46 protein-coding genes, 4 tRNA genes and 2 rRNA genes (2 of these 52 cut by a window edge) are annotated in these 57,671 nt (G+C 54.4%); 19 read left to right on the top strand and 33 right to left on the bottom strand.

From position 1 onward, the window contains the following. From ACNT1W_RS03980 to nnr, 15 genes are all read right to left on the bottom strand, one after another. Positions 1-1,188 carry the 5' portion of an isovaleryl-CoA dehydrogenase gene (locus ACNT1W_RS03980; RefSeq protein ID WP_419246431.1) on the bottom strand. 447 nt of this gene lie to the left of the window's left edge, so the window shows 1,188 of its 1,635 coding nt (coding positions 1-1,188); the start codon lies at positions 1,186-1,188; its stop codon lies beyond the left edge, outside the window. 129 nt (positions 1,189-1,317) lie between these two features. After that, entirely contained in the window at positions 1,318-2,049 is a 732-nt protein-coding gene (gene rlmB, locus ACNT1W_RS03975; RefSeq protein ID WP_012004902.1) for a 23S rRNA (guanosine(2251)-2'-O)-methyltransferase RlmB, read from the bottom strand. A gap of 59 nt (positions 2,050-2,108) precedes the next feature. Then, a complete protein-coding gene (gene rnr / locus ACNT1W_RS03970) occupies positions 2,109-4,595 on the bottom strand; it encodes a ribonuclease R (protein ID WP_017891362.1) in 2,487 nt (828 codons plus the stop codon). Between the two features lie 59 nt (positions 4,596-4,654). Next, the gene (gene nsrR, locus ACNT1W_RS03965; RefSeq protein ID WP_012004900.1) at positions 4,655-5,080 is read right to left on the bottom strand and encodes a nitric oxide-sensing transcriptional repressor NsrR; all 426 of its coding nucleotides are present in this window, start codon (positions 5,078-5,080) and stop codon (positions 4,655-4,657) included. 233 nt (positions 5,081-5,313) lie between these two features. After that, entirely contained in the window at positions 5,314-6,612 is a 1,299-nt protein-coding gene (locus tag ACNT1W_RS03960; protein WP_012004899.1) for an adenylosuccinate synthase, read from the bottom strand. 97 nt (positions 6,613-6,709) lie between these two features. Further along, on the bottom strand, positions 6,710-6,910 hold the full coding sequence (locus tag ACNT1W_RS03955) for a DUF2065 domain-containing protein (RefSeq protein WP_017891360.1): 201 nt from the start codon (positions 6,908-6,910) through the stop codon (positions 6,710-6,712). A 63-nt stretch (positions 6,911-6,973) separates the two neighbouring features. After that, positions 6,974-7,981, bottom strand: a complete 1,008-nt coding sequence (gene hflC / locus ACNT1W_RS03950; protein WP_012004897.1) for a protease modulator HflC — start codon at positions 7,979-7,981, stop codon at positions 6,974-6,976. A 3-nt stretch (positions 7,982-7,984) separates the two neighbouring features. Then, positions 7,985-9,244: an FtsH protease activity modulator HflK gene (hflK, locus tag ACNT1W_RS03945; RefSeq protein WP_012004896.1), complete on the bottom strand. Its 1,260-nt coding sequence runs from the start codon at positions 9,242-9,244 to the stop codon at positions 7,985-7,987. Positions 9,245-9,312: 68 nt separating this feature from the next. After that, a complete protein-coding gene (gene hflX / locus ACNT1W_RS03940; protein WP_012004895.1) occupies positions 9,313-10,593 on the bottom strand; it encodes a ribosome rescue GTPase HflX in 1,281 nt (426 codons plus the stop codon). Between the two features lie 95 nt (positions 10,594-10,688). Next, entirely contained in the window at positions 10,689-10,997 is a 309-nt protein-coding gene (gene hfq, locus ACNT1W_RS03935) for an RNA chaperone Hfq (RefSeq protein WP_012004894.1), read from the bottom strand. Between the two features lie 114 nt (positions 10,998-11,111). Next, positions 11,112-12,053: a tRNA (adenosine(37)-N6)-dimethylallyltransferase MiaA gene (gene miaA, locus ACNT1W_RS03930; RefSeq protein ID WP_419246430.1), complete on the bottom strand. Its 942-nt coding sequence runs from the start codon at positions 12,051-12,053 to the stop codon at positions 11,112-11,114. Further along, positions 12,046-13,920: a DNA mismatch repair endonuclease MutL gene (gene mutL, locus ACNT1W_RS03925; protein ID WP_419246429.1), complete on the bottom strand. Its 1,875-nt coding sequence runs from the start codon at positions 13,918-13,920 to the stop codon at positions 12,046-12,048. Before mutL ends, miaA begins: the two co-directional genes overlap by 8 nt. Before the next feature lie 22 nt (positions 13,921-13,942). Further along, positions 13,943-15,736, bottom strand: coding sequence for an N-acetylmuramoyl-L-alanine amidase AmiB (gene amiB, locus ACNT1W_RS03920; RefSeq protein ID WP_419246428.1), 1,794 nt, complete (start codon positions 15,734-15,736; stop codon positions 13,943-13,945). A 7-nt stretch (positions 15,737-15,743) separates the two neighbouring features. Further along, positions 15,744-16,214, bottom strand: a complete 471-nt coding sequence (tsaE, locus tag ACNT1W_RS03915; protein WP_261132301.1) for a tRNA (adenosine(37)-N6)-threonylcarbamoyltransferase complex ATPase subunit type 1 TsaE — start codon at positions 16,212-16,214, stop codon at positions 15,744-15,746. A gap of 14 nt (positions 16,215-16,228) precedes the next feature. After that, positions 16,229-17,740, bottom strand: a complete 1,512-nt coding sequence (nnr, locus tag ACNT1W_RS03910; protein ID WP_419246427.1) for a bifunctional ADP-dependent NAD(P)H-hydrate dehydratase/NAD(P)H-hydrate epimerase — start codon at positions 17,738-17,740, stop codon at positions 16,229-16,231. Between nnr and queG the strand changes: the two genes are divergently transcribed. Next, positions 17,739-18,878, top strand: a complete 1,140-nt coding sequence (queG, locus tag ACNT1W_RS03905) for a tRNA epoxyqueuosine(34) reductase QueG (protein WP_012004888.1) — start codon at positions 17,739-17,741, stop codon at positions 18,876-18,878. The two genes, nnr and queG, sit on opposite strands and share 2 nt — an antisense overlap. 298 nt (positions 18,879-19,176) lie before the next feature. Here the strand turns inward: queG and ACNT1W_RS03900 are convergent. From ACNT1W_RS03900 to orn, 4 genes are all read right to left on the bottom strand, one after another. Further along, positions 19,177-19,252, bottom strand: a tRNA-Gly gene (locus ACNT1W_RS03900). Between the two features lie 55 nt (positions 19,253-19,307). Further along, positions 19,308-19,383 (bottom strand) — tRNA-Gly (locus tag ACNT1W_RS03895). Positions 19,384-19,447: 64 nt separating this feature from the next. After that, positions 19,448-19,523 (bottom strand) — tRNA-Gly (locus tag ACNT1W_RS03890). A gap of 205 nt (positions 19,524-19,728) precedes the next feature. Beyond that, the gene (gene orn / locus ACNT1W_RS03885; protein WP_012004887.1) at positions 19,729-20,274 is read right to left on the bottom strand and encodes an oligoribonuclease; all 546 of its coding nucleotides are present in this window, start codon (positions 20,272-20,274) and stop codon (positions 19,729-19,731) included. 183 nt (positions 20,275-20,457) lie between these two features. Between orn and rsgA the strand changes: the two genes are divergently transcribed. From rsgA to mscM, 3 genes are all read left to right on the top strand, one after another. After that, on the top strand, positions 20,458-21,507 hold the full coding sequence (gene rsgA, locus ACNT1W_RS03880; RefSeq protein ID WP_012004886.1) for a small ribosomal subunit biogenesis GTPase RsgA: 1,050 nt from the start codon (positions 20,458-20,460) through the stop codon (positions 21,505-21,507). Between the two features lie 75 nt (positions 21,508-21,582). After that, positions 21,583-22,479, top strand: coding sequence for an archaetidylserine decarboxylase (gene asd, locus ACNT1W_RS03875; protein WP_041418445.1), 897 nt, complete (start codon positions 21,583-21,585; stop codon positions 22,477-22,479). Positions 22,480-22,492: 13 nt separating this feature from the next. Continuing rightward, complete coding sequence (mscM, locus tag ACNT1W_RS03870; protein ID WP_012004884.1) at positions 22,493-25,840, top strand: miniconductance mechanosensitive channel MscM; 3,348 nt, start codon at positions 22,493-22,495, stop codon at positions 25,838-25,840. A gap of 69 nt (positions 25,841-25,909) precedes the next feature. Here mscM and epmA read toward each other — a convergent pair whose 3' ends face one another. After that, positions 25,910-26,887, bottom strand: a complete 978-nt coding sequence (epmA, locus tag ACNT1W_RS03865; RefSeq protein WP_012004883.1) for an elongation factor P--(R)-beta-lysine ligase — start codon at positions 26,885-26,887, stop codon at positions 25,910-25,912. A 385-nt stretch (positions 26,888-27,272) separates the two neighbouring features. On the opposite strand from epmA, the gene frdA reads away from it, so the two are divergent. From frdA to frdD, 4 genes are read left to right on the top strand one after another with little or no spacing between them, the layout of a single operon-like run. Next, entirely contained in the window at positions 27,273-29,069 is a 1,797-nt protein-coding gene (gene frdA / locus ACNT1W_RS03860) for a fumarate reductase (quinol) flavoprotein subunit (protein WP_419246426.1), read from the top strand. Continuing rightward, on the top strand, positions 29,062-29,796 hold the full coding sequence (locus ACNT1W_RS03855; protein WP_012004881.1) for a succinate dehydrogenase/fumarate reductase iron-sulfur subunit: 735 nt from the start codon (positions 29,062-29,064) through the stop codon (positions 29,794-29,796). Before frdA ends, ACNT1W_RS03855 begins: the two co-directional genes overlap by 8 nt. Before the next feature lie 15 nt (positions 29,797-29,811). Beyond that, the gene (gene frdC, locus ACNT1W_RS03850; protein ID WP_017891351.1) at positions 29,812-30,204 is read left to right on the top strand and encodes a fumarate reductase subunit FrdC; all 393 of its coding nucleotides are present in this window, start codon (positions 29,812-29,814) and stop codon (positions 30,202-30,204) included. A 12-nt stretch (positions 30,205-30,216) separates the two neighbouring features. Next, complete coding sequence (gene frdD / locus ACNT1W_RS03845; RefSeq protein WP_085119381.1) at positions 30,217-30,576, top strand: fumarate reductase subunit FrdD; 360 nt, start codon at positions 30,217-30,219, stop codon at positions 30,574-30,576. Between the two features lie 43 nt (positions 30,577-30,619). Here frdD and sugE read toward each other — a convergent pair whose 3' ends face one another. The 4 genes from sugE to efp form a co-directional block, all read right to left on the bottom strand. Beyond that, the gene (gene sugE / locus ACNT1W_RS03840; RefSeq protein ID WP_017891350.1) at positions 30,620-30,937 is read right to left on the bottom strand and encodes a quaternary ammonium compound efflux SMR transporter SugE; all 318 of its coding nucleotides are present in this window, start codon (positions 30,935-30,937) and stop codon (positions 30,620-30,622) included. A gap of 217 nt (positions 30,938-31,154) precedes the next feature. Beyond that, complete coding sequence (locus ACNT1W_RS03835; RefSeq protein WP_012004877.1) at positions 31,155-31,286, bottom strand: entericidin A/B family lipoprotein; 132 nt, start codon at positions 31,284-31,286, stop codon at positions 31,155-31,157. A 122-nt stretch (positions 31,287-31,408) separates the two neighbouring features. After that, a complete protein-coding gene (locus ACNT1W_RS03830) occupies positions 31,409-31,537 on the bottom strand; it encodes an entericidin A/B family lipoprotein (RefSeq protein WP_012004876.1) in 129 nt (42 codons plus the stop codon). 70 nt (positions 31,538-31,607) lie between these two features. After that, positions 31,608-32,174: an elongation factor P gene (gene efp / locus ACNT1W_RS03825; protein WP_004952647.1), complete on the bottom strand. Its 567-nt coding sequence runs from the start codon at positions 32,172-32,174 to the stop codon at positions 31,608-31,610. Positions 32,175-32,216: 42 nt separating this feature from the next. On the opposite strand from efp, the gene epmB reads away from it, so the two are divergent. Continuing rightward, positions 32,217-33,245: an EF-P beta-lysylation protein EpmB gene (gene epmB / locus ACNT1W_RS03820; protein ID WP_012004875.1), complete on the top strand. Its 1,029-nt coding sequence runs from the start codon at positions 32,217-32,219 to the stop codon at positions 33,243-33,245. 79 nt (positions 33,246-33,324) lie between these two features. Here the strand turns inward: epmB and ACNT1W_RS03815 are convergent, their stop codons facing one another. The 4 genes from ACNT1W_RS03815 to ACNT1W_RS03800 form a co-directional block, all read right to left on the bottom strand. Then, positions 33,325-33,669: a DUF4156 domain-containing protein gene (locus tag ACNT1W_RS03815; RefSeq protein WP_012004874.1), complete on the bottom strand. Its 345-nt coding sequence runs from the start codon at positions 33,667-33,669 to the stop codon at positions 33,325-33,327. 242 nt (positions 33,670-33,911) lie between these two features. Then, positions 33,912-35,558 (bottom strand): chaperonin GroEL, encoded by a 1,647-nt coding sequence (gene groL, locus ACNT1W_RS03810; RefSeq protein ID WP_012004873.1) that lies wholly within the window; start codon positions 35,556-35,558, stop codon positions 33,912-33,914. 44 nt (positions 35,559-35,602) lie between these two features. After that, a complete protein-coding gene (locus ACNT1W_RS03805; RefSeq protein ID WP_012004872.1) occupies positions 35,603-35,896 on the bottom strand; it encodes a co-chaperone GroES in 294 nt (97 codons plus the stop codon). A gap of 185 nt (positions 35,897-36,081) precedes the next feature. Next, a complete protein-coding gene (locus ACNT1W_RS03800) occupies positions 36,082-36,573 on the bottom strand; it encodes an FxsA family protein (protein WP_017891348.1) in 492 nt (163 codons plus the stop codon). 345 nt (positions 36,574-36,918) lie between these two features. Here ACNT1W_RS03800 and aspA point away from each other — a divergent pair, with 345 nt between their 5' ends. The 6 genes from aspA to ACNT1W_RS03770 all read left to right on the top strand — a co-directional run bounded on the left by aspA (position 36,919) and on the right by ACNT1W_RS03770 (position 42,761). After that, positions 36,919-38,355: an aspartate ammonia-lyase gene (aspA, locus tag ACNT1W_RS03795; RefSeq protein WP_017891347.1), complete on the top strand. Its 1,437-nt coding sequence runs from the start codon at positions 36,919-36,921 to the stop codon at positions 38,353-38,355. Between the two features lie 125 nt (positions 38,356-38,480). Then, positions 38,481-39,782, top strand: a complete 1,302-nt coding sequence (locus tag ACNT1W_RS03790) for an anaerobic C4-dicarboxylate transporter (protein ID WP_012004869.1) — start codon at positions 38,481-38,483, stop codon at positions 39,780-39,782. 122 nt (positions 39,783-39,904) lie between these two features. Continuing rightward, a complete protein-coding gene (cutA, locus tag ACNT1W_RS03785; protein WP_012004868.1) occupies positions 39,905-40,228 on the top strand; it encodes a divalent cation tolerance protein CutA in 324 nt (107 codons plus the stop codon). Then, positions 40,204-41,910: a protein-disulfide reductase DsbD gene (locus tag ACNT1W_RS03780; RefSeq protein WP_419246425.1), complete on the top strand. Its 1,707-nt coding sequence runs from the start codon at positions 40,204-40,206 to the stop codon at positions 41,908-41,910. The genes cutA and ACNT1W_RS03780 overlap by 25 nt, the downstream gene beginning before the upstream one ends. Positions 41,911-41,950: 40 nt before the next feature. Next, positions 41,951-42,526, top strand: a complete 576-nt coding sequence (locus tag ACNT1W_RS03775) for a transcriptional regulator (RefSeq protein ID WP_041418443.1) — start codon at positions 41,951-41,953, stop codon at positions 42,524-42,526. 159 nt (positions 42,527-42,685) lie between these two features. Continuing rightward, positions 42,686-42,761 (top strand) — tRNA-Phe (locus tag ACNT1W_RS03770). A gap of 83 nt (positions 42,762-42,844) precedes the next feature. On the opposite strand, the gene ACNT1W_RS03765 is transcribed toward ACNT1W_RS03770, so the two are convergent. Further along, entirely contained in the window at positions 42,845-43,591 is a 747-nt protein-coding gene (locus tag ACNT1W_RS03765; RefSeq protein WP_012004767.1) for a sulfite exporter TauE/SafE family protein, read from the bottom strand. A 165-nt stretch (positions 43,592-43,756) separates the two neighbouring features. Between ACNT1W_RS03765 and actS the strand changes: the two genes are divergently transcribed. Next, positions 43,757-44,506: an amidase activator ActS gene (gene actS / locus ACNT1W_RS03760; protein WP_012004766.1), complete on the top strand. Its 750-nt coding sequence runs from the start codon at positions 43,757-43,759 to the stop codon at positions 44,504-44,506. Positions 44,507-44,571: 65 nt separating this feature from the next. On the opposite strand, the gene gltP is transcribed toward actS, so the two are convergent. Further along, a complete protein-coding gene (gltP, locus tag ACNT1W_RS03755; RefSeq protein ID WP_012004765.1) occupies positions 44,572-45,888 on the bottom strand; it encodes a glutamate/aspartate:proton symporter GltP in 1,317 nt (438 codons plus the stop codon). Positions 45,889-46,709: 821 nt separating this feature from the next. Here gltP and acs point away from each other — a divergent pair. The 3 genes from acs to actP all read left to right on the top strand — a co-directional run bounded on the left by acs (position 46,710) and on the right by actP (position 50,721). Further along, positions 46,710-48,668 carry an acetate--CoA ligase gene (gene acs / locus ACNT1W_RS03750; RefSeq protein ID WP_368454153.1) on the top strand — a complete coding sequence of 653 codons (1,959 nt, stop codon included), beginning with the start codon at positions 46,710-46,712 and terminating at the stop codon, positions 48,666-48,668. A 92-nt stretch (positions 48,669-48,760) separates the two neighbouring features. Next, a complete protein-coding gene (locus tag ACNT1W_RS03745) occupies positions 48,761-49,072 on the top strand; it encodes a DUF485 domain-containing protein (RefSeq protein WP_012004763.1) in 312 nt (103 codons plus the stop codon). Further along, the gene (actP, locus tag ACNT1W_RS03740) at positions 49,069-50,721 is read left to right on the top strand and encodes a cation/acetate symporter ActP (RefSeq protein WP_012004762.1); all 1,653 of its coding nucleotides are present in this window, start codon (positions 49,069-49,071) and stop codon (positions 50,719-50,721) included. Before ACNT1W_RS03745 ends, actP begins: the two co-directional genes overlap by 4 nt. A gap of 85 nt (positions 50,722-50,806) precedes the next feature. On the opposite strand, the gene ACNT1W_RS03735 is transcribed toward actP, so the two are convergent. The 3 genes from ACNT1W_RS03735 to ACNT1W_RS03725 form a co-directional block, all read right to left on the bottom strand. After that, positions 50,807-56,710, bottom strand: coding sequence for a glucoamylase family protein (locus tag ACNT1W_RS03735; protein WP_419246424.1), 5,904 nt, complete (start codon positions 56,708-56,710; stop codon positions 50,807-50,809). 263 nt (positions 56,711-56,973) lie between these two features. After that, positions 56,974-57,089: ribosomal RNA gene (gene rrf, locus ACNT1W_RS03730) — 5S ribosomal RNA — on the bottom strand. Positions 57,090-57,187: 98 nt separating this feature from the next. Next, positions 57,188-57,671: ribosomal RNA gene (locus tag ACNT1W_RS03725) — 23S ribosomal RNA — on the bottom strand; it runs 2,426 nt beyond the window's last position.

The raw sequence follows: 57,671 nt of genomic DNA, 5'->3' as shown, positions 1-57,671 counted from the left end.
GATGCCCTGTCGACAGACTTCAAACTTCGCCGCCGGGGTCATCACCCGACACAGCGCCTGTTCCAAAGGCGCCCCGACGCCGATGCTGTCATAGGCTCGCGCCAGGCGCATCAGGGCCGCCGTTTGCCCCTCCAGCCGCAGCGCCATCCGCGCCAACACCTGACGCATCATCGGTTGTTCGATCAAGGGTTTGCCGAATGCCTGCCGCTGCAGAGCGTGGTATAACGCCACCGATAGCCCGCGCCGCATCAAACCCTGGCTGCCCAACGCACAGTCAAAGCGCGTCAGGCCACCCATTTTCAGGATATGCCGCACGCCATCTCCTTCCTCGCCCACCAGCCAGGCGCTGGCGTCCTGAAACTCAACCTCTCCGCTGGCGTTGGAACGATTACCCAGTTTATCCTTCAGCCGCTCCAGCCGTATGGCATTGCGCGTGCCGTCCGGCAAAATACGTGGCAGGAAGAAGCACGACAGTCCCCCTTCGGCCTGCGCCAGCACCAGGTGCGCATCGCTCTGCGGCACCGAGAAAAACCATTTGTGTCCTACCAGCCGGTAAGCCTCCCCCGGGCCGCGGGCCGCTAACGGGCTGGCGGTAGTGGTATTGCTCAATACGTCGGAACCGCCCTGCTTTTCGGTCATGCCCATGCCAATCAGCAAGCCGCGCTTTTGCCCACCGGGTAGCACATGCGCGTCGTAACGATCGGATAGCAGTGGCGTTAACCAGGATTGGAATTCTGCCGGCAGAGAACGATGCAGCAGTGGGATAGCGCCAAAGGTCATGGTCACCGGGCACAGGGTGCCGGCCTCGACCTGAGCATGCAGCACAAAACGCGCGGCGCGCGCCACGAATGAACCAATACGGGCATCCTCCTGCCACGGCAGGTTATGCACACGGTTAGCGATCAAGCCTTGCATCAGGATATGCCAGGCGGGATGGAAACGGACGTCGTCCAACCGCTGGCCGGTGGCATCATAACGCAATAACTCCGGCGGGTTGGCATTGGCCAATCGCCCCAGTTCCAGCGATTCCTGGGTACCCAACTGCTGCCCCAACGAGGCCAGCACTTCCACATCCCAACCGGCTTGCTCGCGCTGTACCGCCTCATGCAGTGCCGTATCGGACAGGAACAGATTGCTGTTCCCCAGCGGCTTCGGCTGATTAAAAACGGTGTGTGTATTCCAGACCATCGGCTTGCTCCCTGATAAAGGCGTCAGGAGTAAGTATGGTCGTCAGGGGGATTTCTGCCGCAGGTGAGATCACAGGGTGGGAATTGAGAAAGCAACAAGGGCGCAAAATTCTGCGCCCTTACCGGTAAATCAGCTGCGCTGACGCACCGCTTCAAACAGGCAGATGCCGGTGGCGACTGATACGTTCAGTGAAGACACCGTCCCGGCCATTGGGATGCTGATCAACTCGTCACAGTGCTCACGAGTCAGACGACGCATACCTTCGCCCTCGGCCCCCATCACCAGCGCCATCGGGCCAGTCATTTTGCTCTGGAACAAAGTGTGATCGGCTTCGCCGGCAGTGCCGACGACCCAGACGTTCATTTCCTGCAGCAAACGCAGGGTACGCGCCAGGTTGGTGACGCGAATCAACGGAACGTTTTCCGCCGCGCCGCAGGCCACTTTCTTGGCGGTAGCGTTTAACTGGGCAGAACGGTCGCGCGGGACGATCACCGCGTGTACACCGGCCGCATCGGCGCTGCGAAGACAGGCGCCGAGGTTGTGCGGGTCGGTCACGCCGTCCAACACCAGCAGGAAAGGCGTGTCCACGCTTTCCAACAGTGCCGGCAAATCGTTTTCCTGATACTGACGCCCTTCGCGCACCCGGGCGATAATCCCCTGATGCACCGCGCCCTCGACCTTCTCATCCAGCCACTGGCGGTTAGCCACCTGGATAACAATGCCGGTCGCTTCCAGCTCGGCAATCAGCGGCTGCAAGCGGCGATCGTCACGCCCTTTGAGGATAAACACTTCCAGGAAGCGTTGCGGATCGTTGTCTAACAGGGCCTTGACGGCATGAATACCGTAAATAATTTCGCTCATGATGCTCTTTTAACTGTGCGGCTGGCGTATGCCAGCCGGTGATAATGACGTGTGGCAGCTTAAGCCTGCTCAGCACCTTTCTTCTTGCCGGCGCGTTTGGCCTTGGTCGCCGACGCTATTTTCCGGGTTTTGTCGGACACTTTCTTGGCTTTCGCCTTTTTGTCTTTCTTCACCTTGTCAGCGGGTTTGGCTTCGTCTTTACGGAAGGCGCTGTCAGGCTCAAAATTGGCGGGTGCTTTACCACCACGACGTTTACGCGGAGCGGAAGTGCGGCCTGCGCCAGCCCCGCCACGCAGGGTGCGTTGGCCACCATTTTTGGCACGATCGCGTTCAGTTTTGCCTTCACCACGCGGCTTGCGTGTGCTGGAGACCAGAGCGAAGTCAATTTTACGCTCGTCCATATGCACCGCTTCAACGCGGATCTCTACCGTATCGCCCAGGCGATAAACCACGCCGGAGGATTCGCCAATTAGACGCTGGCCGATATTATCGTAGCGATAATAGTCATTATCCAGCGATGATACGTGCACCAGACCGTCGATAAACAGATCGTTCAGACGAACGAAGAAACCAAAGCCGGTCACGCTGGCAATAATACCGCTGAACACTTCCCCGACGTGATCCTGCATAAAGTCGCATTTCAGCCAGTCGGCAACGTTACGCGTCGCTTCATCAGCGCGGCGCTCGGCCATCGAACAGTGCTCGCCCAGCTGCAGCATTTCTTCAAACTCGCTGTGCCAGCCACCGGTCGGCGTCCAGCGCTCTTTCGGCTCGCCGTGCTCTTTAGCCAGCTGGTATTTGATTGCGCGGTGCATCGCCAGATCCGGATAACGACGGATCGGCGAGGTGAAGTGGCCATAAGAAGCCAGCGCCAGACCAAAGTGGCCCCGGTTTTCCGGATCGTAGACCGCCTGCTTCATGGAACGCAGCAGCATGGTTTGCAGCATTTCATGGTCAGGACGTTCGGAAACTTCATCCATCAAGGTGGCGTAGTCCTTCGGCTGCGGCTTGTTCCCGCCGCCCAGCGTCAGACCCAGTTCGCCCAGCACGCTGCGCAAGGCGGTAATATGATCGTCGCTTGGACGGTCATGCACGCGGAACAGCGCCGGCTCGTTATTCTTCTCAACGAAGCGTGCCGCGGCGACGTTCGCCATGATCATGCACTCTTCGATCAGTTTGTGGGCGTCGTTACGTACCGTTGGCTCTACGCGCTCAATACGACGTTCGGCGTTGAAGATAAACTTGGCTTCTTCGGTTTCGAAGGCAATACCGCCACGTTCGGCGCGCGCCTGATCCAACACCTTGTACATTGTGTGCAGTTCTTCCAGGTGCTTGACCAGCGGGTGATAATGCTCACGCAGCTCCTGATCGCCCTGCAAGATGTGCCAGACTTTGTTGTAGGTTAAACGGGCGTGAGAGCTCATTACCGCTTCATAGAATTTGGCCGTCGACAGACGCCCCTGGGCGGAGATGGTCATCTCGCACACCATACACAGGCGGTCAACCTGCGGGTTAAGCGAACACAGGCCGTTGGACAGCACTTCCGGCAGCATCGGGATGACTTCTGATGGGAAGTACACCGAAGTTGCGCGGTTGCGCGCTTCGTCATCCAGCGCAGTGCGCGGACGCACGTAGTAGCTGACGTCGGCAATGGCCACCCACAGGCGCCAACCACCGCCGCGTTTTTTCTCACAGTAAACCGCGTCATCGAAATCGCGTGCGTCTTCGCCGTCAATGGTCACCAAAGGTAACTGACGCAGATCGACACGGCCTTTCTTGGCGGCTTCAGGTACCTGTTCACTGAGATCGGCAACCTGTTTTTCCACCTGTGGCGGCCAAACATGCGGGATCTCATGGGTGCGCAGAGCGATATCCACCGCCATACTGGTGCCCATTTTATCGCCGAGGATCTCAACGATCTTGCCTACCGCCTTGGTGCGACGGGTCGGACGTTGGGTCAGCTCAACCACCACCATAAAGCCCATGCGTGCGCCACTGGCTGCTTCGGCCGGGATCAGGATATCAAAGCTCAGGCGGCTATCATCCGGCACCACAAAGCCGGTACCGGCATCCATAAAGAAGCGACCGACGATTTGGCTGGTTTTCGGCACCAGCACACGGACGATACGCGCTTCACGGCGGCCCTTGCGATCTGCAGCCATTGCCTGTGCCAGCACCACATCACCGTGGATTGCCATTTTCATCTGCTCGGCTGACAGATACAGGTCGTCTTTGCTGCCTTCAATACGCAGGAAACCAAAGCCATCACGGTGGCCGATAACCGTACCGCGCAGCAGATCGAGACGTTCCGGCAGCGCATAGCACTGACGGCGGGTAAATATTAACTGACCGTCACGTTCCATCGCACGCAGACGGCGGCGCAACGCTTCTAACGGCTCTTCACCGGTTAAATTCAGCTCTTTGGCCAGCTCTTCGCGGCTGGCCGGCGTTTCTCTTTTCGCCAGATGGGCCAGAATGAATTCACGGCTCGGGATTGGGGATTCATATTTTTCTGCTTCTCGTTCCAGGAATGGATCTTGTGACATTGCGGTTCCTCCGTTGTCATCAGCAGGGTGCCGCTGAGCCTTGTCTTCTCAGCGACGCTTTATTCGACAAGCAATAGCTTGTAGAGCGATGGATTGTCTTCGACCATATCGGCCAGCGTGTGGCTGTCCAGCTCTTCAAGGAAATTCTGTACGCCCTGTTGGAGCACCTGTTTCAGGCGGCAAGCAGGGGTTATGTGGCAGAAAGTACTGTTGCAGTTAACCAGTGACAGCGGCTCCAGCGCCCTGACTACGTCGCCGAGGCGAATGGTTTCGGCCGGTTTGCCTAAACGGATGCCGCCGTTCTTACCGCGCACTGCGGTTACAAACCCAACCCGGCTTAACTGATTGATGATCTTTACCATATGGTTTCTGGACACGCCGTAGACCTCGGTAACTTCCGAGATGCTGGTCATTTTGTCCGGTGGCAGCGAGGCCATGTAGATCAACGCCCGCAGGCCGTAATCAGTAAAACTTGTTAACTGCACATCTACCTCTGGGTATCATTTTACCCGTCTGATACGCCGATTTTCGGCATTATTCAAAAGATTACTTATTGGATAATAAACCAGCCAGAGAGTTCGCCGCTAATTATTTAGCGCATCTCGGACGCTGGACAGGTTAAAGAAAGGATTTTTTGAAGTGAAATCGCAACCGGGGGAAATCAGGATAAAAACAAACCGGGACAATGCCCGGTTTGTTTTACTGCAGTAAAACCAGATTATGCGTCGAACGGGTCGCGCAGGATCATGGTTTCGCTACGGTCTGGACCTGTAGAGATAATGTCTACCGGCACGCCAGTCAGCTCTTCAATACGCTTGATGTAGTTCAGCGCCGCCTGTGGCAGTTTGCTGTGTTCTTTCACGCCAAAAGTGGTGTCGCTCCAGCCCGGCATGCTTTCGTAGATGGGTTCAATACCTTCCCAACCTTCAGCCGCCAACGGAGTGGTGGTCATTTCGCGGCCGTCAGGCATGCGGTAACCCACGCAGATCTTCACTTCTTTCAAGCCGTCCAACACGTCCAGCTTGGTCAGACAGAAGCCGGACAGGGAGTTGATCTGTACAGAGCGGCGAACCGCTACCGCGTCCAGCCAACCGGTACGACGACGACGGCCAGTAGTAGCACCGAATTCGTTACCCTGCTTGCACAGGAATTCACCGGTTTCGTCGAACAGTTCAGTTGGGAACGGACCTGCACCCACACGGGTAGAGTAGGCTTTAACGATGCCCAGTACGTAATCCACGTAACGCGGACCAATACCTGAACCGGTAGCAACGCCGCCAGCAGTGGTATTTGAAGAGGTCACGTACGGATAGGTACCATGGTCGATATCCAGCAGGGTGCCCTGTGCGCCTTCGAACATGATCAGGTCGCCACGCTTGCGCGCGCCGTCCAGCAGTTCGGACACGTCAACAACCATTGCAGTCAGGATGTCGGCGATAGACAGCACATAATCCAGAGTCGCCTGGTAATCAACGGCTTCAACTTTGTAGTAGTTGACCAACTGGAAGTTATGGTAATCAACAATTTCCTTCAGCTTAACGGCGAAGGTTTCTTTGTTGAACAAGTCGCTAACGCGCAGACCGCGACGAGCCACTTTATCTTCGTAAGCCGGGCCGATACCGCGACCGGTGGTACCGATAGCTTTCGCGCCGCGTGCTTTCTCGCGCGCGTTATCCAGCGCAACGTGATAAGGCAGGATCAGCGGGCAGGCTTCGGACAGTAACAGACGTTCGCGTACCGGGATGCCGCGCGCTTCGAGTTCACCCATTTCTTTCATCAATGCGTCTGGAGCCAGAACCACACCGTTGCCGATGATGCTGGTCACGTTTTCACGCAGAATGCCTGATGGAATCAAATGAAGGACGGTTTTTTCACCGTTAATAACCAGAGTGTGGCCAGCGTTATGGCCCCCTTGGTAGCGCACTACATATTGAGCCCGTTCGGTCAGCAGGTCTACGACCTTGCCCTTACCTTCGTCACCCCATTGAGTGCCCAGTACGACGACGTTCTTACCCATTTTAAAAATCACCGGTTGCTTAAAAATGGATTCTACCACCGTAATTCGTGAGTTTCAGCACTTTTAGCATAGGGTTGCATATTTTTTAGGCTAAACTTTAAACCCCTGCGTGTGTACGCAACATGTAGTAGATCACACAGCCCGCAACCACTATTCCACCGCCAAATCGGCGCAGTGTCGCGTCAGGAAACTGGGTCATCGCCAGTATCATTTTGCGCCAGGCCTGCGGAAACAGCATCGGGCCCAAGCCTTCCAGCACCAAAACCAGCCCAAGCGCCAGCCAGATCGTTGAATTCATCAATGTCTCCCAAAAAGAAAGGGCCCGCGTTTAAACGGGCCCTCGATCATTAACCTGTCGCGGTTACTTGCGTACGGAATCAGGCGACTTCATGTAGCGGAAGAAATCGCTGTCCGGGCTCAGTACCATCACGTCCTGGTTATTGCTGCTGAAGCTGGTTTCATAAGCACGCAGGCTACGGATAAAGGCATAGAAGTCCGGATCCTGACTGAATGCGTTAGCAAACAGTTTAGCCGCTTCGGCATTACCTTCACCACGGGTGATACGCGCTGTACGTTCGGCTTCCGCCAGGGTACGAGTCACTTCGTAGTCTGCGGTAGCGCGCAGCTTCTCAGCCTCTTCCTGACCCTGTGAACGGTGACGACGGGCTACCGCTTCACGCTCGGCGCGCATACGCTGGTAGATTGCATCAGACACTTCGGCCGGCAGGTTGATCTGCTTGATACGCACGTCGATCACTTCGATACCCAACGCCGCCATGCTGTTCGGGTTAACCTTCGGCAGTTTGCCGGTGGTTTCCTTTTCAACACGCGCCGCTGCAGAAGCAATAGCGTCATCGGCTTCGGTGGTCGCCACTTCCTGGTCATCACCGACGGTACCGGTGTTCAGCGCGTCACGCACGTCGGACATCAGTTTACCGCGCGAGTCGGTCACGATGTCTTTAACATCCAGACGACCAATTTCGGAACGCAGACGGTCACTGAACTTACGTTTCAGCAACACTTCGGCCTGTGATACATCACCGCCGCCGGTTGCCAGATAGTAACGGCTGAAATCGCTGATACGCCATTTCAGGTATGAGTCGACGATCAGGTCTTTCTTCTCGCTGGTAACAAAGCGGTCAGCCTGGTTGTCCATGGTCTGGATACGTGCATCCAGCGTTTTCACTGTTTCAATGAACGGGATCTTGAAGTGCAGGCCCGGCGCATAGACCAGCGGTTTGTTGTCGCTGTCACGCAGTACCTTGCCGAAACGCAGCACGATGCCGCGCTGACCTTCCTGAACCACGAACAAGGATGCATACAACGCCACCAGCACCGCGAGGATAATTACTATAAAAGACTTACGCATTGATTATTCTCTCCCTACGCGAGTGGTGTCGTCACGCTGCGCATTCGCCCGGCGCTGGTCCATGACCGTGCCGTTACTGGTGCGCTGGCTGCTGGAGCTGGCGCCGCTGTTGGCAGACGGAGCGGGGTTGAGACGAATCAGGCTGGTGTCTTTACTGCCTTCAGCCGCCGCGCCGGTTTGGCCACGCAGCATTTGATCCAGCGGTAACACCATAAGATTGTTGCCTTTGTCATTCACCAACACTTTACGGGTGTGGCTCAGGACTTTTTCCATGGTTTCGATATACAGACGCTCGCGGGTGATTTGCGGTGCAGACTTGTATTCCGGCAACAGCTTGGCAAAGCCCGCAACCTCACCCTGTGCTTCCAGGACGGTACGGTCTTTATAGGCTTTGGCATCTTCCAACAGACGCTGTGCCTGGCCATTAGCGCGTGGCTGAACTTCGTTGGCGTAAGCTTCTGCCTCACGGATGTACTGCTGCTCGTTCTCACGTGCGGCAATCGCATCATCAAATGCGGCTTTCACCTCTTCCGGCGGACGAGCGGCCTGGAAGTTGACGTCCAGCAGCGTGATGCCCATGTTGTACGGACGAATAGTCTCTTCCAGTACGCGTTGGGTATCGCTACGCACGATAGTACGGCCTTCGGTCAGGATCTTGTCCATGGTGTACTTGCCGATAACGCCACGCAGGGCGCTGTCAGTAGCCTGGCTCAGGCTATCGTCGGCGTTGGTCACGCTGAACAGATAGGCTTCCGGATTGGTCACGCGGTACTGCACGTTCATTTCTACGCGCACCACGTTCTCATCGGAGGTCAGCATCACGCCAGAAGCGGCCAGTTCACGCACCGACTCTACGTTGACCGGACGCACTTCATCGATGAAGGTCGGCTTCCAGTTCAGACCCGGCTGCACCAGGTGGCTGAACTTGCCAAAACGAGTCACGACACCGCGCTCGGCTTCTTTGATGGTGTAGAAACCGCTGGCGGCCCAAATCACCACCACCGCAACCGCAGCGATACCGATAATACGACCGCTAAAGCCCGGCCCCGAAGTGCCAGTACCGCCGTCGTTATTGTTGTTGGAGCCTTTGCCCCCGCCCAAGCCGCTCAGTTTCTTGCTCAGCTTGCGGAAGATATCGTCCAAATCAGGTGGCCCTTGATCGCGACCGCCTTTGTTATTACCGCCAGAGTTGCCGCCATTGTTATTGCTGCTCCCCCACGGGTCGCGGTCCTGTCCGTTATTACCGGGCTGATTCCACGCCATGTTTTAGCTCCATATTCTGTGATTGGGTACTTCAGGCTTACGCGAAGCTCAAATGTAACAGGATATGATCATACTATAAAGTTAATCAGATCCAGTTCCTGTTTGCAGAGGCGACGCCATTCGACGATAGGCATACGAACCACCACGCCAATGCTGCCGTCTTCTTCGTTCCACTCTTTCTCAATTGCCTGAAGCTGGTAAAAACGGCTACGAAGACGGCCTGCCTCTGGCGGTAAGCGCAGCTCATAATGCGCGATTTCCCCCGATAAGCGCTCCGTCAACGCCTGATACAGCAACGGGATACCTTCACCGCTGGCGGCGGACAGCCACACCCGGATCGGTAAGTTTTCATCGTTGCGGTCGATACGCGGAACAAAATCATCCAGCATATCTATTTTGTTCATCACTAACAGTGTAGGGATCTCATCCGATTCAATCTCTGCCAGCACGGTATTTACCGCTTCAATGTTCTCATCGACACGGGTATCCGCGGCGTCGATTACATGTAACAGCAAAGATGCCTGACGCGTTTCTTGCAGCGTTGCCTTGAAGGCGGCCACCAGATCGTGCGGCAGGTGCCGGATAAAGCCTACGGTATCCGCCAACACGGTATCGCCCACATCGGCCACGTCGATACGCCGCAGGGTAGGATCCAGGGTGGCAAATAGCTGGTCGGCCGCGTACACATCGGCAGACGTTATTCGATTAAACAGGGTAGATTTACCGGCGTTGGTGTATCCCACCAGCGATACGGTTGGCACTTCAGCACGGGTACGCGCACGTCGGCCCTGTTCACGCTGCTTAGCTACCCGCTCCAGGCGGCGTAGAATCAGGCTAATGCGATCGCGTAACAGACGACGGTCGGTCTCTAATTGGGTTTCCCCTGGCCCGCGCAGGCCAATCCCCCCTTTTTGGCGCTCAAGGTGCGTCCAGCCACGAACTAAACGCGTGGCGATATGACGCAACTGCGCCAGCTCTACCTGCAGCTTACCTTCATGGGTACGGGCACGCTGGGCAAAGATGTCTAGAATCAACCCGGTGCGATCGATCACCCGGCATTCGCACAGGCGTTCAAGGTTTCTCTCTTGCGCCGCGGAAAGGGAGTGATCAAACAGGACAACAGATGCGCCACTGGCTTTTACCGCATCTGCAATTTCTTCGGCCTTTCCTTCACCGACAAAGTACTTGGGATGTGGGGCTTTGCGGCTACCAGTCACCACTTGCAAAGCTTCGACACCCGCAGAGGACACCAGGGATTCGAACTCACTGAGATCTTCTGTATCTTTGTCTTGCGAGAAATAGATATGAACCAGGACGGCCTGCTCACCGGCTTCATAACGGTCAAACAAGCGTGCAACCTCTCAAACGGAAATCCGTGAGTTTGGGGGACATAAACAGCCCACGGCTGCTTATGCTCCCCGTCATGGTTGACTCGCAACGCGCTTTATTCAGCGTCATCGCTTTCCTGCTGCGGCTGTTGCGGCGCAGACGGGTTGTTACCATGGTGATAGTTACTGGTGCCGCCGCTCGGAGTATTGCTATGGTGCGAAACCGGGCGTGACGGGACAACGGTAGAGATAGCGTGCTTATAAACCATCTGGCTCACCGTGTTTTTCAACAGGATGACAAACTGGTCAAAAGACTCAATCTGGCCTTGCAGCTTAATACCATTCACCAAATAAATAGAAACCGGAACACGTTCACGACGCAATGCGTTCAGGAACGGATCTTGCAAAGATTGCCCCTTAGCCATTCTATCTTTTCCTTATTTGCTTGTTGTTTTTAACTAAGAACCTGTCGGCTCTAAAATAAACGACCTAAAAAATTTGCGCGCTGAATACTCATCAATTGTACACAATCACTCAACCTATGCACTAACAACCTGTATTACCGAGTCCAAAGCCTCTCCCGGCTTCTCGCTGTCCAGCCAATGTACCGAGTCCCAGCCTCGTAACCAGGTCATTTGGCGCTTGGCCAATTGACGCGTTGCGCAAATACCACGATAAACCATCTCATCGTAACTAATTTCACCAGACAAATATGACCACATCTGGCGATAACCGACACAGCGAATGGAAGGCAAGTCCTTATGCAAATCACCCCGTGCAAAAAGTGCACGCGCTTCCGTCTCAAAACCTGCCGCCAACATTTGATGGTACCGCAGCTCGATGCGTTGATGGATCAACTCACGGCTGGTCGGCGCTATCGCAAATTGGTGCACATGATACGGCAACGATTCACCCGAAATTTTAGTCAGTTCCGTTAAAGTTTTACCCGAAATAAAAAAAACTTCCAGTGCTCTGGACAGTCTCTGCGGATCATTCGGATGAATTCTCAATGCCGCAACCGGGTCAATCTCTTGCAACTGACGGTGTAAAACGTCCCAACCCTGCTCCGCCGCCTGCTGTTCGATGCGTTCGCGCACCGCAGGATCGGCAGGTGGCAACGGCGATAAACCTTCCAGCAACGCCTTGAAATAAAGCATGGTTCCCCCCACCAGCAGCGGGATACGCCCGGCGGCGGTAATGGCGGCCATCTCTTTCAGTGCGTCGGCGCGAAAGTCCGCTGCGGAGTAAGCTTCGGCGGGATCGCGAATATCAATCAGCCGATGCGGTGCCTGCGCCAGTTCTTCAGCGCTCGGTTTGGCCGTGCCGATATCCATGCCGCGATAAATCAGTGCGGAATCCACGCTGATTAATTCCACAGGCAGGCGTTCACGCAGCGCGATCGCCAATGCGGTTTTGCCCGAGGCGGTCGGCCCCATGATAAAGATAGCCGGGGGACGTGGTGTCATTTCAGTTTCAATCATGCCTAAGTGCTGCCAGTGCAGCCTGTAAATCAACAGGTTGTAAAAGTCCGCTGGGTGGTGATTTGACCAGCTGCGGGCAAAGTCGTTCAACGTCGGTCAGCAATTGTATCGCTTGCGAGGTGTTCCACTGTTCATGTTCGCTACCTAAATGGCGGGCAAACCAGGTGGCCAATACCGCGGGCGACATCTCCTGATGCTCGGCCAGATAGCCTAACAGTTCGGGTATCAGTTTTTGTAAATTTTGTTGGCGTAATGGTAAAGGTACTGCGCGCAACGTCACACGCCCGTGATCTACTTGCAGATCCAACCCCATTGTTACCAATAGCGGCTGATGATGTACGCAGGCTGCCGCCTCTTGTTTGTTCAACGTCAGCTTGATGGGGATCAGCAGCGGCTGTGGCCGCAGGCCTTCTTGCGAAGGATTAAGTTGCGCCTGACGTAACCAGCGTTCGGCCACCGGCAGGTTTAGCAACATCAACTGCTGACCGTTTTCAATCAGCGCATAACACGGCGGGTAGATCATCAGCACACGGCCGAAACTGTGCTGACTCCCGGCCAGTGGCGTTTCCTGCTCGGTTTTTACCGGAGGAAACAGCGGTTGCTTTGGTGCTTCTTGCCGTGGCTCAGCCACTGGCGTGGCCTGCAACAGCTTGCCGTACAGCTCACCTTCCCGCTTCTGGTAACCACTGCCCGAATGATAGGCCGGTTGCGGCGCACGTTCACGCGCGACGGCAGGCTCGGTTGATGCGGTTTCTCGGCGCGGTGCAGGCTGAGAAAAATGGTTGCCGCCAGCGGCGACGCGGTTTTCCGGCTGCCAGACCGGTGCCGGTTGCTGCTCGGTTTCATCGGTCAACGGCAGCGGCGCATTGCCGACCTGCTGCAACACGGTGGTTACCGCCTGATAGATAAAGTCGTGCACCAGCCGAGCCTGATGGAAACGCACCTCGTGCTTGGCCGGGTGAACATTCACATCCACCTGATGCGGGTCTACCTCGAGATACAGCACATAGGCAGGCTGCTGGTCGTCTTTCAGTTGATCCTGATAAGCCTGGCGGATGGCGTGATTGATCAAACGATCGCGCATCATGCGGCTGTTGACGTAGCAATACTGCATTTCGCCCAGTTGCCGGGCACCGGCGGGATCGGCCACCCAGCCACGAATGGTCAGGTCACCGTGCTGCCAGGAGATGTTCAGCGCATGCTGCAAAAAGGCCGGGCCGCAAATACTGCCCAGACGGCGCTCATACTGGCTCTCGTCTTTCGCTGCGCGATATTGACGCATCAGCTTGCCATTGTGACTAAGGTTGATCGCCACATCGAAACGCGCCAGTGCAATGCGTCGCACCACTTCATCGATATGGCCAAATTCGGTTTTCTCGGTGCGCATAAATTTGCGCCGCGCCGGGGTGTTGTAGAACAGATCCAGCACTTCCAGCGTGCTGCCTATCGGGTGTGCCGCCGGCTTGACCGTCACCGCCTGATCGCGGCCTTCGGCATAAGCCTGCCAGGCTTCGTTTTGTTCTGCGGTACGTGAAGTGAGGGTTAAGCGAGAAACCGAGCTGATACTGGCCAACGCCTCGCCGCGAAAGCCGAGGCTGACAATGGCTTCCAAATCGTCGAGCGTGCTGATTTTACTGGTGGCGTGACGAGCCAATGCCAGAGCCAGGTCGTCCTTGCCAATACCACTGCCGTTATCACGAATGCGGATCAGCTTGGCGCCACCGCGCTCGATATCAATATCAATACGCGTCGCCCCGGCATCCAGACTGTTTTCCACCAATTCCTTGACCACCGACGCGGGCCGCTCGACCACTTCACCGGCGGCAATCTGGTTGGCAAGCTGGGGCGGTAACACCTGGATGGACATGCTGACTCCTGTATTGTGGGCGCTAGGCCTGCGGAATGGTCAGCGTCCGATCCAGCGGCGCGACGTCCGACTTCAGTTTATTCACGCGTTTCAGATCGCTGACGCTGACACCATAACGGCTGGCAATAGATGTCAAAGTATCACCGCGGGCCACTTTATGCTTCGATGGCTTCTTCACGCTGGGTTTCGCCTTGGCGACCGTGCTGGCTGCAGCGGCGGATTTACCCGCCGGTACCTTGAGGCGCTGGCCGACCCATACGCCATCCTTCTTCAGCTTGTTCAGGTCACGCAACGCCGCCATGGTAGTGCCATAGCTGTCGGCGATCCCGGAGAGCGTTTCAGCCCGCTTCACTACGTGAATCTGCGTTTTACCGCTAATACGGCTGCTGCCGGCCGAACTGACGATCGGTGCAGGCTGACTGACGTCTGGTGTTGAGGAGTTAACCGCCGCTGCGACGTCCAGCGGTCGGTTTTCCACCTTTGGGTCGGCTTGTAGCGGATGCGCCAGGAAATAACTACGCAGGCCGTTGTGGATCGCCCTGGCAATTTTTTCCTGATACGCGCTACTGCCGAGCAGCCGCTCCTCCGTGCTATTACTGATAAATCCTGTTTCCACCAGCAATGATGGAATGTCCGGCGAACGCAGCACGCCAAGGCTGGCGTGTTCCGGACGACGTTTATGCAATGAACCGACGCTCTGTAACTGCTGCAAGACTTTGACCGCAACATCGTAACCCACACGTTGCGAGTGACCGAATTGCAGATCCAGCACTGCCTGGCTCAGGTAAGGATCCGCCTGGCTGTTAGCCAGCAAATCGCCCGCACCGCCCAGCAATTCAGACTGTTTCTCATGCTGTTCCAGCCAGCCCGCCATTTCACTGTTGGCCCGGCGGTTGGACAGAACCCAAACCGAGGCCCCGTTGGCACTGCGGTTTGGCGCGGCATCGGCGTGAATGGAGATCAGCACGTTGGCGCCCTGCTTGCGCGCTACGTCGGAACGTCCCATCACCGAGATGAAGTAGTCACCATTGCGCGTCAGGACCGGTTTGAACTGAGGATCGGCATCCAACAACGCCTGCAGGCGACGAGCAATAGCGATAGTGACATTCTTCTCTTTCAGGCCGTTCGGGCCGATAGCGCCCGGATCCTGCCCGCCGTGACCGGCGTCAATGGCTACCACCACCCGATCGCCGGAACCTGCGGAAACGCGGCTGCTGCGCGGCGTAATTTCCGATGCGGTCCCCGCAACTACGGTTGTCTTGTTGCTGAACGGATTCGAACCGCTTGGTGCTTTACGCACCGGTGCCGGCTCATCAGGCTCACTCACCACGACTGGCGCTTTACGCGTTGGCTGGCTCACCACCGGCGCAGGTACCGGAGCTTTACGCACTATGTTGGTATTAGCGCTACCCTCGGTGGCAATGGTAAACACCACGGTATAGATACTGCCGCTTTGGCGTGTGGCCACCCGGGTCTTCGAACGTTGTGTCAGGTCAAACACCAGCCGCACACTCTGGGCGTCTTTCGGCGTACTGGAGCGGATACTTTTCACCAGGTTTTGACCGCTAAAATTCAGCGGCAGACCGCCGACCTTGCCCTTCTGGTTAACGTCCAGCACCACGCGGTCCGGGCCATGCAGTGGGAAAAAGGCATAATCCGGCGGGCCGTTGAAACTCACCGAGACGGTGGCTTCGCGTTGGGCATTAGTGACTTTAATATCAGACAGCGACGATGCGGCCAGCGCACTGGCCGCACCCAAAGGCCCCAATACGGCGATCAGGGCGATTACGAATAGTTTTCTCAACGCATACGTCATTGCGGCGTCATTCCTGTGGCCCGTGAATACGGTCTAAAAGCTGGCTGCCGTAGGCGGAAACCGCCTGAATTTTTGCTTCTCGTCCCTGATCCTGATAGCTGAGATGCAGCTCCAGATCCGGCTCCGGCAATACGCCCGAGCCCTGCTGTGGCCATTCCACCAGGCAAATAGCATCCTGCGCAAAATAATCGCGAATGCCCATAAATTCGAGTTCTTCCGGATCGGCCAGGCGGTACAAATCAAAATGGTATACCGCCAGCGGCTGCAGGGCATAAGGCTCTACCAGCGTATAAGTGGGGCTTTTAACATTGCCCTGATGACCCAACGCCTGCAGGAAACCACGGCTGAAGGTGGTTTTACCGGCGCCCAGGTCACCGTAAAGGTAAATTACGCTGGCACGATCGCACGCCTTAGCCAAGACGGCACCCAGTGCGACAGTCGCTGCCTCATCCGGCAGAGGTAAAACGAGTTCTTTCATTCGATAGTTTCTATTTATGCCAACTCAGGATTAACGTAATAAGGAATTTCCGGCAGTAAGTCACTTGCCAGCATCCCCCTGATTCCTTGTCTTGCCGCCACGCGATCGGCGGCTGCGCCATGCGCCACACATCCGGCACAGGCTGCATCATACAGCGAGAGCTTTTGCCCCAGCAAACCGCCGATGATACCCGACAAAACATCGCCCATTCCGCCGGAGGCCATGCCGGCATTGCCGACGTCGGCGATCGCCATCTGGCCGTACTGGTCGGCAATCAGCGTGCCCGCACCTTTCAGCACGGCTATGCCACCGTATTGCGCCACCAGTTTACGCACTGCAAGTAAGCGATCACTCTCAATCTCGGCGGTACGGCACCCCAGCAGGCGTGCCGCCTCCCCAGGATGCGGGGTAATCACACGATTCTGACGCTTCTCGGGATTTAATGCCAGCAAGTTCAACGCATCCGCGTCCCATAACGCCGGTTTATCACTGGCTTGCAATACTTTCAGCGCATTCCTACCCCATTCGCCCTGGCCCAGTCCCGGCCCCACCACCAGAACATCAGCCCAGTCGAGCGCCTGCTGCAATGTTTCGTCACTTAAAGGCTGTACCATCAGCTCAGGCCTGGCGGTCAATAATGGCCCGACATGCTCGATGTGAGTAAGTACTCGCACCAATCCGGCACCGCTGCGCAGTGCCGCCTCTGCCGCCATGCGTATCGCACCGCCAAAACCATGATCGCCGCCAACCACCAACAAACGCCCTTGTTCACCTTTATGCGAGCACGGACGACGCGGTTTCAGCCACAGAGGCAGGGACTCGGCAGTAAGCCGCTGAATCTGTGTCGGTTGCTTCGCCAGCCAACCCGATAATCCTAGCGTACTCTGGTGAAGTTGCCCGACCCAATCACGGGCCTGACCGGTTAATAAGCCCGGTTTGAGGGCAATAAACGTCATAGTGTGCGTAGCGCGGATCACCACCCCAGGCACAGCACCGCTTTCAGCCAGCAAGCCCGAGGGAATATCAAGTGCGATCACCGGTGCACAGCTGCGGTTCGCGGCTTCAATCAGCGCATCGTATGGCGCACGCGGCGCACGACTCAGCCCGGTACCAAGCAAGCCGTCGATGATCAGATCACTATCTTCCGGCCAACGACTGTCAGCCGGATGAATTTCACCACCTGCGGCCAACCAGGCCTGTCGCGCTTCTGCGGCCTCGGGTGGCAGTGGGCGTGTGCCTTCGCAGGCGATCAAACTGACCTTAACACCGGCCGCCGCTGCCAGTCTGGCGACCACGTAACCGTCGCCGCCGTTGTTGCCATGGCCACACAGCACCAGCCAGTGGTGAGCGGCCGGGTACTGGTCGCGTGCCAGGATGTAAGCAGCCTCACCGGCACGTTGCATCAGTTGGTAGAGTGAAATCCCCAGCGAGGCAGCGGCGCTGGCTTCAGCCCGCCGGATCCAGTCTGCAGACCAGACAGAGTGTGATAAACTAGCGGAGTATTGTTTTTCACTGTGGCCCGTCATGACTCACCCCCTCGATCTCAATCAACTCGCCCAACATATCAAGCAATGGGGCCAATCGCTAGGATTCCAGCAGGTAGGCATCTGCGACACCGATCTTAGCGCGGAAGAGCCTAAACTGCAGGCCTGGCTGGACAAACAATACCACGGCGAAATGGAGTGGATGGCGCGCCACGGTATGCTGCGCGCCCGGCCCCATGAGCTACTGCCCGGCACCCTGCGGGTGATCAGCGTGCGCATGAACTATCTACCGGCCAAAGCGGCCTTTGCCAGCACGCTGCAGAACCCCGAATTGGGCTATGTCAGCCGCTATGCGTTGGGGCGTGATTATCACAAACTGCTACGCCAACGGCTGAAAAAGCTTGGCGATCAGATCCAGGCCTACTGCGGCGAACTGAATTTCCGCCCTTTTGTCGACTCCGCGCCGGTGATGGAACGCGCATTGGCCTCCAAGGCCGGGATTGGCTGGGTTGGTAAACACTCACTTATTCTCAATCGCGAAGCCGGCTCCTGGTTCTTTCTCGGCGAACTGCTGATCGATCTGCCCTTGCCGGTGGATGAACCGCAGCAGGAACAATGCGGCCGCTGCGTCGCCTGTATCACCACTTGCCCGACCGGGGCCATCGTCGCGCCCTATACCGTGGATGCCCGGCGCTGCATCTCCTATCTCACCATCGAGCTGGAAGGCGCCATTCCTGAAGAATTTCGGCCGTTGTTAGGCAACCGTATCTACGGCTGTGATGATTGCCAGCTTATCTGCCCCTGGAACCGCTTCTCACAGCTCACTGACGAAGATGATTTCAGCCCGCGTGCCGCACTGCATGCGCCGCAGCTGATTGAACTGTTCGCCTGGACGGAAGAGAAATTCCTGCGCATCACCGAAGGTTCTGCCATCCGACGCATCGGCCATTTACGCTGGTTGCGTAATATTGCCGTGGCGCTGGGTAATGCCCCCTATCAGGATGCCATAGTGATCGCGCTGCGCTCCCGGCTGGAACAGGACGCTATGCTGGATGAACATATCCACTGGGCACTGAAGCAGCAATTGGGACGGCGTGAGGAGCAAGGTATAGAAGTGCAGACAATGCAGAAAAAACGATTGATACGGGCTGTGGAAAAAGGATTACCGAGGGATGCCTAAAACCTTACGTTCAGGCCCAATAGTCACTCTGTGGATTTGTGCATAAAAATAAAAATGCTTTGTCTTTCAACTGCAACAAAAAGAGCAAGTGATCGGCATAACGTTTTCCGATAAATAAATATCGTTATAAATCAAACTAATAAATATTTCATTTGTGTGGCGTTGATTTTTTGAGCTGAGGGTATTATGTACGCTACCTGTGGATAAGTCTGTTCACAACATTTCGACAGGGTATGTACAACAAGACAGGAAGCCGCGCCGCTAAAGGCGTTGGACTGAGTTAAATCGAAGATAAAATTGGAGCGGGAAACGAGACTCGAACTCGCGACCCCGACCTTGGCAAGGTCGTGCTCTACCAACTGAGCTATTCCCGCATTGAGATGCTTTGGGCATCCGGCCATCAAACAACAACATGGCCTTTGAATTTTTTGGAGCGGGAAACGAGACTCGAACTCGCGACCCCGACCTTGGCAAGGTCGTGCTCTACCAACTGAGCTATTCCCGCGTCGCATGGGTACTACTTGATACTTTTTTTATTCATCACGCCACCTAAGCAGCATTGTTGAATTTGGAGCGGGAAACGAGACTCGAACTCGCGACCCCGACCTTGGCAAGGTCGTGCTCTACCAACTGAGCTATTCCCGCCCGGCGTAACGATGTCGGAACTAAACGAAATTCTTCATCGGTACGGGGTGCGCATTATACGAGAAATCCTTTCTGCCGCAAGCCCCTGAAAGCAAAAAAACGCGTTTTTTGTTTGTTTGCCGATTAAAGCGCCAAACTGGTTAATTAAGCGGCGGAATTGGCCGCTTGCAGTAATAAGGCCCCCTGTTCAGGGGCCTGACATCCATTATAGCTGGATGAAATGCTCACGGTAGTAGGCCAATTCGCCCACTGACTCACGGATATCATCCATAGCCTGATGAGTACCCTGCTTTTTAAAACCGCTGAGGATTTCCGGTTTCCAACGGCGCGCCAGCTCCTTCAAAGTGCTGACATCCAGATAGCGGTAATGGAAGTAGGCTTCCAGTTCCGGCATATAGCGGAACAGGAAGCGGCGGTCCTGGCCCACACTGTTGCCGCAGATTGGTGATTTGCCCGCCGGTACCCACTGTTGCAAAAAGGCGATGGTGGCCAACTCGGCGGCATGGTCGTCGTACTGACTGGCCTTCACCCTTTCCACCAGCCCGCTGCCGGTATGAGTCCGCACGTTCCAGTCATCCATCAGGCCAAGCTGTTCGTCGGATTGATGCACGGCGATCACTGGCCCTTCCGCGAGGATATTCAGATTGGCGTCGGTGACCAGGGTAGCGATCTCGATAATGCGATCGCGTTCTGGATCCAACCCGGTCATCTCCAGATCGATCCAAATCAGGTTATTTTCGTTTCCTGTCATGATATTTCCTGCGTAAAAGCCAAAAGATAAACAAACTATAGGCAAGGCGGCGAGCGACGCTGGCTGTTTGCCGACGGTAGTAGGCTGCACGTGGCGGCTAACAACGGTTATTTAATATAAAATAGCGTGTATCATAGTCCTTTTGGTCGCCATGAGCGATAAAGCGGATTCAAGTGAGGCGCAGTGAGCAAGAACAAACTGTCCAAAGGTCAAGAACGCCGCGTGCAGGCGAACCATCAACGTCGCCTGAAGCGCACTGACAACAAACCGGAACTGGATGATTCCCAACTGGGTGAGCCGCAGGACGGCATCGTCATCAGTCGTTTCGGCATGCACGCCGACGTTGAAGCAGCGGATGGCACTCAGCACCGCTGTAACATCCGCCGTACGTTACGTTCGCTGGTGACCGGCGATCGTGTGGTATGGCGCCCTGGCGTCGGCACCCATGCCGGGGTGAAGGGCATCGTAGAGGCCGTGCATGAACGCACTTCCGTACTGAACCGCCCCGACATCTACGACGGCGTGAAGCCCATCGCCGCCAATATCGATCAGATCGTCATCGTCTCCGCCATCCTGCCAGAGCTGTCGCTGAATATGATCGACCGCTATCTGGTGGCCTGTGAAACGCTGGAAGTCGAACCGCTGATCGTACTGAACAAAATCGATTTGCTGGATGCCGAAGCACGCAAGACCGTCGACGGGATGATGGATATCTACCGTCATATCGGCTATCGGGTGCTGGAAGTCTCCAGCCAGACGCGTGAAGGCATGGAGGCGTTTGAACAAGCGCTGGCCGACCGTATCAGTATCTTTGCCGGCCAGTCCGGGGTGGGTAAATCCAGCCTGCTGAACGCCCTGCTGCCACCGAGCGATAAGCAAATTCTGGTAAATCAGGTTTCCGATGTCTCTGGCCTCGGGCAACATACCACCACCGCTGCGCGGCTGTACCATTTCCAACACGGCGGCGATGTGATCGATTCACCGGGTGTGCGTGAGTTTGGTCTGTGGCATCTGGAGCCGGAACAAGTGACTCAAGCCTATGTCGAATTCCGTGACTATTTGGGCGGTTGCAAATTCCGCGACTGCCGCCACGATACCGACCCAGGCTGCGCCATCCGCGGGGCGATGGAGAAAGGCGATATCGCGAAAGAGCGTTTCGAAAACTACCATCGCATTCTGGAAAGCATGGCCTCAGTGAAGGTTCGCAAGAACTTCACCGACGCCGCAGGCTGATAATACCGGGCGGCGTTGACTGTGGCGGAGCCACGGTTACAATGCGCGCCCTTTACCCCGATTCACGAGGTTAATGTGCTGGATAGCATCAAAATTAAATTGCAGTATTGGTTACCCAAGCTGGCGCTGACGCGCCTGGCCGGCTGGGGCGCAGATAAACAAGCCGGTTGGCTGACCCAGCTAGTGGTGAAGGGCTTCGCCCGCTATTACCGCGTGGATATGCAGGAAGCACAAAATCCTGACCTGACCTCTTATGCGACCTTCAACGACTTCTTTGTTCGCCCCCTGCGTGACGGCGCACGTCCGATCGTCGATGGCACCCACTGGCTGGCGCTGCCTGCAGATGGCGCGATAAGCCAACTCGGCCCAATCAACGACGACCAGATTTTCCAGGCTAAAGGTCATTACTACAGCCTTGAGGCGCTGCTGGCCGGCAACTACATGCTGGCTGAGCCGTTCCGCAACGGCCTGTTCGCCACCACTTACCTGGCACCTCGCGACTATCACCGTGTGCATATGCCATGCGATGGCGTACTGCGCGAAATGATCTATGTTCCGGGCGACCTGTTTTCTGTTAACCCGCTGACCGCGGCCAACGTGCCAAACCTGTTTGCCCGCAATGAGCGTGTGATCTGCGTATTCGATACCGCTATCGGGCCTATGGTGCAGATCCTGGTGGGTGCCACCATCGTCGGCAGCATCGAAACCGTCTGGGCCGGTACCGTTACACCGCCGCGCGAAGGCATCATCAAGCGCTGGACCTATCCGGCAGAAGGCACTGAAGGCGCTATCGCACTGGAGAAAGGGGCAGAAATGGGCCGCTTCAAGCTCGGCTCGACGGTCATCAACCTGTTTACCCCAGGCAGCGTGCAGTTTGCCCCGCAGTTGAACAACGGCACCGTGACCCGTATGGGCGAAGCCTTCGCAGAAATCCCGGCTGCATCTGTCGCCGCTGAAACAACGCAGATCTAAGGGAATTGTTACTGTGCGCCTGATTATCACGCTATTGCTCGGTTGTTTACTGTCTCAACCGGTGCTGGCCGCCGCGGTGCCTACCGAAACACAGCTCAAGCAAGAGCTGAAGCAGGCGGAAGGCAACAAAAACGCGCCTAATCAGGCGGAAACCACTGAGGCGCTGCAAAGCGCCCTCAACTGGTTATCGGAACGCAAAGAGTCGCTGACGCGTGTTGAGCAGTATCAGCGGGTGATTGACGATTTCCCGAAGATGACGCAGGAACTGCGTCGTCAGTTGGTCATTGAAGAAAGCAAGATCCTGCCGAATGGCGACAACCTGCCGGCCAGCGATCTGGAGCAGCAGATCCTGCAGACCAGCAGCCTGCTGTTGGAACAGGCCCGTCTGCTGCAACAGGAGCAGGAGCGAACGCGGGAAATCAGCGACTCTCTCGGCCAATTGCCTCAGCAGCAGACCGACGCTCGCCGGGCGCTGACGGAAGTGCAGCGCCGTCTGCAGGCTCAACCCGCTAACCCAACCACCCCGCATGCTCAGGCCGCACTGGCGCTATTGCAAACCGAAGCCGCTGCGCGCAAGGCCAAAGTCGATGAACTCGAGCTGGCACAACTGTCGGCCAATAATCGTCAGGAACTAGCGCGAATGCGCGCTGAGGTCTATAAAAAGCGCCACGAGAAGATCGACATCCAACTGCAGGCGCTGCGCAATAACCTCAATGCCCAGCGGCAACGTGAAGCCGAACTGGCACTGGAAAAAACCGAACAGTTGGCCGAGCAGAACGGTGACCTGCCAAAAAGCATCAGCCGGCAGCTACAGATCAACCGTGAGCTTTCCGCCGCGTTGAACAATCAGGCCCAGCGCATGGATCTGATCTCATCCCAACAACGTCAGGCTGCCGCGCAAACGCTGCAGGTGCGCCAGGCATTAAGCACCATCATCGAACAGGCCCAATGGCTTGGCTCCTCGTCCGCACTGGGAGAAACCCTGCGCGCCCAGGTGGCGACGCTGCCGGAAATGCCCAAGCCACAGCAGTTGGACGGCGATATGGCTCAGCTGCGTGTACAGCGGCTGCAGTTTGAAAGCCAACTGGAGAAGCTCTCACAGCGGGAGTTTAAACGCGACGACGGTAGCGAACTGACCAGCGCGGAACGGCGTATCGTCGACGCCCAGTTGCGTACCCAGCGCGAACTGCTCAATTCACTGCTTTCCGGCTGCGATACCCAAATTCTCGAGCTGACCAAGCTGAAAGTGGCCAACACCCAGCTGATTGAGGCCCTGAACGAAATCCGGGACGCCACCCACCGTTATCTGTTCTGGGTGCCGGACATTAATCCGATCAACCTGTCCTACCCGATTAACGTGGCGCACGATCTCACTGTGTTACTGTCACTGGATACGCTGTCACAACTCGGCGGCGCCTTTATGATGATGGTGACCAGCAAGGAAACGCTAATCCCCATCTTCGGCGCCCTGCTGCTGGTGATTTTCAGCATCAGTTCCCGCAAGCACTACCACGCCTTCCTGACCCGGGCCAGCAGCCGGGTCGGCAAAGTTACCCAGGATGAGTTTTTCCTGACGGTTCGCACCGTGTTCTGGTCGATTCTGGTGGCGCTGCCACTGCCGGTGCTGTGGGCGGCGCTCGGTTTTGGCCTGCAGAGTGCCTGGAACTATCCGGTAGCCGAAGCCATCGGCAAGGGCGTCACCGCCACGCTGCCGATCTTGTGGGTCTGTATGATCTGCGCCGCCTTTGCCCACCCCCAGGGGCTGTTTATCGTGCACTTCCGCTGGCCGGTGAAGCAGGTTTCACGCGCCATGCGTTACTACAAGATGTCGATCTGGCTGATCGTGCCGCTGATCATGGCGCTGATTACCTTCGACAGCCTGAAAGAGCGCGAATTTGCCAGCACTCTCGGCCGGCTGTGCTTTATCTTGCTGTGTCTGGCATTGGCCCTGGTAACCAACAGCCTGAAACGTGCCGGTATCCCGCTGTATCTGGACAAGAAAGGCTCCGGCGAGAACATGGTCAACACCGCGCTGTGGGGGCTGCTGCTGTCGGCTCCGGTGCTGGCTGCGCTGGCCTCGGCCGTCGGTTACCTGACCACGGCGCAGGCGCTGCTGGCGCGTCTGGAAACCTCGGTAGCCATCTGGTTCTTCCTGTTGGTGATTTACCATATTATCCGTCGCTGGATGCTGATCCAACGGCGGCGCATCGCCTTCGACCGCGCCAAGCAACGCCGCGCCGATATCCTGGCACAGCGCGCCAGAGGCGAAGAGGAAACGCCGCATACGCCTAACAGTACCGAAGGCTCGATGGACATGGATGATTCGGAGATCGATCTGGACACCATCAGCGCCCAGTCGCTGCGATTGGTGCGTTCGATCCTGACCATGATCGCGCTGGTGTCGGTGATCGTCCTGTGGTCGGAGATCCATTCCGCCTTCGCTTTCCTTGAAAACATCACCCTGTGGAACGTCAGCTCCACGGTTAACGGCGTGGATACCCCACACCCCATCACCCTGGGCGCGGTGCTGATCGCCATTTTAGTGCTGATCGTCACCATGCAGTTGGTGCGTAATCTACCGGCTCTGCTGGAGCTGGCGGTGCTGCAGCATCTGGATCTGACGCCGGGTACCGGCTATGCCATTACCACCATTACCAAGTACCTGCTGCTGCTGTTCGGCGCAGTACTGAGTTTTTCCTGGATCGGTATTGAGTGGTCGAAACTGCAATGGGTAGTGACCGCGCTCAGCGTGGGGTTGGGCTTTGGTATGCAGGAGATCTTCTCCAACTTTATCTCCGGCCTGATCATTTTGTTCGAAAAGCCGATCCGCATTGGCGATACCGTGACGATCCGTAATCTGACCGGCAGCGTCACCAAGATCAACACCCGTGCCACCACCATTTCGGACTGGGATCGCAAAGAGATCATCGTGCCGAATAAGGCCTTTATCACCGAACAGTTCATTAACTGGTCGCTGTCGGATAACCTGACCCGTGTGGTATTGACCGTGCCAGCGCCAGGGGATGCCAACAGCGAAGAGGTGACCAAGATCCTGACCAACGCTGCCGAACGCTGTTCACTGGTGCTCGATACCCCCGCGCCAGAGGTGTATTTGGTCGATCTGCAGCAGGGCATCCAGATCTTTGAGTTGCGTATCTATGCCGCCGAGATGGGCCACCGCATGCCGCTACGCCACGAGATCCATCAGTTGATTCTGGACGGTTATCGCGAACACGGCATTACGCTGCCATACCCACCGTTCCAGGTACGCAGCGAGACGCTCTCACGCCTGACCAGCAATGGCCGTACGCCGCCGTCCACCCCGCCGCCGAACACCAAACGCGAATCAGGCAGTCTGTAAGCGCAGAATGCAAAAAGGGTTCGGCCATGGCCGAACCCTTTTCTTATAGTGATAGTGCCGCGTCGAGAGTTATGCGCGATCGACCGGGAACGCCAGCACTTCACTCAGGCTCTCGGCACCCAGCGCCAGCATCACCAAACGGTCAACCCCCAGCGCCACGCCTGAGCATTCAGGCATGCCGTGCTGCAAAGCATCCAGCAGGTTGTTATCAATCGGGTGCTGTGGCAGGCCACGTTCCGCACGCTTGCGGTTGTCCTGGGCAAAACGCTGCCCTTGTTCGCGGCTGTCCGTCAGTTCACGGAAGCCATTCGCCAGCTCAATGCCTTTGAAGTAAACCTCGAAACGCTCCGCCACCCGGTGATCCTCGGTACTGATCTCCGCCAGCGACGCCTGGCTGGCCGGGAAGTGATAAACGAACGCCGGTTTGTCACGGCCAATGTGCGGCTCCACGCCGACGGTGAACAGCAACTGCAACAGCGTATCGCGATCTTCTTCCGTATCGGCAATGTTGCTCAGATCCAGCTTGGCCGCCGCTTCACGCAGTTGTGCCTTCTCCGCTGACAGCGGATCGATATCCAGATGGCGCAGGAAAGCCTGCTGATAGGACAGGGTTTCCGCGCTGTCGCAATCCAGCACCTGCTGCAGCAGGTCGTCCACCTCATTCATCAGACGGTACATGTCGTAATGCGGGCGGTACCACTCCAGCATGGTGAATTCCGGGTTGTGGTGACGGCCGGCTTCTTCATTACGGAAACTGCGCCCCATCTGATAAATCGGACCGCTGCCCGCCGCCAGCAAGCGCTTCATGTGGTATTCCGGGCTGGTCATCATGTACAGCGTCAGGCCATCCGCCGCGCCGGGCCCGACGAAACGCGTCTGGAACGGGAACAGGTGGATATCGGTGACCGTCGCCTGGCTCATGGTTGGCGTCTCAACTTCCAATACGCCACGATCGGCGAAGAAACGCCGGATCTCAGTCAGGATCGCTGCGCGCTTCAACAAATTGGCGATGGGTGCACTTGGCTGCCAGCTTGCCGTTTCGCTCATGGTAATTACTCCGAAATCAAACAGGGGATGCAGTCTACTCGTATCCCGGCATGCAAACAAATTCTTAACAGGCCCTGGACTTTTAACCGCGACATTACCTGATAAATAGTTAGTAATAAGGTTAATAAAAGGTGAATAAACGTTAAATCCTGCCTGCGGTAAATTATCCTCCCGGCCGGCGGTTAAAAGGCAAAACAATCGATCACATCAAATTTCTTCTACTTAACTTTAGGTATAGTTAATTCCACATTATTGGTGGGAGATATCTATCCTTAGTATTAATGCAACGACAATAAACTCAGTTAGTTAGCACCCGAAGTTTTTTATAAATATTAAGCATAGATATTTAATTTGCCGTTCTTAACAAGAATATTGGAGGAATGCAGTGCAAACCTTTAACGCCGATCTTGCCATTATTGGGGCCGGGGGTGCTGGTTTACGTGCAGCAATAGCCGCAGCGGAAGCCAACCCCCAACTGAAAATCGCGCTAATCTCAAAAGTCTACCCGATGCGCAGCCATACGGTGGCCGCTGAAGGAGGCTCCGCCGCCGTCACTCAGGATCACGATAGCTTCGACTACCACTTCAACGACACCGTTGCCGGTGGCGATTGGCTGTGTGAACAGGACGTGGTCGACCATTTCGTCCACAACTGCCCGCGCGAAATGACCCAGCTTGAGCAATGGGGTTGTCCATGGAGCCGTAAAGAGGACGGTTCAGTCAACGTACGTCGCTTCGGCGGCATGAAGATTGAGCGCACCTGGTTCGCCGCCGACAAGACCGGCTTCCACATGCTGCACACCCTGTTCCAGACCTCGCTCAAATATCCGCAAATCCAGCGTTTCGACGAGCACTTTGTGCTGGATATTCTGGTGGATGACGGCCAGGCCCGCGGCCTGGTGGCGATGAACATGATGGAAGGCACCCGCGTGCAGATCCGTGCCAATGCGATAGTCATGGCTACCGGCGGTGCCGGCCGCGTGTACCGCTACAACACCAACGGCGGTATCGTCACCGGTGATGGCATGGGCATGGCATTCCACCACGGCATACCTCTGCGTGATATGGAGTTCGTCCAATATCACCCTACCGGCCTGCCGGGCTCCGGTATCCTGATGACCGAAGGCTGCCGTGGCGAAGGCGGCATTCTGGTAAACAAAGACGGCTACCGCTACCTGCAGGACTACGGCATGGGGCCGGAAACCCCGCTGGGTGAGCCAAAGAACAAATACATGGAACTGGGCCCGCGCGACAAGGTTTCGCAGGCTTTCTGGCATGAATGGCGTGCCGGCCGTACCGTTGCTACCCCGCGCGGAGACGTGGTTTATCTCGACCTGCGCCACCTGGGTGAAAAGAAACTGCTGGAACGTCTGCCGTTCATCTGTGAACTGGCCAAGGCCTATGTCGGCGTCGACCCGGTGAAAGAGCCGATCCCGGTACGTCCGACCGCGCACTACACCATGGGCGGCATTGAAACCGATCAAAACTGCGAAACCCGTATCAAAGGGCTGTTTGCCGTCGGTGAATGTTCCTCCGTCGGCCTGCACGGCGCCAACCGTCTGGGTTCCAACTCGCTGGCGGAACTGGTGGTGTTCGGCCGGGTAGCCGGTGAACAAGCCGCTCGCCGCGCGTTGGAAACCGGCCCGGCGAACGGTAGTGCTCTGGATGCACAAGGGCGCGACGTCGAAACCCGCTTGAGCAACCTGATGAAACAGGAAGGCAACGAGAACTGGGCCAAAATCCGCGACGAGATGGGCATGTCGATGGAAGAAGGCTGCGGTATTTACCGCACGCCGGAACTGATGCAGAAAACCGTCGATAAACTGGCCGAGCTGAAAGAACGCTTCAAGCGCGTCAAAATTACCGACAGCTCCAGCGTGTTCAATACCGATCTGCTCTACACCATCGAGCTGGGTTACGGGCTGGACGTGGCCGAATGCATGGCGCATTCTGCCTTCAACCGTAAAGAATCCCGCGGTGCCCACCAGCGTCTGGACGAAGGCTGTACCGAACGTGACGACGTGAATTTCCTCAAGCATACGCTGGCGTTCCATAACCCGAACGGCGCACCACGCCTGGAATACAGCGACGTGAAGATCACCAAACTGCCACCGGCCAAACGTGTTTACGGCGCTGAAGCCGAAGCGCAGGATAAAAAGGATAAGGAGCAGGCAAATGGCTGAGATGAACACCCTGAAAATCGAGGTCATGCGCTATAACCCGGAACGCGACTCTGAGCCGCATTTCGAGACCTTCGCGGTGCCTTATGATGAACAAACCTCGTTGCTCGACGCCCTGGGCTACATCAAGGATAACCTGGCCCCCGACCTTTCCTACCGCTGGTCATGCCGTATGGCGATCTGCGGCTCGTGCGGCATGATGGTCAACCGGGTACCAAAGCTGGCCTGTAAAACTTTCCTGCGCGAGTACACTGGCGGCATGAAGGTCGAAGCGCTGGGCAACTTCCCGATTGAGCGCGATCTGGTGGTCGACATGACCCACTTTATCGAAAGTCTGGAGGCGATTAAGCCTTACATCATCGGCAATAACCGCAAGCCGGAAGATGGCCCTAACGTGCAGACTCCGGCGCAGATGGCCAAGTATCACCAGTTCTCCGGCTGCATCAACTGCGGTCTGTGTTATGCCGCTTGCCCGCAGTTCGGCCTGAACCCTGAGTTTATCGGCCCGGCGGCGATCACCCTGGCGCACCGCTATAACCTGGATAACCGCGACCACGGCCAGAAACAGCGTATGGCGCAGCTCAACGGTGACAATGGCGTCTGGAGCTGTACCTTTGTCGGTTACTGCTCTGAAGTATGTCCGAAGCACGTCGACCCGGCCGCTGCCATCCAGCAGGGCAAGGTGGAAAGTGCCAAAGACTTCATGATCGCCATGCTGAAGCCGCAATAAGGGAGATAAACAGCAATGACAACACAACGTAAGCCCTATGTGCGCACCATGACGCCGACCTGGTGGCAAAAGCTCGGCTTCTACCGTTTCTATATGCTGCGTGAAGGCACCTCAGTGCCGGCGGTCTGGTTCAGTATTGTGCTGATCTACGGCGTCTTTGCGCTAAAAGGCGGAGTGGACAGTTGGGCCGGTTTTGTCGGTTTTCTGCAAAACCCACTGGTGCTGCTGATTAACTTCGTCGCACTACTGGCCGCACTGCTGCATACCAAGACCTGGTTCGATTTGGCGCCGAAAGCCGCCAATATTGTGGTTAACAGCGAGAAAATGGGCCCGGGGCCAATAGTGAAAACGCTATGGGCGGTGACGATAGTTGCCAGCGTGGTCATTCTGGCCGTGGCCTTGGTGTAATCCGGAGGAAACATGATAAATCAAGCACCTAAACGCTCAGACGAACCGGTTTTCTGGGGATTATTCGGCGCCGGCGGCATGTGGGGAGCCATCATCGCCCCCGCCATAGTGCTGCTGGTCGGCATTCTGCTGCCATTGGGGTTATTCCCAGGCGATGCGCTGGGCTATGACCGCGTACTGGCCTTCTGCCAGAGCCTGATCGGCCGCCTGTTCCTGTTGCTGATGATTATCCTGCCGCTGTGGTGCGGTTTACACCGTATCCACCATGCGATGCACGATTTGAAAATCCATGTGCCGGCCGGCAAATGGGTCTTCTACGGCCTGGCTGCCATCCTCAGCGTAGTGACCGTGATCGGCGTAGTGACTCTGTAAGCCTCTTCTGGCGGCCACTTCCGTTGGCCGCCTTTTACATCTCTTAATGGCTGCTGAACTTCAGCCCGAGTATGCCGACAACGATCAGGCACAGGCTGAGAATGCGTGCGATATTGGTTGATTCGCCCAGTAGCACCATCCCCATAATCGCGGCACCTACCGCACCTATACCGGTCCAGACCGCGTAGGCCGTGCCGGCCGGCAGCGTTTTCATGGCGTGTGCCAGCAACAGCATACTGACCACCATGGCGGCAATAGTGATAAGGCTGGGGGTCAGACGGGTAAAACCGTGGGTGTATTTCAAACCGATAGCCCACACTACTTCAAGCAAACCGGCAATAAGCAGAATAATCCAAGCCATGAAACAGGCTCCATTACCATGGGGTCGTCCCCGGATACAGATGCGTAAACAGGTCGTCCCGTTTAGCGTTGTGATATGCCCGGAGATTATACCTGCAGCCAGGGAGGATAACAGCACAAAGGTGCCTGCCGGGAAAGGCTCAGCGGAGAAAGCGGTATCCCACGACGATGCCCTTTTGCGGCCGTTCGCGGAATACCGCAGAAATCAGCAAGGTGGGTTATTCCGCGCTACGCTGGATGGCCTTACCACCAGCCTGAATATCTTCGCCCACGCCTTGAGTGGTATTGCATGCGGTCAATGAGGCCAAGAACATCAAAGAGAAAATCGCGATAATACTTTTCTTCAGCATATGAAAGCCCTTATTTGTCAGTGATGAAAAAGTACGGCTTTCTAAGCTTAGTAAATATCAGCGAGAGTTGCTGTTTAGAATGGTCTTATTTCGCACTAATACATTAGTGCATTTGATACTTATTAACTGGCCGTACGCGAGATAGCGCCGCCAAGATGCTGAACGTCTTCACCGAATCCACGGAAAGTATTACATCCGCTAAGGGACATCAGTAGCAACAGGGAGATAACGGCCAACAGAGTTTTCTTCATTATGCAGATTCTGCCAACAATTTGCGGGGATAAAACAAAGGAGCCCAACGAGGCTCCTTTGTATTGAAACTTATTTTACGCGTGATACGTATTCGCCAGAGCGGGTGTCAACACGGACAACTTCGCCAATCTGTACGAACAATGGCACTTTAACCACGGCGCCGGTGCTCAGGGTCGCAGGCTTGCCGCCGGTACCGGCAGTATCGCCTTTCAGGCCAGGATCGGTATCAGTGATTTCAGCTTCGATGAAGTTCGGTGGCTGAACAGCGATAGGACGACCGTCCCACAGGGTAACGATACATTCTGCGTTATCTTGCAGCCATTTTGCCGCGTCAGATACGGTTTTCTCTTCAACACCGTGCTGCTCGAAAGTCTCAGGGTGCATGAAGTGGTAGAACTCACCGTCGTTGTACAGGTAGTTCATGTTGGTATCTACAACGTCTGCACCTTCGCAAGAGTCTGTAGATTTAAAGGTTTTCTCTACGCGGCTGCCTGTCAGCAGGCGACGCATTTTAACGCGCGCAAACGCCTGGCCCTTGCCCGGCTTAACAAACTCACTGGATTCGATAGCGTAAGGCTCGCCCTCGAACATGATTTTAAGACCCGGACGGAAATCGTTGCTAGAATAAGTCGCCATGATGGCCCTCTGAATATTTAAACTGGTAGCTTAGCCAAAAAAATGGCACACATTATAACCCAAAATACGGCATATAGAGAAGATTGGTTGCATCAACTCGCCGATGTTATTACCGATCCCGATGAATTACTGCAGCTTTTGTCACTGAATACGCATCCGGAATTGCCACAGGGCCGTGAAGCCCGTCGGTTGTTTGCGCTGCGCGTCCCCCGCTCTTTCGTAGCCCGCATGCAGCCTGGCGATGCCAATGACCCGCTGCTGCGCCAGGTTCTGACTGCCAGCGAAGAATTCATCAATGCGCCTGGCTTCACCACCGATCCGCTTGATGAACAGCGTAGCGTAGTGCCGGGGCTGCTGCATAAATACCGTAATCGTGCTTTGCTGCTGGTTAAGGGCGGCTGTGCGGTCAACTGCCGCTACTGCTTCCGCCGCCATTTTCCGTATCAGGACAACCAGGGCAATAAGGCCAACTGGCGTCAGGCGCTGGATTATATCCGCCAACACCCGGAACTCGATGAGATTATTTTCTCGGGTGGCGATCCGCTGATGGCAAAAGACCATGAGCTGGACTGGCTAATCGGTGAACTGGAAGCCATTGAGCATCTAAAACGTCTGCGTATTCACACCCGCTTGCCGGTGGTTATCCCCGCGCGAATTACACCGGAGCTGTGCCGGCGGCTGTCGGCATCGCGCCTGCAGGTGCTGATGGTCACGCACATCAACCATGCCAATGAGATTGACCGCGAACTGCAGGCCAGCATGGCGCAACTGCGTCTGGCTGGCGTCACGCTACTGAATCAAAGCGTGCTGCTGCGCGGTATTAATGACGATGCCGATACGCTGGCGGCACTGAGCAACGCGTTGTTTGACGCAGGCATTCTGCCTTATTACATCCACGTACTGGATAAGGTGCAGGGGGCTGCACACTTTATGGTCAGTGATGATGAGGCACGCACTATCATGCAAGCGCTGCTGGGCAAGATTTCCGGCTATATGGTGCCACGCTTGACCCGTGAGGTCGGCGGTAAGCCAAGCAAAACCCCTCTCGATCTGCACCTGATGCAAGACTGATTAGCGGTATATTGCAGATACAAAAAGAGGCATGCCGGAGCATGCCTCTTTTTTATGTTACGCGTTGTTCATTAGGCCGTTACGGGCACTTATAAACCTGGCCGGCCATTTTGCTGTCCAGCGGAGCAAAGCTTGAAAGCAGGTTCTGACTTGGGCTGGTTGCGCCGTAAATCACATTGCCGCCCATCGCCGCTGCCTTGTTACGCAGATCGTTTGCCGCACCGCGCATGGAGCTGCCTTCACCACCGTTACCGGACAACCAGTTGCTCTGGGTACCCGTCACTTCGCCCACCAGCTGGCATTCTGCTGCCGGTTTGGTGTCGGTAAATTTAACCTGCTGGCCTGCGGCGGACAGTTCATTGGTGCTGCTGCAGCCTGCCAGCAGCACGGCTGCCGAAAGACCCAGTAAGGCTTTAATCCGCATCTTGTTCCCCATATGATATTGAGAATTCCGCAAAAGCTTATCAGAAAGCGTTGCCATCTCTTAAGCATCCGTTGCCACTGGTAGCTGGCCAACGTCTTGAGCGACGGCTGATGAACTATCAGTTTACCAGCTAAATCAGCCCGGTCTGCAAAAATATCATCAAATGCCGTGCGACAAAGCACGCAAATAAAAAGCCCCGACCAATTGGCCGGGGCTTCTGCACACGCAAGCGTGGGGGATGATTACATCATGCCGCCCATGCCGCCCATGCCACCCATACCGCCAGCACCACCTAAATCAGGTGCGTCGCCTTTTGGCAGGTCGGTTACCATGCACTCGGTGGTGATCATCAGGCCAGCCACAGAAGCCGCGTACTGCAGAGCAGAACGGGTTACTTTGGTTGGATCCAGGATACCCATCGCGATCATGTCGCCGTATTCTTCAGTTGCTGCGTTGTAACCGTAGTTACCTTCGCCCGCTTTCACGGTGTTGGCAACAACAGATGGCTCTTCGCCGCAGTTCAGAACGATCTGACGCAGTGGTGATTCCATTGCGCGCAGCGCAACTTTGATACCCACGTTCTGATCTTCGTTCACGCCACGCAGTTCGCTCAGTTTGGACGCTGCACGAATCAGTGCAACACCACCACCAGCAACCACGCCTTCTTCTACTGCAGCACGGGTTGCGTGCAGAGCATCTTCAACGCGAGCTTTCTTCTCTTTCATTTCAACTTCGGTAGCAGCACCGACTTTGATTACCGCAACGCCGCCAGCCAGTTTCGCTACGCGCTCTTGCAGTTTTTCACGGTCGTAATCAGAAGTTGCTTCTTCGATCTGCTGACGGATCTGGGACACACGGCCCTGAATCGCAGGTTCTTCACCATTACCATCGATGATGATAGTGGTGTCTTTGTTGATAACGATGCGTTTGGCCGTACCCAGATCTTCCAGGGTAGTTTTTTCCAGCTCCAGGCCGATCTCTTCAGAGATAACGGTACCGCCAGTCAGGGTCGCGATGTCCTGCAGCATGGCTTTACGACGGTCGCCGAAACCAGGTGCTTTAACCGCAGCCACTTTCACGATGCCGCGCATGGTGTTAACCACCAGGGTAGCCAGCGCTTCGCCTTCAACATCTTCAGCAATGATCAGCAGTGGTTTGCCGGCTTTCGCCACGGCTTCCAGTACTGGCAGCATTTCACGGATGTTGGAGATTTTTTTGTCAGCCAGCAGGATGAACGGGCTTTCCAGCTCGATAGAACCGGTTTCTGGCTTGTTGATGAAGTACGGAGACAGGTAACCGCGGTCGAACTGCATCCCTTCAACAACGTCCAGCTCGTCTTGCAGGCCGGTGCCTTCTTCAACGGTGATAACGCCTTCTTTGCCCACTTTTTCCATCGCTTCTGCAATCAGTTTACCCACGGTTTCGTCGGAGTTTGCAGAGATGGTACCAACCTGAGCAATGGCTTTGGAGTCGGAGCAAGGTACGGACAGTTTTTTCAGTTCTTCAACAGCGGCGATAACCGCTTTGTCGATACCGCGCTTCAGATCCATTGGGTTCATGCCGGCAGCCACTGCTTTGAGGCCTTCGGTGATGATGGATTGAGCCAGTACGGTTGCAGTGGTGGTACCGTCGCCCGCAGCGTCGTTCGCTTTAGAGGCAACTTCTTTCACCATCTGCGCACCCATGTTTTCGAACTTGTCTTCCAGTTCGATCTCACGAGCAACAGATACGCCATCTTTAGTGATGGTAGGAGCGCCGAAGGATTTATCCAGCACTACGTTACGGCCTTTCGGGCCCAGGGTCACTTTTACTGCATCAGCGAGAACATTCACACCGCGGAGCATTTTCACGCGAGCGTCATTGCCGAATTTTACGTCTTTAGCTGCCATTGGTATTTCCCTTCAACTCGTTCAGTTCAGAAGATAAAGCGTTCTTACGCTTCAACAATTGCCAGAATGTCGCTTTCGGACATGATCAACACTTCTTCATTGTCGATCTTCTCTGCTTTCACGCCGTAACCGTCGTTGAAAATAACGATATCGCCAACTTTCACATCCAGTGGTTGGACGTTGCCGTTTTCCAGCACACGGCCTTTACCCACTGCTACTACTTCACCACGAGTAGATTTACCCGCTGCAGAGCCAGTCAGAACGATGCCGCCAGCAGATTTTGATTCAACTTCTTTGCGCTTGACGATAACGCGGTCATGCAATGGACGAATACTCATTGAACGCTCTCCTGTAAGAAGGTCTCTATCAGATTTAGGGTTGTCACCGGATTATGATTACCGGCCTCGTGGGATTTGAAATGGGGGCATTCCATCCCCCTTCAAGGGGGCAGCCAAAAAAATTTTCGCTTTTGATGGCAAAACTGAGCTACGGATACAAGAAACGCGGCCTGGGCCGCGTTTCTTTATCTGTCGTTAGGTTTGTCACGATCTTCAGGCTGGCTTCCCAGGGTATAACGATCGTCACTCTTACGTTGAAACTCACCGTCAAAGGTGTTGCCGTTGGCAGCATCACCACCCGTTCCCCAACCGCCAGGACGGTAGACGGAAAGATGCGGCATCAGCTTCAGCGTCAACGACTTCTGCACCGGCGGCAGCAGCAGCAACAGGCCAAGGAAGTCGGTAAAGAATCCCGGCACCAGCAGCAGGAAGCCTGCCAGTACCAGTGAAACGCTCTTCACCATTTCCGCCGCCGGGCTTTCACCCGCGGCCAGCTTCTGTTGCATCTGCATGAAAGTTTTCATGCCCTGATTACGCACCAGCGAAATGCCGACGCAGGAGGTAAACACCACCAACAACAGGGTGATCGCTACGCCCATGACGGCAGCGACTTTGATAAATAGCGATATTTCTATGTAAGCCAATAAAAATATCAGCAGTAACGGTAACCAGCGCACCTGGTTCTCCTCTGGCAGATCTACGTTGCCGCACAGTGGCGACAACGCGAAAAAGGGGCCGGTAAACGGCCGACCTAAATACAATGGGGTCAGCCGACGGCCATTTCAACCAAAGGCTCTTTTTTATTGCTAAAGTTAGTAAACGTGAATGAGATCACAGAACGGGAAACACGTGATTTTAGAAGGCTCAGAAGGTGATCTGGATTCAGTCATTTATTACTAACCAGCATATGATCTGGGCAGCAACGGGCACGGTGGTTAATCGTTTCACGCCTGAAGCCTTCGGCAACATAATTTGGTTACCTGACAATTAATTAATTCGGCAGCAATATAAAGAAGGTTCTCATGTCAAATAACATTCGTATCGAAGAAGACCTGTTAGGAACACGTGAAGTCCCCGCAGAAGCCTATTACGGTGTTCACACTCTGCGTGCGATTGAAAATTTTTATATCAGTAATAGCAAAATCAGTGACGTGCCCGAGTTTGTCCGTGGCATGGTGATGGTAAAAAAAGCCGCTGCGCTGGCGAACAAAGAACTAAAAACCATCCCACGCAAAATCGCCGATGTCATCATCCAGGCCTGTGATGAAGTGCTGGATAAAGGCAAATGCATGGATCAGTTCCCGGTAGACGTGTTCCAGGGCGGTGCAGGCACTTCGCTGAACATGAACACCAACGAAGTGCTGGCGAATATCGGTCTGGAACTGATGGGTCATCAGAAAGGCGAATACCAATACCTGAACCCTAACGATCACCTCAATAAATGCCAGTCCACCAACGACGCCTACCCTACCGGTTTCCGCATTGCGGTTTACGCTTCCAACCAAAAGCTGATCGACGCCATCAACCAACTGCGCGAAGGCTTTGACCACAAGGCCAAAGAGTTCGAAACCATCCTGAAAATGGGTCGTACCCAGTTGCAGGACGCGGTGCCTATGACACTGGGCCAGGAATTCCATGCGTTCAGCGTGTTGCTGAAAGAAGAAACCCGTAACCTGCATCGCACCGCCGAGCTGCTGCTGGAGGTGAACCTGGGTGCCACCGCTATCGGTACCGCGCTGAACACGCCGGAAGGCTACTCGCAGTTGGCGGTACAGAAACTGGCTGAAGTCAGCAACCTGCCGGTCGTGCCGGCCGAAGATTTGATCGAAGCCACCTCCGACTGCGGCGCCTACGTTATGGTGCACAGCGCACTGAAACGTTTGGCGGTCAAACTGTCCAAAATCTGTAACGACCTGCGCCTGCTGTCTTCAGGCCCACGCGCCGGTCTGAACGAGATCAACCTGCCGGAACTGCAGGCCGGCTCCTCCATCATGCCTGCCAAGGTCAACCCGGTGATCCCGGAAGTGGTCAATCAGGTATGTTTCAAGGTGATTGGCAACGACACTTGCGTTACCATGGCGGCCGAAGCAGGCCAGCTGCAGTTGAACGTAATGGAACCGGTGATTGGCCAGGCCATGTTTGAGTCAATCCATATCCTGACCAACGCCTGCTATAACCTGCTGGAAAAATGCATTAACGGCATCACCGCGAACAAAGAAGTGTGTGAGCACTACGTGTTCAATTCCATCGGTATCGTCACCTATCTGAACCCGTTCATTGGCCACCACAATGGTGACATCGTCGGGAAGATCTGTGCTGAAACCGGCAAGAGCGTGCGCGAAGTGGTGCTGGAACGCGGTCTGTTGACCGAAGCCGAGCTGGATGACATCTTCTCCGTGGAGAACCTGATGCACCCAGCCTATAAAGCCAAACGCTATACGGATGAAAATGAACAATAACAGATACACCCGGTAGCCCAAAAAGGCACGCTAAATCCTCTGGATAGCGTGCCTTTTTACTTTCCATCGCCCACAAAATTTTAACTTTTTATTTTCAAATAATCTTATTTTAAGGAGTAGACACTATGTTAGCCGTAGAATTGGTTATCGTTCTGCTGGCCATTTTTTTAGGGGCCAGGCTGGGCGGTATCGGAATTGGATTTGCAGGAGGGCTGGGGGTTTTAGTCCTGGCGCTGATTGGCGTGAAGCCGGGCAGCATTCCGTTCGACGTGATATCCATCATCATGGCCGTCATTGCCGCGATCTCGGCAATGCAGGTCGCCGGTGGCATGGATTATCTGGTTCAGCAAACGGAAAAACTGCTGCGCAAGAACCCTAAGCACATCACCATTCTGGCACCGATCGTCACCTATTTTCTGACCATCTTCGCCGGTACCGGCAACATTTCGCTTTCCGCTCTGCCCGTGATTGCAGAAGTGGCGAAAGAACAGGGCATCAAACCTTGCCGCCCGTTGTCTACCGCCGTGGTCTCCGCCCAGATTGCCATTACCGCCTCGCCAATTTCCGCAGCGGTAGTCTACATGTCCTCAGTAATGGAAGGTCACGGCGTCAGCTACCTGCACCTGCTGATGGTGGTGATGCCTTCGACCTTCTGCGCCGTGGTACTGATGTCGCTGCTGGTAAGCTGGCTGTTTGACTCCAAACTGTCTGACGATCCGGTTTACCTGAAACGCCTTGAAGAAGGCCTGGTCACCCTGCGCGGCAACAAAGTGATGGAAATCAAACCGCGCGCCAAAGTGTCTGTGTTGCTGTTCCTGCTGGGCGTGCTGTGCGTGGTGGCCTACGCCATTATCAACAGTCCGGGTCTGGGCCTGGTGGCCAAACCCTTGATGAACACCACCAACGCGATTTTGATCATCATGCTGAGCGTCGCCACCCTGACCACCTTACTGTGTAAAGTCGATACCGATATGGTACTCAACTCCAGCACCTTTAAGGCCGGTATGAGCGCCTGTATCTGTATTCTGGGCGTGGCCTGGCTGGGTGACACCTTTGTGCAGGCCAACATCGACTGGATCAAAGATACCGCAGGCAGCGTGATCCAATCACACCCGTGGTTGTTGGCGGTGATTTTCTTCTTCTGCTCGGCGCTGCTGTACTCTCAGGCCGCCACCGCCAAGGCGCTGATGCCAATGGCACTGGCACTGAACGTCTCGCCATTGACCGCCGTCGCGTCCTTTGCCGCCGTCTCCGGGCTGTTTATCCTGCCGACCTACCCTACGCTGGTCGCCGCAGTACAGATGGATGACACCGGCACCACACGTATCGGCCGCTTTGTGTTTAACCACCCGTTCTTTATTCCCGGCACCATCGGGGTGATATTGGCGGTGCTGTTCGGCTTCCTGCTGGGCAGCGTCATGCTGTAATGCTTTCACCGGGGCTACGGCCCCGGTTTCCCCAACCCGCCCCACTGGCGATAAACTCGCCTTCTAGCCGACCGTCCTTCAAGGTATAGTGCCCACTGATAATCTCGATGAGAGGGCTGAAGATGTCTGATTGCGAAGCTGTCGTCATACTCTGCACCGCACCCGATGAAGCCACGGCTCAAGACCTGGCGGCCCGGGTTTTGGGGGAAAAGCTGGCGGCCTGCGTCACGCTGCTGCCCGGCGCGTCATCGTTATATTACTGGGAAGGGAAACTGGAACAGGAGTACGAAGTGCAGATGCTGTTTAAAAGCCAACGCAGCCATCAAGACGCCCTGCTCAACTACCTGAAACAACATCACCCGTATCAAACGCCCGAGCTGCTGGTGCTGCCGGTGATGGCTGGAGATAAAGACTACCTGTTATGGATCAACGCCTCATTAAATTGATATTCCTGCTTTGCAGCCTGTTTTTTTTGCCACAGGCGGCTCAGGCATCGCTGTTCGCCCCTAACGGCGGCACCCAATTCGTGCCGGTCGATCAAGCGTTTGCCTTCGATTTTAAGCAGCAAGACCACCAGCTGACGCTGAACTGGCAAATTCGCCCCGGTTATTACCTCTATCGCCAGCAAATCAAGCTGGTGCCGCAGCAGGCAAGGTTAGGCTCCTTTGAGCTACCGGCCGGGCTGAGCCACAAGGATGAATTCTTCGGCGAAGTCTCTATTTTCAAACAGCAGCTGAATCTGCCGATCCCACTGCAGCAGGCCACCAGCGGTGCCAGCCTGAGCGTGACTTATCAGGGCTGCGCCGAAGCAGGTTTCTGCTATCCGCCGGAAACGCGGGTCATCCCGCTGGATGCGGTAAGTGCCACAACCGCACTGCCAGTCAGCGCACCAGAAGAACCGGTGCCGGCCAGTCTGCCATTCTCCCCCCTGTGGGCACTGCTGATTGGTATTGGCATTGCTTTCACCCCCTGCGTGTTGCCGATGTATCCACTGATTTCCGGCATCATTCTTGGGCGTGAAAAACCGCACAGCAGCGGACGTATACTGGCACTGGCGGTGGTTTACGTACAGGGCATGGCGCTGACCTACACCTTGCTGGGTTTGGTGGTTGCCGCCGCCGGCTTGCAATTCCAGGCAGCGCTGCAACATCCGTATGTGCTCATCGGCCTGTCAGTGCTGTTTATCGCGCTGGCACTGTCGATGTTCGGTCTGTATTCGCTGCAGTTACCTTCTTCACTGCAAACCCGGCTGGCGGGCTGGAGCAATAGCCAACAAGGCGGTTCGCTGCCTGGCGTATTCCTGATGGGCGCGCTGGCCGGGCTGATATGCTCCCCTTGCACCACAGCGCCGCTCAGCGCCATCCTGTTGTACATTGCCCAAAGCGGCAATATGTGGGCCGGCGGTGGCACTTTGTATCTGTATGCGCTGGGGATGGGCATCCCGCTGGTGCTGGTGACCCTGTTCGGTAACCGTCTGTTGCCACGCAGTGGCCCATGGATGCAGTATGTCAAAGAGGCGTTCGGCTTTGTGATCCTGGCGCTGCCGGTATTCCTGCTGGAACGAGTGATCGGTGATGTGTGGGGACTACGGCTGTGGAGCCTGCTTGGCCTGGCGTTCTTCGGCTGGGCCTTCGCGCTGAGCCTGAAGACCTCCCGCGGCTGGGTACGGGCATTGCAATTACTGCTGCTGGCTGCGGCCGTCATTGCTGCGCGACCGCTGCAAGACTGGGCCTTTGGCACCAGCAGCGCGCAGCAGGCAGCGGTACAACACCTGAACTTCACGCGTATCAGTAATGTAGATCAGCTCAATGCTGCACTGCAGCAGGCGCAGGGGAAACCGGTGATGCTGGATCTGTACGCCGACTGGTGCGTCGCTTGCAAGGAGTTCGAGAAATATACCTTCAGCGATACGCGCGTTCAGGCCGCGCTTGCCAACACCGTGCTGCTGCAGGCGGATGTCACGGCCAACAATGCCGAGCAGGTCGCGCTCCTTAAACACCTGAAAGTCCTGGGATTACCAACTATTCTGTTCTTTAACGGCACGGGGCAAGAGTCAACCAGCCAACGGGTTACCGGATTTATGGATGCCGCGGCGTTCAACGAGCATTTGCAGAAAACGGTGCAATAAATAACACTGAGGATCGGAACCGAATTTGGAGGAAGCACAAGTGCAACGTGAACACGTCCTTGATACGGCACTGGGGCTGTTGGAACAACAGGGCCTGGCGACCACCACACTGGAAATGCTGGCGGATAAACTCGATGTGCAGCCGGGCGACCTGAAACGGTTCTGGCCGGATCGTGAAGCGCTGCTGTATGACTGCCTGCGCTATCATGGTCAGCAAATTGACACCTGGCGTCGCCAGTTGCTGCTGGACGAGACTCTAAGCCCACAGCAAAAACTGTTGGCGCGCTATGACGTTTTGGCAGAGTACGTCAAACACGACCGCTATCCCGGCTGTTTGTTTATCGCTGCCTGCAGCTTTTTCCCGGAGGTGGATCACCCTATCCACCAATTGGCAGAGCAACAGAAGCTGACATCGCTGGATCTGACCCGCGATTTGCTGCGTGAAATGGATGCCGATGACGCCGATATGGTGGCACAACAGATGGAGCTGATCCAGGAAGGTTGCCTGAGCAAACTGCTGATAAAACGCCAGCTACAGGACGTTTCCGTGGCCAAGCGGCTGGCGGAAGACATCTTGCAGGTAGCTCAGTGCCGCAGAAACGGGGCGTTAAGTTAATTCAGTGTGCGGCGGTGCACCGCCGCCGCAGAATTTTGGCCAACCCGGCGCAATTTTTGCGCCCTTTGACCGAAAAGCCAGCAACCAGACGCGTTTTACCTGATTTCATTCATAAAGCCGTTGACTGCCTTCGGCCAATACGGTTTAATGCTGCGCGTTGCCCGGATAGCTCAGTCGGTAGAGCAGGGGATTGAAAATCCCCGTGTCCTTGGTTCGATTCCGAGTCCGGGCACCATCTTTAGAAGAACCCGCCTATGGCGGGTTTTTTGCTTTTCAGGGGTAGTACTCTTCATCGACAGACTCGCCCCGCCATCGCCGTCAACTAAAGTACTTAATAATCAACATAGCGCCGGAAGCCAACAAGATCACATTGATAAGTTTGAGGAATTGCTCACGCGACATCTTCAACGTGAAGTAACGGCCCAGGGTAATCCCCACCAGCATGCCCGGCACCAGCACTAGCGCCAGCAGTAATAAGTCAACGTCCAGATAAACACCGGCCAGAGCAAAAATGACCACCCGAGTCAGGGTACTCATACCAATCAGAGTGGTTTGGGTTATACGGAAAGCTTCTTTTTTCTCAATCCGGCCACTGAGATAGATGGCATAAATAAAGCCACCGCTACCAAAGAGCGCGCTGAATATCCCCCCCACCAAACCAAAAGGCACCGCCGCCCTGGGTGAAAATTGCCGAGCGGGCTTTAAACCACTGAGTGAATAGAGCGCGTAAAACACCACAAAAATCCCCAGCGCCAGCAACAGAATTTCTGGTCGAGTCTTCAACAGGATCGCCGCCCCCAACAGGCTGCCGATAATCATCAGTGGGACCAGCCTTTTTAATTCAGGCCATTGAGCATTCCGCCCGTCGCGACTGACGTTAACAATCGCCGCGCACATATCCAGCAGTGCCAGCAACGGGACGATTTTCGCCACCGGCATATAAAGCGCCATTATCGGACTGGCGACTAGCGCGGAACCAAAACCGGCGATGCCGAAAATCACATAAGCCACTAATAGTGTGGCTGCCAGCACCAGATAACCGGAGAGCGTTAAGGTTTCTTGCATATTAGCTGTTCCCAATCCATGAACATTATTGAGCCAAAAGGTAAAACCTTCTGCCTTAGCCCGGCAAAATTTAGTCCACGGGGGCGTTTTTGACCACCTGACCGTTGATGTTACTATAGGCAGATCACAATAGAGCGCGACGACGTTTAAGGACGATATTTGAGTATGGGAAGCACATTCGCTGTATGGCGGCTGATTGCCGTGTGCGTAATCAGTCTGGGATTACTGGGGTGCGGCTCCGGAAAGAAATCGAACAGCTACGACCGTGATTATGATCGCTTGGCCAGAGGCAGCTATAACGGCAACACCTATACCGTCAAACGTGGCGATACTCTGTTCTACATTGCCTGGATCACCAACAGCGAAGTCAGTGAGTTGGCGCGACGCAATAAAATCCCTAAACCCTACAACCTCGAGATTGGCCAAAAGCTGGCGTTAAATAACGCGACGGCAAAGAAAGGCAAGACACGCAAAACACAGTCAACCAGCCAGATTGCAGCCGTTGCACCGCCGATCCGCAGCAGTATCAAATGCTGGCGCTGGCCAACCCAGGGCAACATTATCAGCAAGTATTCGACGGCCGACGGGGGCAATAAAGGCATCGATATCGCCGGTAACCGTGGGCAACCGGTATTTGCCGCAGCCAAAGGGCGGGTGGTGTACGTTGGCAACCAACTGCGGGGTTATGGCAATCTGATTATGATCAAACACAATGATGAGTACATCAGCGCCTATGCCCACAACAACACTCTGCTGGTGCGCAATGCTCAGGAAGTGAAAGCCGGGCAGAAGATTGCCACCATGGGCAGCACAGGTACCGACAAGGTGATGCTGCACTTCCAGATTCGTTATCGTGCTACCGCATTGGATCCGCTGCGCTTCCTGCCAGCCCAGGGCTCTGCCCCCTCCTGTTGATCCCAAGACGACTAAACCCGCCATCAGGCGGGTTTAGTCGTCAAATCAATCTCGTCCAAAAGCGGTTAAGAGTCTGTTATCTGCCTGGCTTTGCCGGACAAGAACTCTTTCTCAAAGGCGAGCGCCTTTTTACTGTCGAACTGGTGTTCCCATTTAGCTACCACCAGCACCGCCAGCGCATTGCCCACCACGTTCAGTGCGGTACGCGCCATATCCAGGATGCGATCCACACCAGCGATAAACGCCAGGCCTTCCAACGGGATCCCCACGCTACCCAGCGTCGCCAACAGCACCACAAAGGAAACTCCGGGCACGCCGGCAATCCCCTTCGAGGTGAGCATCAGCGTTACCACCAGCACAATCTCCTGGCCCAGGGACAGCTCAATCCCATACAGCTGCGCGATGAAGATGGCGGCAATGCTCTGATACAGCGTTGAGCCGTCCAGATTGAAGGAGTAACCGGTCGGTACCACAAAGCTGGTGATCGCCTTCGGCGCGCCGTAAGCCTCCATCTTTTCGATGATACGCGGCAGCACCGTTTCCGAACTGGCGGTGGAAAAGGCCAGGATCAGTTCATCCTTCAGGATACGGATCAGCGTCCAGATACGCAGGTTACAGATGCGTGCGACCGCCCCCAGCACCACCAACGCAAAGAAGGCAATGGCGAAGTACACCAGCAGTACCAGTTTGGCCAGAGGCAGCAATGAGGCGAAGCCGAAGTTGGCAACCGTCACTGCAATCAGACCAAACACCCCAATCGGCGCATAGCGCATGATCATATGCGTGACTTTGAACATACTTTCGGAAACGGCTTTAAATACCTTCAGCAGCGGCTCTTTGGTTTCTTTCGGCAGTGACGACAGGCCCAGGCCAAACAGCACCGAGAAGAAGATGATCGGCAACATGTCGCCCTTCGCCATCGAGGCGAAGATGTTCGACGGGATCAACGACAGAATGGTGGCAACCAGGCTGTGCGAGCCACTTTGCACCTGCTCCGTGGTTTTTTCATACTGCGAGATATCCACCGCGGTCAGCGTCGACATGTCGATACCGTGGCCGGGTTGAAAAACATTAGCCAATGTCAGCCCCACCACAATGGCGATAGTGGTGATCACTTCGAAGTAAATAATGGTTTTCAACCCGAGACGGCCTAACTTCTTCGCGTCCCCTACGCCGGCAATACCCACCACCAGCGTAGAAATAACGATCGGTACCACAATCATCTTAATCAGGCGGATAAATATATCACCGGCCGGGCTTAGAATATTACTGACTAACCACTCTCGTGATTCAGTTTGATTATGGAGCACCGCCCCAACAATAATGCCCAACGCCAATGCAATCATAATTTGCCAGGCAAGACTGATTTTTACACTCTTCATACCCAAAAAGTCCTCAAAGACTCTTTTCGGCACATTTATAATAACGCGCCGAAAAGAATACTTAATCATTTAATACAGGCTTATGTTAATGACCAGGAAGCGTTCACCTGCCCTTAGTGTGACGCTGTTTAAATCTTTACCATTTGGCAGGCATACTCTGCAAGCCTTGTTTTATCTGGGTTTTGTGCAAAAAACGAACTCACGTGATTTGATTTTCAGTGTCGCCAGGCATAATTTATTGTTATTAAAAGCTTAATTTTATGTGAGGTGAATCACAATAGCACCTGGGATATTGAGTTTGATACATGATGAAAATGCGTTAACTTTCGTTAATCTTGCATATTTAGTCCGATAGAGATGTTTGTATTCTGTTACATTAAAGTTTTCAAAATGAAAATATTCGGGCCTCACAGGCTTCCTATTTAATAGGATGATTCCGAAATTTTTTCCTTATTAGCACTCTTGGCTGACGGCTTGGCTATTAATATCGACATCGAATATTAAAGGTGCTCTACGGTCCGAAAAGGTTTAACAGAGATTTTAATCTCGGCATTTTATATTAACTAATACCGATAAAAAGCGGAGTTATTGCCGAGTTGGTTATTCTTTTTAGTTCTTTAGATAGCGTTTTCTGACTAAAACTTCCTATTTAACTGCTTTCTCCCACCAAGCAGGCAGATGCCCCACACGAATGAGGCAGAACTATTACAAATCAATATCTTCGTTGCGTGATCTGCCGCCCAAAAAAGAAACAAAGAATCGGAGCAAACTATACTTAACCTCTAGTTGACATATTATTAACAACTTCAAGGAGAAAAGCCATGAGCCAAGTGCATAAACACGCTATTCCTTCTGCAATTGCAGAACACGCCCTGATTAATCCGACGCAATATCAACAATATTATCAACAGTCTGTGCAAGACCCAGAAACGTTTTGGGGCGAGCAGGGAAAAATCCTGGACTGGATAAAACCTTATAGCCGGGTGAAAAACACCTCGTTCGATCCAGGCCATATCAGCATTCGCTGGTTTGAAGACGGCACCCTTAACCTGGCGGCCAACTGCCTCGATCGCCACTTGGCCGAACGCGGCGACCAAACCGCCATTATCTGGGAAGGTGACGATCCCACCCAGTCAAAACAGGTGACCTACAAACAACTGCACCACGATGTCTGCCAATTCGCCAACGTGCTGAAAAAGCTGGGCGTCAAGAAAGGCGACGTCGTGGCTATCTATATGCCCATGGTGCCGGAAGCCGCTGTCGCCATGCTGGCCTGCGCCCGCATCGGGGCCGTGCATTCGGTGATCTTTGGTGGTTTCTCGCCGGAAGCCGTGGCCGGACGTATTATCGATTCCAACTCTAAACTGGTTATCACCGCCGACGAAGGCCTGCGCGCTGGGCGTGCCGTTCCGCTGAAGAAAAACGTCGATGACGCGCTGAAAAATCCAGGCGTGAAAAGCATCACCAACGTGGTGGTATTCCAGCGTACCGGCAAACCGGGTTACTGGCAGGAAGGCCGCGATCTGTGGTGGCATGAACTGACTGCGGGGGTTTCCGCCGACTGCCCACCAGAAGAGATGAATGCGGAAGACCCGCTGTTTATCCTTTATACCTCCGGCTCGACCGGTAAACCCAAGGGCGTGCTGCACACCACCGGCGGTTATCTGGTGTATGCCGCCATGACCTTTAAATACGTATTCGATTACCACGACGGCGACGTGTACTGGTGTACCGCCGACGTCGGTTGGGTCACCGGCCATAGCTATCTGCTGTACGGCCCGCTGGCCTGCGGTGCCATTACCCTGATGTTTGAAGGGGTGCCGAACTACCCTGGCGTTAACCGTCTGTCACAGGTGATCGACAAGCACCAGGTCAATATCCTGTATACCGCCCCTACTGCCATTCGTGCCCTGATGGCCGAAGGTGACAAGGCGATCGAAGGCACCAAACGCGATTCGCTGCGCATCATGGGCTCGGTCGGCGAGCCGATCAACCCGGAAGCCTGGGAGTGGTATTACAATAAAATCGGCAACGCCAAATGCCCGATCGTCGACACCTGGTGGCAGACCGAAACCGGCGGCTTTATGATCACTCCGCTGCCCGGTGCCACCGAGTTGAAAGCCGGTTCCGCTACGCGGCCGTTCTTCGGTGTTCAACCGGCACTGGTCGATAATATCGGCACTGTGCAGGAGGGCGCCTGTGAAGGCAACCTGGTGATCACCGACTCCTGGCCAGGCCAGGCTCGCACGTTGTTCGGCGACCACGATCGTTTCGAACAAACCTACTTCTCCACCTTTAAAGGCATGTATTTCAGCGGTGACGGCGCACGCCGTGATGAAGACGGATACTACTGGATCACTGGCCGTGTCGATGACGTGCTTAACGTCTCCGGTCACCGCCTGGGCACCGCCGAGATCGAGTCGGCCCTGGTTTCCCACCCGAAAATCGCCGAAGCGGCGGTGGTCGGCATCCCTCATAACATCAAGGGCCAGGCGATTTACGCCTATATCACGCTGAACCACGGTGAAGAACCGACGCCTGAGCTATATACCGAAGTACGTAACTGGGTACGTAAAGAAATAGGACCGATCGCCACGCCGGATGTGCTGCACTGGACAGACTCTCTGCCAAAAACGCGTTCCGGCAAGATCATGCGTCGCATCCTGCGGAAAATTGCCGCCGGTGATACCAGCAATTTGGGAGATACCTCAACGCTGGCGGATCCGGCCGTAGTCGAAAAGCTGTTGGAAGAAAAACAATCAATGAAAGTTCCGTCGTAATTTCCGCCGCCTCAGGCCGATCAGTGGGAAAATAACCCGGTGATCGGCATCAAGCGCGGCGTACTCTATCAATACCTACTGGAGATGCTCTGATGAATGACACCATTTATCAAGGGATTGAGGAAAACCCGCGCTTTATAGAACTGGTGCGAAAACGTAGCCGATTCGCCTGGCTGCTTTCACTGATTACACTGGCGCTGTACGTCAGCTTTATTTTATTGATCGCTTTCGATCCACAGTGGTTGGGCACACCGATCGCTGAAGGATCGACCATTACCCGCGGGATCCCGGTCGGCGTCGGCCTGATCGTGATCTCTTTCGTGTTGACCGGGATCTATGTATTCCGCGCCAACGGCGAGTTCGATCGCCTGACTGCAGAAGTCCTGCGTGAGGTGAAGAAATGAAGCCTTTATTGTCTGTCGCCGCCCTACTGATGCTGCCGGGCCTGGCTTTTGCTGATGCCATTAGTGGCGAAGTTCATCGCCAGCCGCTGAACATTCAGGCGATCGTGATGTTCGTACTGTTTGTCGGTGCCACGCTATACATCACTTACTGGGCTTCCAAACGAACTCGTTCACGCCAGGATTACTACACCGCAGGCGGCAAAATCACCGGCCTGCAGAACGGCCTGGCGATTGCCGGCGACTTTATGTCAGCCGCTTCTTTCCTGGGTATTTCCGCACTGGTGTATACCTCTGGCTATGACGGACTGATTTATTCCATCGGCTTCCTGATCGGCTGGCCGATCATTTTGTTCCTGATTGCAGAACGCCTGCGAAATCTGGGCCGTTATACCTTTGCTGACGTGGCCTCTTACCGACTTAAGCAGAAACCAATCCGTACCCTTTCGGCCTGCGGCTCACTGGTGGTGGTCGCGCTATACCTGATTGCACAGATGGTTGGCGCCGGTAAGCTGATCCAGTTACTGTTTGGTCTTAACTACCACGTGGCGGTGATCCTGGTCGGTATTTTAATGGTGCTGTACGTGCTGTTCGGCGGCATGCTGGCAACCACCTGGGTACAGATTATCAAAGCGGTATTGTTGCTGGCCGGTGCCAGTTTTATGGCGCTGATGGTGATGAAGTCGGTCAATTTTGACTTCAACACCCTGTTTGCCGAGGCCGTGAAGGTGCATCCAAAAGGCATCGCCATCATGAGCCCGGGCGGACTGGTGTCCGATCCTATTTCCGCGCTCTCGTTGGGGCTGGCGCTGATGTTTGGTACTGCGGGTCTGCCGCACATCCTGATGCGCTTCTTTACCGTCAGCGATGCCAAAGAAGCCCGCAAGAGTGTGTTCTATGCCACCGGCTTTATCGGTTACTTCTATATCCTGACCTTTATTATCGGCTTCGGCGCAATTTTGTTAGTCGGCCCTAATCCGGCATTCAAAGACGCTACCGGAGCGCTGTTGGGCGGTACCAATATGGCAGCGGTGCATTTGGCCAACGCCGTCGGCGGTAACTTCTTCCTCGGGTTTATTTCGGCGGTCGCCTTCGCCACCATTCTGGCGGTGGTTGCCGGCCTGACGCTGGCAGGAGCTTCTGCGGTATCTCATGACTTGTACGCCAGCGTGATTAAAAACGGTAAGGCGACCGAGCGTGATGAACTGCGGGTTTCAAAGATTACCGTGGTGATCCTGGGGATCGTGGCCATTGCACTGGGGATTTTGTTCGAGAAACAGAATATCGCCTTTATGGTCGGGCTGGCCTTCTCGATTGCTGCCAGTTGTAACTTCCCGATTATCATTCTTTCGATGTATTGGTCACGCCTGACTACGCGCGGCGCCATGATCGGCGGCTGGTTAGGTCTGCTGACGGCGGTGATCCTGATGATCCTCGGCCCAACTATCTGGGTGCAGATCCTGGGGCATGAGAAGGCCATTTATCCTTATGAATATCCAGCGTTGTTCTCGATGATTGTCGCGTTCGTCGGCACCTGGCTGTTCTCGGTCACCGACAGCTCATTGGCTGGGCAGCAGGAGCGTGAGCGCTTCCGTTTCCAATTTGTACGTTCGCAAACCGGCCTGGGGATTTCCCAGGGCAGTTCGCATTAAAATAAAACCGTGGGTTCAGCATGCTGAACCCACTTTTTATTATCACTGACAGCAAAAAACTGCCCCTAACTGTCTGTCAGTCACGTCACTCTCCGCTAACCTCATTGCGCGCAGTCAGGCCAATGGCGGCCACACCTCGCTTAATCTCCGCATTCTGCATATACAACCGCCAAATGATGCCTGTGCGATAATTTTCGAGCATGACGACGCTAATCCCTTTTTCCAGCCCATTAACTGATGAAGAGTACCAATACGGCTTAACATCCAGGTTATAACCGCTTTTAAAGCCGTACTTGCCCCAGGTATAAGGGTGGTTCCGGTAATAGTTTTGCATCGCCGCCAGTGATGCTTGTGGCGTGAATACAATGGCGCCTACTGCGCCGGAAAGCACCATAGTGCCATCCGTGCTGGCCGCCGTCGCCGGTGGCGCACCATAGGTGCCATGATAGATGCCATCTGGGCCTGGCGCCGCCGACAGTCCCCATGAATCAGGACCGAACGTCTTGAAGTTATCCTGTTCATCAATGCTGTATTGGCGACTGATTTGCGAGTTGAGCACCGCATCGTTAAACCAGTCATCACCCAGCTTATCGACCTTGCCACGGAAATCGACCCAGGCATTAGAAAACTGGTTGGTAAAGCTGGAGCCAAACCAGGTATCAAACACCGGCTCACTCCCGCGGTACGATCGTTTAGCACGATTTATGCTGTAGAACATATCGCCATTGACCGGATGCGTCGGAGAGCCTGCCGCCAGTACATACATGCTGGCCTGTTCAACCGGGCCGGACCATTTGTACTCATTGAATCCACCGCCATTCTCCGGGTACCACGCCATATAAAACTGATTGGTTATAGGATCGCGGAACCACTCCCAGTCGACTTTGTGATAAATCTGGTCCGCCATTTGTTTGATTTCACCCCCGAAGAACTCCCCGGCAACAATCACGCCATTCAACGCCAGTGTGGTATCAATAGTTGAAAGTTCAGAGTTCCAGGCCCGTTTCCCCGTCCACTTATTCAGGAAGTGGTAGAAGAATCCCCGGTGTTGATCGACATTATTCAACAACATATTCAGCGTGCCCAGGGTGCGTGCCGCCCCTTCATCCCAGGTGATCCAACCGTTGTTAACGCCAATTGGAATCGCCGACAGGGCAAAACCGACCTGCGCCACATTGCAGATCGCCGAGGGCTTCGCGTCGCTAACCAAACCGTAGCCGGGGCTGGCAGGATCGCTATTGGCCATTTCCCAGAAGAAATTGAAACTTTTTCTGGTTTCCAACGCAATCAACGCGGAATCGCTGATCTCGCGTACCGGAGGATTGGCCGTATCAAAAATTTGCAGTTCGTAGATTGTAGGAGAATCGCTCGCAGCCGTAATATTCAGCCTGATTTGCGATGCCTTAACGCGAGGGAAATAAAGCTCGGCGTTTTGGCCAAGGGTCGTCCCCTGATAAACCGGCAACCACTGCCCATTTTGCAGGGCTTCAAGCGTGAAGGCCGCAATCCGAGACTCATACTCTTTGATTCTCACCAGATCGAAATCAATTTCAGCGCCCAAATCCACCACAAGCCACGCCGGAAGCGGATCGTTATGAGAGGCCCAGCGGCTGCCAGCATCACCATCAATGGCTTTATCAGCCCCATACTGCGGTTGTTTGAACCAAACGCTGCTGGCACTGGCCTGGGCATTGATATCCCACAACAGGTTGTAACTAGGACGCACCTCAAAACTATGTCTCTCCCCTTTAGTGCCCTGAGGATAGGTTTCCTGGATATAAAACTGGGAATGTTCCAACAACGACGGCAGTTCAAGGTGGAAACGTCCATCGTCTGCCACCGAGCCGAAAATCGACGCCCCGTTTTCAGTGGTGACTTCGAGCTTACTCCCCGGGGTCGCCGAACCCATCAACCAACGGCTCTTGTCGGTGAAACCTTCATTATCCAAAGTGAGAGGCGCTATCACCGTGACGTCACACTCAGCGGAATATGCACCATCTACACTTTCGACGGTGATCTTCGTGAAGCCGGGTTTAAGCGCATTAACGGTGCAAATAGTTTCATTCGCTTGCAGGATGACCACATCTTGGCGCGTATTTTTCCATTTCAAATCATCGGCCTGTACTCCCTTGATACCCGCGATCAAGGTAAACTGCTTGCCCACCTCCAACGTGACCGTTTCCTGATTCAGCGTGATGCCGAGCGGATCGCCTTGCATCAGTGTTTGCTGCGTCAATCCAGGCAGGGTCTCATGCCCTTGCTGATTGGCAACCATCGCATCCTTGATTTGCAGTCCATACTGCGGGGAATGTCTTCGCGTCGTAAAGGTAAACAATGCCTGCCCGGCCGGTAATGGCTGGTCGGAGACAAATACCAGGCGTAACTTTTCCGCGGCAAACTCTTTGCGTAACAGCCTGATGTCGGCCAGTAGGGGAATAACCTGTTCTACCTGGGTATTATCCACCTCAATCGTAATATCGGCGGCACAGATATCATCGCTGCCGTTTGCCAGCATTAATTGATAGCTACCGACGCTGTTCGACGGCGTATTAACCACTTGGGTCATCACCCATTCAGGCAAGTCTGCATCTGACAGCTCATCTTGCCTCATGAACATATTGCGTAAACCCACTTCATCACTGGTCTGTGGGATATTCAATGCATGGCACACCATAGCGGCAATATCTTTCGTGGAGCCGCCCAACAGCGTTTTTTCACCTACCGTCTCTCTGGCAACGGTTCGACCATTCGCCGCGATAAAGACAGTTCGCGCCAATGCGGAGTTTTGCCCATGACTAAAGTTCTGCGTTTGAGTCCCGTCCGCCTGCTCGGTACCGCCACCGTGGTCGGGGGAGATAATCACCAAAGTATCTTCACATAAGCCCTGCCGTTCCAGCTCACTGATAATCTTCTCGACTTGCCCATCTGCCGTGGTCATTGCCCGGTAATAGTCCGGTCCGTAGTATCCCTTTGAATGTCCGGCCAGATCGATATTGCTTAGATGGACCATCATGAATGCAGTATCTTTCATCTTGCCGCCGGCAATATAGGCCGTGACTTTTTCCACGATAGCCGCATCATAATCTTTGACGCACTCCACCCCAAGCGAAGGCTCAATCAGGCTATTGGCAATGGCATCCCAGGAAACGTAAGCGGCAAGCTTGCGGTTTGGCATGGCCTGTCGCAGCCGTTTAAATAAGGTCGGATAGAGGCTGTTTTCCGGATAGTAGTATTCGGCAGCGACACCATTGGTTACCCCGTGTTTACTCGTATCTACACCGGTAAGTATCGCCCCCCAGTTTGGGGCAGAGTCGGACGGCATGACCGATTGCGCCGTGTAGGTCACCGCGCCTTGTTCAATCATTTTTCGTAAATACGGAATATGTAGTCGTTCGCCAACCGTTTCTTTTTTCGACTCCACGGAAGGCCAATAGGGAGCCTGCATGCTGACACCGGCACCCGCACCATCCAGACCAATAAATAGCACGCGCTTATAAGGCATAAAAGCAAGCTGCTCTGCAACATGGACTTGCCGATCATGGGGAAGGCCAATAATATCGCCTAATGTGATCACACCATCCTGGTTAGCGTCCAGGGATAATGCCTCGTTGATCGTCAGATGATGTGTTTCCACATCCAGCGAATCAATCTGATATAAACGACCATTCTCGTAGAATTGACAATTTGACAAAGAGAACTCACCGGCACCCGCTGCTGCAGTGGTTTTGAACCGCAGTTCCCCCACTTTTGTTTTTTGCCAGTCTAAAGGGGCAGTATTGTTGAAGGTACGGCCGCCATATACGCTGACTTTCAAAACACCGCTTGCTGTAACCTGTGCAGAAATATCTCGACCAACGGCCTCAATAAATTCAAATAAGGATGAATCATAATGAAGTTCGCTGGTGCAATCATCAATGACATTCACCATATCGTTGGTACGTAAATGCAGATTCAGCGTAAACGCAGAGCCCATCACCGTCTGTTCCGCCCCAACGAATTTCAAGCTACCGCTAAATTTCTCGGTCAAGGGTTTAACAATGAGATCGCGATATTCCTCATAGAGTGCCAGTGCTTCCTGCCTGTCTACAGCCCGGTTGATAATCCGTAGCTCATCAATCATTGTTTCGTTGCTTAGGCGATACTGGCCCATAGCATCTGCACCAACAGCGATATCCAACGTAGTTGCGGTATCCCCCGAAAAACGAATATCAATCTGTTGTTTCAGCACACCGTCTTTAAAGAAACAGGCATTGCCAAAGCGATCGTGACTCACCGTGATCTGATGCCAGCGGCCATCTGCCACATAAATAGGATAGTCATCAGCAAGATCATAACGACCGGCGCTGTCCCCCTTCCAATTCCAACTCAGTGCATTTTTATGGATCCCTAATTGCCAGCCTGGATTGCCCCCACTGTTCCAGTCTTTATTCGAAATAATCGTTTGCTCTTTATTGCCGGTAGGGGCCTTGATCCAAAAGCACAGGCTAAAATCACCTGACAAATCATTTTGTAATTCTGGATTAGGAATGGTGATAAAACTATCGCCATTGAACAAAAATGCACTGTTGGCAAAACCGGATACATATTCCTCCTTGCCATGTATGACTGCATCGTAGCCATTAACCGAGGCATCATTTAAATGATCATTAAAGTCATAATGCAGCGAGATAGGTGCCGGAGTGAGTTTCTCATAATACTCGTCATATTCTTGTTGGACTTGCTGGGCGGAAATAATGGTGTTGGTTATGTTTACTCGATCGAGAAAAGTGTTTGCCAATCGATATTCACCTCGACCATCCGCGCCGATATTAAAATCAAAATGGGTGTTAGTGTGTCCACTGTTGGCAATAGTGACCCGGGACTGCTCCTGACCATCGAGATAGAAAACAGCGTCTCTGGAACGATCGTGTGCAATAGCAACATGATGCCATTTAAAATCGGCGATAGGGATATCCGCCATATCCAACCGGCGACCATAAGCACCTTGCCAATTCCACCTTAGGCTTTTACCACTAATCCCTATTACCCAACCAATGTTCCCGCCAACACGCCAATCTTTGTTAGAAAATATAACCCCTTCATATTGTGCGTTAGCCTTTACCCAGAAAGAAACGCTGAAGTCACCATCCAAAGCGGGAAATAACTCACTTTGTGGTAGCGTAATATACGATTTGTCTAATTTAGCTGCCAGTCCATCAAAACCACGAACAAAGCCAATATCCCCGGTTGCTATACCATCGTTGCTTTGGCCTGAACTGTCTTTGAGATCCCCTTCAAAGTTCATGAAGACGGTCAGTGGCTTCTGCAGTTTATCTTTCAGATCATAAAATCTTTGCTTAATGTCTTCTTGAGTTAATACTTTATCGTGGATCTCAATCTCATCCAGATGACAGCCCTTTAAAGGATATTGACCCAGAGCATCCGCACCGATAACCGTTGTATATCCACTATCAATACTGCCCGAGTTAGAAATATTAATGTTATATACTTGCCCCCCATCTTTATAAAAAATAGCGTCACCCTGACGGTCAAAAGTGACTGCAATGTGATGCCACTGATTGTCAGCAACTTTTATATTTTGTTCAGCGCCGACATCTAAACGTGAACCAGAGACCCCTTTCCAATTACAGACCAGATAATCATGATTAATACCCACCAACCAGCCGATATTTGAGCCTTTACCCCAATCTTTATTAGAGATAATCACGCCATCACTTGATGATCCAGATTTAATCCAGAACGATAGGCTAAAATCACGATCTGTAGAAAATAAAAAACTATCCCTGACCAGTGAAATAGTGCCATTTTCGAAATAACCATTCTGGCCAATATTGTTTTTAACCAGAATGATATTACCCTCAACTTTCTCTATATTATCACTCCCTGAGATATCGTTAATTTCCTTATTGAAGTCTATCCTTGCCAGCAAAGTATCGGCTTTGTCGGCAGTATTACCTTCAAATACCGTTTTTGTATATTCATTGTTCATATTTTCCGCCTATTTTAAATAATGTTTTTAAAACAAGCAGACAATACCATGGTGAATATAAGGTTATAACTTGTCCCTGTAGTGTGGGAACTCACACTACAGATGAATATATGAGAACAGGTAAATAGCGGATGAGAAATATAGCGTGATTTATGTGATGCGCATTGAAGAGTGATATGAAAATTGGTGTGATAACGGTCATTTATTTATAGCAGGCAAAGCAAAAAGGCCATCCTTACGGATGGCCTCTTGGCTTAATTGATGCCTGGCAGTGTCCTACTCTCGCATGGGGAGACCCCACACTACCATCGGCGCTACGGCGTTTCACTTCTGAGTTCGGCATGGGATCAGGTGGGACCACCGCGCTATTGCCGCCAGGCAAATTCTGTTTCATTCTTGGCCGTCATTTGCATGACCACCAGAACCAATCTCGGAACGCGCTGAAAATCTCTCAAATCAAAACACTTTTGGTGTTGTAAGGTTAAGTCTCACGGATCATTAGTACTGGTTAGCTCAATGCATCGCTGCACTTACACACCCAGCCTATCAACGTCTTAGTCTTAAACGTTCCTTCAGGGGAATCAAGTTCCCAGGGAAGACTCATCTCGAGGCAAGTTTCGCGCTTAGATGCTTTCAGCGCTTATCTTTTCCGCACTTAGCTACCGGGCAATGCCATTGGCATGACAACCCGAACACCAGTGGTGCGTTCACTCCGGTCCTCTCGTACTAGGAGCAACCCCTCTCAATCTTCCAACGCCCACGGCAGATAGGGACCGAACTGTCTCACGACGTTCTAAACCCAGCTCGCGTACCACTTTAAATGGCGAACAGCCATACCCTTGGGACCTACTTCAGCCCCAGGATGTGATGAGCCGACATCGAGGTGCCAAACACCGCCGTCGATATGAACTCTTGGGCGGTATCAGCCTGTTATCCCCGGAGTACCTTTTATCCGTTGAGC

The organism is Serratia sp. NFX21 (assembly GCF_048517035.1).
Lineage (GTDB): Bacteria > Pseudomonadota > Gammaproteobacteria > Enterobacterales > Enterobacteriaceae > Serratia > Serratia quinivorans.
Note: the sequence above shows the minus strand (reverse complement) of the source record. Positions and strands in the feature narration are given on the sequence as shown.

Coding starts and splice junctions, on each gene's coding strand:
- ACNT1W_RS03745 (WP_012004763.1), top strand. CDS start 48,761: ATGAATGACACCATTTATCAAGGGATTGAGGAAAACCCGCGCTTTATA.
- ACNT1W_RS03735 (WP_419246424.1), bottom strand. CDS start 56,710: ATGAACAATGAATATACAAAAACGGTATTTGAAGGTAATACTGCCGAC.
- rnr (WP_017891362.1), bottom strand. CDS start 4,595: ATGTCACAAGATCCATTCCTGGAACGAGAAGCAGAAAAATATGAATCC.
- mutL (WP_419246429.1), bottom strand. CDS start 13,920: ATGTCCATCCAGGTGTTACCGCCCCAGCTTGCCAACCAGATTGCCGCC.
- queG (WP_012004888.1), top strand. CDS start 17,739: ATGACTCACCCCCTCGATCTCAATCAACTCGCCCAACATATCAAGCAA.
- tsaE (WP_261132301.1), bottom strand. CDS start 16,214: ATGAAAGAACTCGTTTTACCTCTGCCGGATGAGGCAGCGACTGTCGCA.
- ACNT1W_RS03835 (WP_012004877.1), bottom strand. CDS start 31,286: ATGCTGAAGAAAAGTATTATCGCGATTTTCTCTTTGATGTTCTTGGCC.
- aspA (WP_017891347.1), top strand. CDS start 36,919: ATGTCAAATAACATTCGTATCGAAGAAGACCTGTTAGGAACACGTGAA.
- groL (WP_012004873.1), bottom strand. CDS start 35,558: ATGGCAGCTAAAGACGTAAAATTCGGCAATGACGCTCGCGTGAAAATG.
- frdC (WP_017891351.1), top strand. CDS start 29,812: ATGACAACACAACGTAAGCCCTATGTGCGCACCATGACGCCGACCTGG.
- ACNT1W_RS03765 (WP_012004767.1), bottom strand. CDS start 43,591: ATGCAAGAAACCTTAACGCTCTCCGGTTATCTGGTGCTGGCAGCCACA.
- epmB (WP_012004875.1), top strand. CDS start 32,217: ATGGCACACATTATAACCCAAAATACGGCATATAGAGAAGATTGGTTG.
- amiB (WP_419246428.1), bottom strand. CDS start 15,736: ATGACGTATGCGTTGAGAAAACTATTCGTAATCGCCCTGATCGCCGTA.
- ACNT1W_RS03790 (WP_012004869.1), top strand. CDS start 38,481: ATGTTAGCCGTAGAATTGGTTATCGTTCTGCTGGCCATTTTTTTAGGG.
- orn (WP_012004887.1), bottom strand. CDS start 20,274: ATGACAGGAAACGAAAATAACCTGATTTGGATCGATCTGGAGATGACC.
- acs (WP_368454153.1), top strand. CDS start 46,710: ATGAGCCAAGTGCATAAACACGCTATTCCTTCTGCAATTGCAGAACAC.
- epmA (WP_012004883.1), bottom strand. CDS start 26,887: ATGAGCGAAACGGCAAGCTGGCAGCCAAGTGCACCCATCGCCAATTTG.
- frdD (WP_085119381.1), top strand. CDS start 30,217: ATGATAAATCAAGCACCTAAACGCTCAGACGAACCGGTTTTCTGGGGA.
- miaA (WP_419246430.1), bottom strand. CDS start 12,053: ATGATTGAAACTGAAATGACACCACGTCCCCCGGCTATCTTTATCATG.
- actS (WP_012004766.1), top strand. CDS start 43,757: ATGGGAAGCACATTCGCTGTATGGCGGCTGATTGCCGTGTGCGTAATC.
- ACNT1W_RS03815 (WP_012004874.1), bottom strand. CDS start 33,669: ATGCGGATTAAAGCCTTACTGGGTCTTTCGGCAGCCGTGCTGCTGGCA.
- cutA (WP_012004868.1), top strand. CDS start 39,905: ATGTCTGATTGCGAAGCTGTCGTCATACTCTGCACCGCACCCGATGAA.
- ACNT1W_RS03855 (WP_012004881.1), top strand. CDS start 29,062: ATGGCTGAGATGAACACCCTGAAAATCGAGGTCATGCGCTATAACCCG.
- ACNT1W_RS03805 (WP_012004872.1), bottom strand. CDS start 35,896: ATGAGTATTCGTCCATTGCATGACCGCGTTATCGTCAAGCGCAAAGAA.
- hflK (WP_012004896.1), bottom strand. CDS start 9,244: ATGGCGTGGAATCAGCCCGGTAATAACGGACAGGACCGCGACCCGTGG.
- ACNT1W_RS03960 (WP_012004899.1), bottom strand. CDS start 6,612: ATGGGTAAGAACGTCGTCGTACTGGGCACTCAATGGGGTGACGAAGGT.
- hfq (WP_012004894.1), bottom strand. CDS start 10,997: ATGGCTAAGGGGCAATCTTTGCAAGATCCGTTCCTGAACGCATTGCGT.
- ACNT1W_RS03955 (WP_017891360.1), bottom strand. CDS start 6,910: ATGAATTCAACGATCTGGCTGGCGCTTGGGCTGGTTTTGGTGCTGGAA.
- nnr (WP_419246427.1), bottom strand. CDS start 17,740: ATGACGGGCCACAGTGAAAAACAATACTCCGCTAGTTTATCACACTCT.
- ACNT1W_RS03780 (WP_419246425.1), top strand. CDS start 40,204: ATGGATCAACGCCTCATTAAATTGATATTCCTGCTTTGCAGCCTGTTT.
- sugE (WP_017891350.1), bottom strand. CDS start 30,937: ATGGCTTGGATTATTCTGCTTATTGCCGGTTTGCTTGAAGTAGTGTGG.
- ACNT1W_RS03830 (WP_012004876.1), bottom strand. CDS start 31,537: ATGAAGAAAACTCTGTTGGCCGTTATCTCCCTGTTGCTACTGATGTCC.
- rlmB (WP_012004902.1), bottom strand. CDS start 2,049: ATGAGCGAAATTATTTACGGTATTCATGCCGTCAAGGCCCTGTTAGAC.
- hflC (WP_012004897.1), bottom strand. CDS start 7,981: ATGCGTAAGTCTTTTATAGTAATTATCCTCGCGGTGCTGGTGGCGTTG.
- efp (WP_004952647.1), bottom strand. CDS start 32,174: ATGGCGACTTATTCTAGCAACGATTTCCGTCCGGGTCTTAAAATCATG.
- actP (WP_012004762.1), top strand. CDS start 49,069: ATGAAGCCTTTATTGTCTGTCGCCGCCCTACTGATGCTGCCGGGCCTG.
- gltP (WP_012004765.1), bottom strand. CDS start 45,888: ATGAAGAGTGTAAAAATCAGTCTTGCCTGGCAAATTATGATTGCATTG.